Origin of the sequence: Martelella mangrovi (assembly GCF_040545495.1) — a bacterium.
In the GTDB taxonomy this organism is placed as follows: Bacteria; Pseudomonadota; Alphaproteobacteria; order Rhizobiales; family Rhizobiaceae; genus Martelella; species Martelella mangrovi.
Genome location: NZ_JBEPLY010000003.1, coordinates 337,337 through 395,007, shown reverse-complemented (window position 1 = coordinate 395,007; position 57,671 = coordinate 337,337). Strand labels below are relative to the sequence as shown.

Sequence of the window (57,671 nt, the reverse complement as noted above, 5' to 3'; positions counted from 1 at the left end):
CTTCCGAACTTTCAGGCTCCTCGGACAGAAGCGACTCGAGGCTTGGCGGCACACCGCCCCCCTCATTGCCGGTCATCCGCCCGTAAGCCGCATTGGCATAAACCATGCGGTCGCGATGATCAGTGATCACGACGGCTTCCGGGTACTGGTCCAGAAACGGTCCGGCGAAATGATTTTGCCGTGCGCCGGGAAACAGCTGCACAAGGCCGGTCAGAACGGCCAGTCCGAAGAAAACCCCGAGGATCGCAAAAAGGCCCAGAATCGCCAGCAGAATATCGTCCGGCAGATAGCCCCGATACTGATAACCGAGCGTGATGATGGCCGCCAGAATCAGCAACACCAGCGCAAGCCTGGCGAAAACGCCGGCCCCCGGACCACCCCGGACCACAGGCTTGCCGGCCTTTTCGCTCTGTCGATCCAATACCATTGCAACCTCGTCATCTGCGCCTGCCGACAGGAACAGCACCCCGCGGCGAAACATTCATTCAGTCCTATCCGGTTCGCAGACGGATAAAAACACCGCCGCCCGCAGCGCGAACCCAAGCCCGGCCCGAAGGCCAGACTTCTTCCATTATGGCGGCGGACAATAGCCGGAAAAGCTTAATTTTGAGTGTGATTCGCGCAAAACCGTGGACGCCGGATTGTCAGTTGCGGCTGAAGCTTGAAGGAACTGTCCGGAAAGTTGATATTCCATTCAGATATGCGCATAACATCAAAGCGCACAATCATTTCAGATCCACAATCCAGAAAAACCACCGGGTGAAAGACAAGCGATGGGAGACATGACCTTCAGCAACGCCATTTTCGATTTCCCGCTGCTGTCATTCGGCATCATTCTTCTGGCCGTCCTGGCAATCTGGTTTCTTCTGCGCCACAGACCGCCTCACCCGTTCATCAAGGGCGGCAAGAACAGAAGGCCGCGCCTTTATGTGGTGGATGCCGCAGCCGTTGATGCCCGCAGGCGCGTCGTTCTGGTTCGCCGCGATAATGTCGAGCATCTCGTCATGATCGGCGGCCCCAACGATATTCTGCTTGAAACGCGGATTCCGGCGCCCATCGGAACGCGCCACCGGCACGAAGCCGGCCAGCCGGCCGCCGGAAGCGAAAATCAAAAACCGAAGGAAGAGCAGCGCGACGCCTGATGATTCGCCGCTTGCCGGACCGGAGGGCCCGGACCGGAAACCAAAAGGCCGCGTCCTGATCGGGCGCGGCCTTTTGATGTGTTATGCTATTCGTCGCGGTAAACTTTTTCGCGTCGCTCGTGGCGTTCCTGTGCCTCGATCGACAATGTCGCGATCGGTCGAGCATCAAGTCGCCGCAGGCCGATCGGCTCACCGGTTTCCTCGCAATAGCCGTATGTCCCGTCGTCGATCCGACGCAGTGCAGCATCGATCTTCGAGATCAGCTTGCGCTGACGGTCTCTCGCTCTCAGTTCGATGGATCGGTCGGTTTCGGAAGAGGCCCGGTCTGCAAGGTCCGGATGATTGGCGTTTTCGGCCGCCAGATTATCGAGCGTTTCACGGGCTTCCCGCAAAATGTCGTTTTTCCAGGCGATAAGTTTCGCGCGGAAATAGGCCCGCTGATTGGGATTCATGAACTCTTCGTTATCGGAGAGAACATAGCTACTAAGATCAATGTTCTTGTTCAAAGCCATTCTCCTGAACAACACCCCACGGGCGCTGTATATCCCAAACAAACCTGATAATTCAAGTCTCTGCTGTAAATTTGAGCACTTTAATAACTGTTGAAAATTTAGGCCGGGTTTCTGGATTTTCTGCAAAAAAAGAAGGCAACTGCCACAAATCTTTCATCGACACCTGCAACGCCCGGTTTTACCGCGCCTTCGGAAGGTCGATTTTTTCCCGCACTGCTGACAGATGCCCTGAAAGATGCCCGGAATCCAGCCGGATTGTCCCGTGCGCTTTTTCAAAACAACGTCATCCACTGCGGCAAAAAAAACGCAGGGCCTTGCGTAAATTTCATGGTAAGGACATGTTCGAACCTGCTGCTCTGCCGCAATGGTGGATAAAGCACCGCCGAAACCGCTTCATGCCGCTTCGAGATGAGCAATGTCGACGATCAGCCCTCACCCTGAACGGATCTATCTTTTCCGGCACGCCCAGGCCGTCTGGCCGGAGCCGACCATGCGCGACTTCGAGCGTCCGCTGTCAAAGCGCGGGGTCGATGACGCCGATGCCATGGCGCAGCGGTTGAAGGAAGAACAGTACTTGCCCGAGATCATCCTGTCCTCCTCGGCCATGCGCTGCCGCCAGACTGCCGATGCGGCCTATCGTGCGCTGGATCGCCGGCCGTCCTGCCGTTTCATCGACGATTTCTACCAGGCGGCCCCGGTCACCTATATCGAGGCGATTTCCGACCACGCCGACCGCCAGTCGGTGATGATCTGCGGACACAATCCGGGCATCGAGGAAACACTTCTGATGCTTGTGGGATATGAAGCCTTCAACGTCACCTGTCCCTATGGTTTCCCCACCGCCGGCGTTGCCGTGCTCGATCATAGCGGCAACACGGGAAACGGTCTGCCGGAGTGGAAGGTGACCGCCTTCCTCGCCCCCTGACACCACGGAACGGACAGCTCTCCCCGAACCGCCTTTTATCGCGCGCCGGCCTTGCCTATATTGCGGTCTGAACCGCGAAAGGAAGCCGATCTTGACGCCGATCCATACGTCGTTTGGCGATAATGCCAGACTTACGCTCGACACCATTACCGATCGTGCATCCGACATAGTTCAGCCGACGTTGCGACTGGGCGTCACGGGGCTGTCGCGCGCCGGCAAGACCGTCTTCATCGCCGCTCTGGTCCACAACCTCATCCATCGCGGCCGGCTGCCGATGTTCGAGGCCATGCGTTCGGGCCGGCTTTCCAATGTGCGCCTCGACGAGCAGCCGGACGACCAGATCCCACGATTCGATTATGAAACCCATATCGACCGGCTGGTGGATGAACGGATCTGGCCCGATTCGACCCGTGCGATTTCCGAATTGCGGCTGATCATCGAATATCAGAGCGCCAGCCGCTGGAACCGGATGTTTTCGCGCGGCCGGATCGCCATCGATATTGTCGATTATCCCGGCGAATGGCTGCTGGACTTGCCCCTTCTCGGCCAGGATTTCGCGACGTTTTCGGCGCAGACCGAAGCCAGCGCCAAAACCGGCGTGCGGGCAGCCCTTGCCCGTGACTGGCTCGGTCTCTGCGCCGAGTGCGACTATGACGCGCCGGCGGATGAAAAGACCGTAAAGGCGCTCAATGAGGCCTTCACCGCCTATCTGAGAGCATGCCGGGCAGACGAGCACTCGCTGTCCACCCTGCCGCCCGGCCGTTTTCTGATGCCCGGCGATCTTGAAGGGTCACCGGCCCTGACCTTCGCGCCGCTTGCAGGCCTAGGCGCGGAAAAGCCGAAACGGGGCTCGCTTGGCGCACTGATGGAGCGGCGTTACGAGGCCTATAAATCCGTCGTCGTCAAACCGTTCTTCCGCAATCACTTCGCCCGCCTCGACCGCCAGATCGTACTGGTCGACACGCTTCAGGCATTAAGCCGCGGCCCGGAAGCGGTGGCCGATCTGGAACATGCGCTTTCCGAGGTGCTGGCCTGTTTCCGGCCCGGCCGCAACACCTGGCTGTCCTCCCTTGTGCGCCGGCGGATCGACCGCGTGCTGATTGCCGCAACCAAGGCTGATCACCTGCATCATGAAAGCCATGACCGGCTGGAGAAACTGACCCGCCGCCTGGTGGACGATGCCACAAACACCATCGGCGCCTCAGGCGCCGGCATCGAGGTGATGGCAATCGCCTCGGTCCGGGCAACGCGGGAGGCCTCCGTCGAAAGCGGGTCCAGTCAGCTTCCGGTCATCGTGGGAACGCCCATGAGCGGTGAGAAGATCGGCGCCGAAACATTTGACGGGAAACGGAAAACCGCGATCTTCCCGGGTGACCTTCCCGCCAATCCCGATGCGTTTTTCCGGCTGCTCCGGCGCGGAGGCAAGGCGCCGGAACACCTCGCCGACATCAATGCCGTGCGGTTTCGCCCGCCCGAGATTGACACAGACAGTCAGGAAGGCGGCCTTTCGATCCCCCATATCCGTCTTGATCGCGTATTGCAGTTTCTGGTGGGAGACAGGCTGGCATGACCCCGAACGAACCGCGCAAGCCCGCCGTCTTCGATGTCGAGGATGAAAAACGCAGCGACGAGGCCGCCCCGCACCGCAAGCCGCGCCATTTCGACGATCCCGACGTTCGCATGACGCCCGAGGCGGAAGATCCGTTTCTGGGAGAGGCCGGAACCATTGCCGACGAAGACGGCGAACCGCCGGTCGCGACGATGAAGAAACGCGGCTTCTCGTTTGCAAAGCTTGCCGCCGCCGCCTTCGGCATCGTGCTGTCGCTGGCAATCGGGCTGTGGATCGACGACCTCGTGCGCAGTCTGTTCGCCCGCGCCCCCTGGCTTGGCTGGCTGGCGCTCGGTGCTGTCGTCATCGGCGTTGTTGCGGCCATCGTGATCGCTGTCCGCGAGGCAATCGCGATCCTCAGGCTCGGCGCCATCCAGCACATCAAGCTGCGTTTGGCAGAGGCCCATGCCGGGCGCGATGCGCACGCCGCCCGCAAGGCCGTCAGCGAGCTGGCCACCCTGGTTGCCGACAAGGCCGAAACCGCGCACGGCCGACAGCGCCTCAGCGAACTCGACGACGCAATCGTGGATGCCCCCCAACTGGTGGAGTTTTGCGAACGTGAGATGATGGCGCCGCTCGACATCAAGGCCCGCGCGCTGATCCTCAACGCTTCCAAGCGCGTATCCGTGGTCACCGCCATCAGCCCGCGTGCCGCCGTCGATATTCTGTATGTCTTCTACGAATCGATCCGGCTGATCCGCAATATGGCCGAGCTTTACGGCGGTCGCCCCGGTTCAATCGGCCTGTTCCGGCTGATCCGGGACGTGCTGGCCCACCTTGCCGTCACCGGCTCCATTGCCGTTGGCGACAGTCTGGTCCAGCAGGTGCTGGGGCACGGGCTTGCCTCCAAGCTCTCCGCCCGGTTCGGCGAAGGCATGATCAACGGGCTGATGACCGCGCGCATCGGCATTGCCGCCATGGACCTTTGCCGCCCGATGCCCTTTACCGCGCTCAAACGACCCGGCATCGGCGATTTCATCAGCGATCTCGGCCCCGGCGAAAAGAGCGACCTTTCAAAGTCCTGATGGCGTCCCCTGCCCGCGATACGGGCAGGACAACCAAAGCTTAACGTTTCCCGGTCATTCTTGACGCTCGACAAGAACATGTCTGCGCATCCCGCAGTTGACCGGAAACGCCATGATGACACGACGGCCAGAGCGCCTTCTCAGTTCCGCCATCTTCGCTGCCGCCCTGATTGCGGCAACGCCCTTCGGCGCGGCGGCCGAAAGCGACGACAGCGCCTTTTTCCGGCAGGTTGCGGGAAAATGGTCCGGCCACGGCAAAATCGTCGAGGGCAAGATGAAGGGCACGCGCTTCCGCTGCAAGCTCGATGGATTGCCAATCGAGGGCGAACATCAGGGCTTCAAGCTCGACGGAAAATGCCGCGCAGGACTGTTTTCCCATCCGATGACAGCCGTCTTCATTCGCGAAGACGACGGCTATCGCGGACATTTTCTCGACGGCGAGGATGGTGACGGCCTGGCGGTTACCGGCGGATCGGTGGAAGACGGCCGTGCGGTGATCGCACTCAGGCGCAAGGATGTCGAAGGCGCGCTGGTCACCAGCCTGGTCGGCGCCGAAGACCTCGACATCACCCTGCTGATCAAGGGTGGCACGCGCTATGTGCCGGTGATCGGGCTGTCTTTGAAACGGCAGACGGACCCGCTAGCCGTCGGCGCGGTCAAATAGCGCCTTTCAGCTTTTCCACCACGAACCGTCATCGCTTGCAGGGCTGATATCTGCGGTATCCACGTCGTTCAGCCAGTCGGAAACCTTTCGCTTTCCGACGACAATATCCGGCGCGATCTCCGACAGCGGCACGAGCACAAAGCCGCGTTCGCTCATGCGCGGATGCGGAACGGTGAGAAGCGCGCTTTCCTGCGTCAAATTTCCAAAGGTGAGAATATCGATATCGATGAGGCGTGGGCCCCAGCGCTGGTCGCGAACCCGTTTCAGCCGCTTTTCGATATCAAGGCAAAACCGCATCAGGTCTTCTGCCGGCCGCCCTGTTTCGATCAGGGCACAGCAATTGACGAATGGCGGCTGGGCAACCGGGCCCCAGGGCGGCGTGCGATAGAGCCTGGAAACCGCCACGACCTGTGTCTGAGGGTCCGCATCGAGCATGGCCAGCGCCCGCGCCATGGCCTCTGCCGGCTCTCCCAGATTGCCGCCAAGGCCGAGTGCGGCCCTCACCTCTTCAGCGGACATTGTAATCCACCCTCGCCTCGGCATGGTCGAGCAGGCCGGGCACCGGAGCCGAAGGCTTGCGCACGGCCACCTCGATCCGCCCGATCGCATCGTAATGCTGCGAAACCGAAACGGCGATGGCGTGCGCCAGCGCCTCGATCAGCTTGAAGCGGCGTCCGGTCACCACGTCGCTGATCAGCCGGTACACCTCGCCGTAATCAACGGCATCGGAAAAATCGTCATGCAGCAATGCCGCCTCGTCGTCGATATGCATGGTGACGTCGATATAGAAGCGCTGGCCGAGCCGCTCTTCCTCCTCCATCACGCCATGGGTGGAGAAAAAGGCGCAGTTCTTCAGTGTAATGGTATAGCGGCCGCTCATGACAGATCTCCGTAGCGCCGCGCGATCATGGCATCGGCGAATGCGAGTGCCGCGCGGCTGGCACCGACATTGTGAACGCGGAAGATCGCGCCGCCGGCAAGGCGCGTCAGCGTGGTGGTCGCCGCTGTTGCGAAATCGCGGGTTAGATTGTCCTCGCCGCCGCCAACCGCGCCGACAAAGCGTTTGCGCGACGTGCCGACCAGAATCGGCAGATCGAACACCTGAAGCGCATCCATATGGGCCATGATGGCGAGGTTCTCATCCACGCCCTTGCCGAAGCCGAAACCGGGATCGATCGCCAGCTGCGTTTGCTTGACACCGGCGGCACGCGCCGCACCAAGCGCTTCTTCCAGAAAGAACAGCTGATCGGCCACCGGGTCGGCAAGCGTGTCGCGGCCACGGCTGGTGTGCATGAGGCAATAACCGGCGCCCGTTTCGGCGGCGGCGTTCAGAATGTCCGGTTCGCCCGTCCCGCCGGTCACGTCATTGATGATGTGGGCGCCGGTGTTAACAGCAAGGCGCGCGGTTTCGGCGCGATAGGTGTCGACGGAAAGAAGCGCGTCGGTCTTTTCGGCCAGCGCCGCAATCACCGGCAGCACCCGTTCCTGCTCCGCCTCGGGCGAAACCGGCGATGCGCCGGGGCGCGTCGATTCACCGCCGATATCGAGAATGCCGGCCCCGGCGGCAATGGCTGCGTCGGCGTAATCGACGACGGCGGCGGTATCGGCAAACTGTCCGCCATCCGAAAAGGAATCCGGCGTCACATTGATGATCGCCATCAGCACCCCAGCAGGGCCGAGCGTGAGTGTGCGTCCGTGCGCGCAGTCAAGCACGCGCTGCCTGAAACAGCATTTTGTGGCTGACGTCATCGGCGGCTTTCCCCTTTTCGTGATCTGCCTGCCGCTTGCCTGCAGGGCCAGTGTCTGTCCGTCAGCCCTGTTCGTCCGGCACGCGCACCGTCAGTCCATCGAATTCGGCGCACATGTTGATCTGACAGGACAGCCGCGAATTGGCGCGGGGATCGATGGCGAAATCGAGCATGTCTTCTTCCATCGGCTCGGGTTCGCCAACCTTTTCGATCCAGGCTTCATCGACATAGACATGACAGGTTGCGCAGGCACATGCGCCGCCGCATTCGGCAACAATTCCGGGAACGCCGTTGCGCACGGCATTTTCCATGACAGTGGAACCGTCTTCCACCTCAAGGTTATAAACGGTGTCATCATTGCCGATGAATGTCAGTTTGAGCATGTCGTGAACCTGTGTATCAATTGCCGGACGGCGGCGGACTTCAACGGTTCTTCCTCCATAACGCAGGCACAGTCAACATATGCCGCCCGCGGCCCTTCCGCCCTGCAGCGGACACGGCAAAAATACCGGCTGAAAGATCCCGATCATTGTGGAAAGCCTCAGAAAAGGCGCATTATGGTTAATATTTGCTAAATGACGGAATTTGATCGCTTTTTGCGGCTCCCGGCAATGTCATTTGCGCGTCGATCCCATTTTCGGCGCAATCTGGAAGGCGGGATAATGTTGTGCGGCTATAGCGAATGTGCGATTGAAAACGGGGGTAATCCCTTGAAATAGAAGACATTTGCCTGTCTTTTACTGCCTTTCCCGGACGCGGAAGGCTTTGATTGCAAGGCATTTGGTGGCTGTTTCGAACCTGTGTGCCGGAGATATGATTGCGTGCCCTGCAAGGCCGTGACGTTTTCCGGTTTGGAAGTTTCGGGTCATCTATGCGCCTCAGCGAACGGCGAGGAGCAGAAGACGGCCCATGTGTCACGAGGCGTATCCATGGCGAAACAATCTGGCGGCTCTTCGCTCGATGATCAGGCACTTCACGCGCTTGAAGATGCACTGTCTTCCGGTGCGGCGGAAACCGGCACGGACGCCGGGACGGCGCGCAAGGACACCACGACCGGGCGCGCGGACGAAAAGGCCGCCCGCCCCCAGGAAGACCGTGCCAGCGCCCCGCGCCCGAAATCGCCCGCCTTCCGGCCTGCCAATGATCCGGGCATGCTGTCGACACAGCGCGTGCTGCGCGCCTTTGAGCGCCGTTCGACCGTCAAGGCCCTGCGCAACTCCACCATCATGTCGGCCGGCTGGCTGGCGCTCGGCGTTACCGGCACGCTGGTCGCCTTCGGCAGCCGCATCTTCAATGCCTCCTCCTTTGCCGACATTCTGAATATCGACGGCATCGGCCTGGCCGCCGCCCTCACCGTCGCGCCGATCTTCGTATTCTACGCCTTCAACATCATGCTGGCGCGCGCACGCGACATGCAGGATGCCGCCCGCTCGATGGCGGAAGTGGCGCTGCGCCTTTCCGATCCGGACGAAAATGCCGCCCAGCAGGTCCGCAATGTCAGCCAGGCCGTGCGCCGCGAAGTCTATGCCATGAACGAGGGCATCGAGCGCACCATCGCCCGCGCTTCCGAGCTTGAAAACCTCGTCCATTCCGAAGTCAACGCGCTGGAACGCAGCTACGCCGACAATGAAATGCGTATCCGCAATCTGGTGCAGGAACTGACGGCCGAACGCGAAGCCGTGGTCAATCACGCCGCACGTCTGAGAACCTCGATCCTGGGAACCAACGACCAACTCAAGGGCGAAATCGGCACGGTCATGGACGAACTCACGCGCAAGGTGACGACGGCCGGTGATGGCGTTGCCGAAATGCTGGAAACCCGCGCAGCCATGATCGACGAAAACACCGCCCGGGCGGTGTCGACGATCGGAGAGCTTCTGGAAGACCGCTCCAACACGCTCACAACAGCGTTCGACCACAGCTATGGCCAGCTTTCCGACCTGTTCGACAAGCGTTTCAACGATCTGTCGCAGAAATTCGATGAACGCGGCCGCACGCTGATCGACGATTTCCACACCAGCGCCACCGCACTCAACGATGAGACCGAGCAGCTGACCTCCACCCTGACCAAGCACGGCAGCGAGCTTGAGGAAATCCTCGACAAGCGCACCGAAACCCTGCGCGAAGTTGCCGAAAACAGCGAAACGGCGATGAATGCAGCGCTGGAGCGGGTGGTCGGCGGCCTTTCGGCCACGCTCAGCGAAAGCCAGGCCCGTTTCAACCAGCAAATCAGCGAAACCGACGCGGAAATCGCCCGGCAGGTCGAGGAGCGCGGCCAGTATGTCGATCAGCGTCTCGACGCCACCATTGCCCGCCTTGGAACCGAACTCGACAGCAAGCTCGATACCTTCACCAGCGCCTTCGAGGAGAGCAGCGGGGCGATGGAAGGCCGGATCGACAACACGCTCAACCGTTTCAACCAGACCTTCTCCGAAGGCGAGGCAAGTATCGGCACCATGCTTTCGCATGCGTCCGAACGCATCCAGGACCGGATGAACGACCACACTCTGGCGCTGGCGACAACGCTTTCGGCCGGGACGGACATGCTCGGCGACACCCTCAAGACGCATGCGCAGGAAATCGGCGAAACCATCGGGGCAGAACATGCCGGTCTCGAAAAGGTATTCTCCGATGCGGCCGGGCGACTGGACGAAAAGCTCACGCGCTTCAACCAGCAGATCGCCGACGGCGAGGCCAATATCACCGCCGCGCTGACGGAATCCGGCGAGCGGCTGAACGAGCGCATGAATGATCAGGCGATCATGCTGACCACGACGCTTTCGGCCAGCGAGGAATCCTTCGCGATGTCGCTGGAAAGCCATGCATCGCAGATCGAAAACCACATGCGCGAAGGCACCGAGCGCCTCAGTGGAACGCTGAGCGATGCATCGAGCCGTCTGGATGTGCAACTCGGCACGTTCAACGAACGCGTGGGCAGCGGCGAAAATGGCATTGCCACCCTGCTCGACAGTGCGTCTGAACGCCTGCAGGAACGCATGAACGACCATGCGGCCGCTCTGACTGCCACGCTGTCGATCAGCGAGGACACGTTCGGACAGACCCTCGACGCGCATTCCGCCAGGCTGGAAGAAACGCTCAAGACCGGCCATGACCGCCTCGACGGTTCGCTCTCGGGTGCATCCGAACGGCTTGACGCCCAGCTTCAGCGCTTCAATGCGCAGGTCGGTGACGGTGAAAACGGCATCAGCGCCGCGATTTTGGCGGCTTCCGAACGGCTTGGCGAACAGATGAACGAGCAGACGATGATGCTCGCCACCACGCTTTCGGTCGCTGAGGACACCTTCGGACAAACGATCGACGCGCGTTCGGCAAAACTGGAAGAAGCGCTGAAGAACGGCCAGGGCCGGCTCGACGATGCGCTCTCCGAAGCGACCGGCCACATCGACCAGCAGCTCGGACACTTCACCTCGCGGCTTGGCGAGACGGAAGAAGGCATCACCTCTGCCCTTTCGGGTGCAAGCACACGCCTCGAAGCGCAGCTTACCGAAAAAACCGAGCGGCTTTCGGATACGCTGTCATCGGCACGCTCCGCGTTCGAGCAGACCTTCGACCAGCACGAGCAGCGCCTCGGCAACACCGTCGAACAGGGGCATGAACGTTTTGCCGCCACTCTCGATGGCGCCGGCCAGCGCGTCGATGCCTCGTTCAACAGCGCCGCCGAACGTCTCGACGAGCGCCTGAACGACCATGCCATCATGCTGGCGACCACACTGGCGACCAGCGAGGAAAGCCTCGGCCAGACGATCGATTCCTCTTCGACGCGCCTTTCCGAAGCGCTCCTTGACGGGCAGAACCGTCTTTCCGGCTCCTACGAACAGGCCGCCGCGCGGCTGCAGGACACGCTTGTCGAACAGACCGGCGCATTCGAAAGCCGGATTGGCGAAATCGATGGCCGGATCGCCCAGACCTTTGCCGACCGTGAAGCCGGCATCCGCAGCGCCTACGAAGATGGTCAGATCCGTCTCGACGACAGCCTGCGCGAAGGCACGGGCCAGCTTGAAAATGCGCTGAAACAGGCAAGCGCCAGCATTTCCGAAACCCTTTCCGATGAAACCACCAGCATTTCGGCCACGCTGGCCGCATCGTCCAGCCTGCTGGAAATGTCGCTGGAGGGCCGTGAAACCGCTCTGCGCGAAACCATCGACAAGGCCGGCATGGCGCTTGAAGGCCGGCTGCGCAGTTCCGCCGGCGCGATTGCCGAAAAGGTTTCAGCTGCCGCCGGTCTGATCACGCAATCGGCCGAGACGATGACCGACCGTGTCGAAACCTCCTTCGGCGTGCTTGGTGAAAGCCTCGACAAACACAGCCAGACCGTGGAAACCGGCGCCTTCCGGATCGAGGGACTTGTCGATCAGGCCGGTCACCGCCTGGACAAGGCGCTCAACGATCACGCTGCGGCCATCGAGAACACCGGTGGCGCCGTCGAAAGCCGCCTCACCTCCTCGCTGTCGCACCATATCGAACGGCTGGCGGAGACCGGCGAGAGCACACGGGCACGATTGGAATCCACCTTTGCGGACCAGAATGCCGGCTTTGAACGCACCGCACACGAAGCATCGGAGAAACTTGCCGCTTCGTCGGAGGCAATGCACAGCCGGATCAACGAAACGCTGAGCGAGAATTCCAGACGCATCGAGCAGGCGGGCGAATCGGTCACAAACAGCCTCCATGAAACCCTGCTGACGCATGAAAACGCCTTCATGCTGGCCGGCACGCAGATCGATGAGCGCCTTGGCGGCATGCTCGACGAAAAGGCCCGCCTGATCGAAACGGCAAGCGACGCAGCCTCCAACCGGCTGGGCGAAACCCTTGACGCCCGCCGCAATGCCATTGCCGAAACCCTCGGCAAGGGACAGGAGCACATCGAAAACCGGTTCTCCAGTTTGGAGGGTGCGCTGGATCAGGGTCTCATCAATATCAGCGACACCATGGACCGCCGCACGGCCGAACTTGCCGGGCGGATCCGCGACACGGTTTCCGAAACATCCGCAGATATGGATCGCAACGCCGAAGACGCCCGTCTCAAGCTGGAACAGGCCGGACAGAACTTCACCGAGCAGGTTTCCGGCGCTGTCGCCAATGCACGCCAGGGCATGGAAAGCTCCGCCCACGAAATCTTCGACCGCGCCCGCCAGATGCAGGCCGAACTGGCCAATCAGGCAGCCGTCGTCAGCGAGCATGCATCGGAAAACAGCACGCGCATTTCCGAAGTCCTATCGGCGACCAGCGCGCGGATCGACAACCAGGTCGAGACCATCCGCCGAACCATGAGCGATGCCGAACAGCTGCTGGCCGAACGTGGCGAGCGCCTGAACAGCGGCATAGCAGGTACAGCCAGCATGCTGTCCGAGCGTCTTGGCGAATCCGAGCAGTCGATGACGGAACGGGCACAGTCCCTGCGCGACAACCTCGGCGCCCAGATGAAGGCGCTGGAGGAAACGCTGGGAACCGTCGATCGTGTTCTGGCCGCGCGCAGCGATGCGGTCGGCAGCGCGCTTGACGAACGGGCCCGGGACATGAATTCGATGCTCGCCGGCCATACCAGCGAGCTCAGCAGCCTGATCGAGGAAAAGGCACGGCCGCTGATCGAAAGCTATGGCGAAACCGGCCGTGTGGCCGCCGAGCGCATCCGCAAGGCCTCCGAGGAAAGCAGCGAGCAGCTGCGGCAGGACGGCAACGCGCTTGCCGGCAATGTCGAATCGCTTGTCGGACACCTCAGCCAGAGCCATCAGATGCTGGCCGGCATCGTCGACCAGGCCGCCGCCCGCCTCTCGTCTGCCGACGAACAGCTCGGTACGACAGCGGCCCGCATCAGCGAAACCGCCGAACGTTCGGCCGCATCGCTTGAAAATTCCAGCAACCTGCTCGGCAGCAAGGTCGATGCGCTTGACGGCAGTGCCGCCGGTGCGCTGGAAACCGTTCGCGGTCTCGTCTCCCAGATCGAAAGCCATGCCGGCGTTCTCGACCGCGCATCGAACCTGATCGAGGCTGCGCAGTCGAACCTCGCCAACACGCTTACCGAACGTCAGGAAGCCCTTGGCCTTCTCTCAAGCGGTCTGGCAGATCGCTCGCAGGAGATCGAAAAGAGCCTCCAGGCCGTCGGTGCTGTGGTTGCCGCTTCCATGGAAAAGACGGGCCAGGATGCCGAGAGCATGTCCCAGCGCGTTGCCGAAACCCTGCGCGGCTCGGTGGAAGATGCCGCCAAACGGTTCTCCAGCGCCACGCAGGATATCGAGCGAATTTCCGCCGAAATCCGCGCAGAGCTCGACAATACGCGTGAAGCGGTCAAGCGCGGCATTCACGACATGCCGGAAGAGGCACGCGAAAGCGCACAGGCCATGCGCAAGGCGGTGGAAGACCAGATCCGCGCCCTGCAGGATATCTCGACCATGATCTCGGCATCGAAGTCGCAGATTTCCGCCCCCGAGGCCCCGCGCCCTGCTCCGAAAAAGCAGGAAGAACCGCCGGCACAGCGCCCGTTCACCAGCCCGCCTGCCGGTTCGCTCAGCGGCCCCGCGGCTGCCAGCCTGTCAACGGCGTCGGCCGCCCGACAGCCTGCCCGCGAACCCCAGCAGCAGGCCGTGACCCGGACCGCCGCAAGCAATGCCCCGGGTGGCGAAGGCTGGATCAGCGATCTTCTGAGAGCCGCCGCACGCGAGGAAGCCGGTCAGCAGCGCGACAGCCAGAAAACCGGCGGCTGGACCGCACAGGCAACTGCCAGCGAGCGCAAGCCCAATCAGGTTGTCGATTCGCTGAACTCGCTCTCCGTCGATATTGCCCGGGCGATCGACCACGATGCTTCGGTCGAGCTGTGGCGGCGTTACCAGCAGGGTGAGCGCGATGTCTTCACCCGCCGGCTCTACACGCTGAAGGGGCAGCGCACCTTCGACGAGATCAAGGCAAAATACGAGGGCGATCGCGAGTTCAAGACCGCTGTCGACCGCTATGTCGCCGATTTCGAAAAGCTGCTCTCCGACGTCATGCGCAAGAACCGCGACCGGACGGCCATCCAGTCCTATCTGACGTCCGACACCGGCAAGGTCTACACCATGCTTGCCCACGCCGCCGGACGGCTGAAATAAGCGCATTCGGCAACGCATATACGGATATGAAAAGGCGCGGCCTCCAGTGGGCCGCCCTTTTTGTTGAAAAAGCTTTCCACAAGCATTTCCGTCATACCGGCCTTGAGCCGGTATCCAGGGCCAAATGGGATGACGATCAAGATGACCCTTTGCATGCGAAGAGTTCCACGGCCCTGGACCCCGGATCAGGTCCGGGGTGACGGACATAGGGTGGGTCAACTCTGAGTGTCTGCGACAAGGTCTTTCAGCCGTTGTTCGCTGTCCGGTTTGATCTGCAGGCTGCATAAACGAGCTGAACTGCTGTGCAACAGCAGTCGATAATATCTCCAGATCAAAAGCCAAGCGGCAACCAGCCCATCCACTGTGCAGATGAGGAAATGCAGAAATGATGGGAGACGTGAAAGGTGGCGGTTTCCATCCAACAGGCTAACCACTGTCAGCGGACAACTGTGCGGATGACGATGCACCGTTGAAGGCTACGGGACCGCTCCCGGCGCCGATATCAAAGCGTACCGGCAATCCATTCGACGATCTGGGCCTGCACTTCGGCAAAGGCATTGTCGAGCGCGGCGACGAGAACGCCGCTGGAGGCCGAGGCGTTGACGCCGACGCTGCTGGAAAACAGCCGCTGCGCCCTGACGACACCGGTACGGTCGTCGAGAAGCTTGACCGACAGCACGACGTCGGCCGTTCCGGGACCGGCGGCATCAATCGCGAATTCGCGAATTTCCACGATAACCTGATAATCGATGGCAAGGCCCTGACCCGGCATGCCGACACCGCCGAACAGGCCGGTATTTTCAAGACCGGCAACCAGCCGCGCCTGAACCACAGCCGGCAGCAGATCGCTCCACTGGGCGCCAGCCAGATACCTGAGTTCGGAACCCGAGAGCCTTACGACGATACCGCGATTGTCGAGCACCTGAATGGCCGACGGCGTGGGCACAAGAAGCTGCAGCCGGGCGGTGCGGGCGCGCGTGGTCGTCACCTCGGTTGCCGCCTTGGCCGTCAGGTCGAAGGTATCGCTCGGCGGTCTGAGCGCGCAGCCACCAAGACTTGCCACAACGAGACCCAGCCCGACAAGCGGCCCGGCCAGGCGACCGGCTCTCTGTGCTGCGGCAAAAAACATCATACCGTCCTTCCTGGGACCTGCTAATCCATTCAATTCAATGAAGTAAGGCAAAAAGGCCACAATTGCAAAGACCTCTTTGGCGACTTTTCCCGGCGGCACGCGCTTTTGTCATGTCGGTGATTTCCTCCATCCGAGATCGCTCCGCCCCCCACAAACATCAATACCGGTTGCGGCCGTCATAGGTCTTCATATTGTCCGAACCGAAAATGAACTGCTGCGGATCATTGCTGATCGAATTGATCGTGCGGTTGAGGTTGTCGACGGTTCTGCGGGTGTCCGATACCAGCCCCCGGACATCACGCAGCCCCGAACCGGAGAAGTTCTCGAGATTGGCCGTGATCGGGCCGATGCTGGCGTTCAGCGTTTCAGCCGCTTCCTGCACCGCCGTCAGGGTCTTGCGGGCCTGATCAGAGAGCGAATCGACATCGTCGGACCCGAGAAGGGTATCGACCTTCACGAGAACCTCGTTGACCCGTGTCGAGGCTTCGTTGAGCTTGACCGACAATTCGCTGACATTGTCGATCGCCGTATCGATATTCTCGGTCTTGGCGTTGATGCTGTCGGCGACATTCCGGATCGATGCAACGGCATCCTTGGCGTCTGCCATGACGACGGAAAGGTCATCGACGGAGGAGCCGACCTTGTCCGGGTCGATCGACGAGACGATCACATCGACCTTCTTGAACATGTCATGCGCCTGATTGCCGAACTTGCTGTAGCTGTCGACCGCTTCGGAGAACTGGGCGATCACATCGTCAAGATCGTCCGAGGCCTTCGCGACATTGGTGGTAATCGTGCTGGCATTGCCGATGATCGTGGACACCTCGTCGGGGTCAATCGCATTGATCACCTTGTCGAGCGAGGCCACCGTTGTCTCGAGCCGGCCCGACAGGCTGTCGACGGACTTCGACAATTTGCCCACGGTCTCGAGGAAATTGCCGATTTCGTCGGAATTGTCGGCCAGCGCTTCGGTAAAGGTTTCGACATTGCCGACCGTCTTGGTCAGGGTCGGCGACACGTCCGCGACCAGCTTCTGGACATCGCTTGCCGTCGAATCGATCCGTTTCATGATCCGGTCGGCCGTCGTCAGCAGATTGGACAGGCTGGACTTGTCCGCCGTCAGCTGGGCGGGTTCATCGTTCTTGACCGCTTCTTCGAGGATATTCGGCCCTGTCTGGCCATTTGCGGCCAGTTCGATATAGCCCGTTCCGGTCAGCCCCTGCAGCTCCAGCTTGGCGGTTGTGCTGTCATGCACGGGCGTATCAGCCTTGACCTCGGTGCGTGCAATCGTAAACCGCGGATCTTCCGGGTCGATTTCAAGGCGCTTGATCGAGCCGACCTGGATACCGTTGAACCGGACGGCCGAGCCGACGCTGAGGCCGTTGGCCGAACCGGGAATACGCACGATCAGTTCCGCAATCGGTCCCTGACGCCCGTATTCCTGTAGCCAGAACACGAAGCCGGCTGCTGATGCCAGAACCAGCAGAACGAAAAAACCGACAATGGTATAGTTAGCTTTGGTTTCCATGCCTGCCCGTCACTGCTGTTGGCCGTTTGCGGCGTTTTCGAAAATAGCGCGGGACCGCTTGCCCCTGAAATAGCTCTGGACCCAAGGGTCGTCGAAGGCGAGCATCTTGTCGAGCGTCCCCTCGACCAGCACCTTCTTCTTGCCAAGCACCGCGATCCTGTCACATACGGCGTGCAGGCTGTCGAGGTCATGGGTCACCATATAGACCGTAAGGCCGAGCGTGTCACGCAACCGCGCGATCAGCTCATCGAACTCGGCCGCGCCAATCGGGTCAAGACCCGATGTCGGTTCGTCGAGGAACACCAGGTCCGGATCGAGCGCCAGGGCGCGCGCCAGCGCCGCGCGTTTGATCATGCCGCCCGACAGCTCCGCGGGAAAACGCTCCGCTGCCTCCGGCCGCAACCCCACCATCTCGATCTTGAGCCGGGCAAGGTCGTCCATCATCGCCTTCGGCAGATCGAGATATTCCCGCATCGGCACCTGCACGTTTTCCAGCACGGTCAGGCCGGAAAACAGCGCGCCCTGCTGAAACAGCACGCCGACGCGCATATCGACAGAAAGCCTGTCGGCATAGCTGAGATTGTCGAAATCCCTGCCGAAGATCGAAATTGTGCCGGCCTGACGCGCATTCAACCTCAAGACCGTGCGCATCAGCACCGACTTGCCGGTTCCCGACCCGCCGACGAAACCGAGGATTTCACCGCGATACACATCCAGATCGAGATTTTCGAGCACGGTCGGACCGCCGAATCCCACGGTCAGGCCCCGCACGCTCAAGATGCTGCGCCTGCCCTCTTCCGTCCTGTCTTCGGTTTCTGGGTTCACCGCCAGTTCCTCAATAATTGATTGCCGCGTAGAAAATAGCAAAAATTCCGTCAGCGAGAATCACCACGAAAATCGACTTCACCACCGAGGCCGTCACCTTCTGGCCGAGGGATTCGGCACTGCCGCCGACTTTCATGCCCTCAAGCGAGGCAATGATCGCGATGATCAGCGCCATGACCGGCGCTTTCAGCATGCCCGAAATCACATCGGCCATGTCAACGGCCTCATGGAAACGCTGCATGAAGGTCTCAAGCGTGATCCCCGAATAGACATCAAGGATGACCACAGCGCCCAAAAGAGCGGAGAAATTGGCCAGAATGGTCAACAGAGGCAGCGCGATCAGCAGGGCCAGCATGCGCGGAAACACGAGCACTGAAACCGGATCAAAACCCATCACCCGCAGCGCATCGATTTCCTCACGCATACGCATGGCGCCGATTTCGGCGGTGATGGCACTGCCGGAACGGCCAGCAATCATGATCGCGGTCAAAAGCACGCCGATTTCGCGAAGCTGGAGAATGCCGACAAGGTCGACAACGAACAGTTCCGCACCGAAATAGCTGAGCTGAAAGGCCCCCTGCTGGGCAATGATGGCGCCGACCAGAAACGACATCAGCGCGATGATTGGCACCGCACGCACGCCCATATGGTCAAGCTGGGCGGTGATCGCGGCCATGTTGACCCCACCGCCGCGCGAAAGAAGCGCCTTCACGCCGAGAAACAGCGCTCCGAAAAAGCCGACGCCGCGATAGACATCCCGTGCACCGGCCACCGCCGACTTGCCGACAGGATCAAGAACAGCCTCCGTCAGGCTTGGCCGCGGTTGAGACACCTTTTCCGGCTCGGGCAAGGTCTCGGGAATAGCTTCCATCAGATCGGCAACACGGCGCTCCATGCCCGAAAGCGTGGCCTCCATGCCTGCGGCCACACATTCGGCCTGCACTTCGCGGACCATCCAGGCGCCTGCGGTGTCGAAGCCTTCAAGTTGCGACAGGTCGAGCACAGCCGTGCCGCCCGCGCCCTGCAGGCTGTCACGCAGCCGGTCTATCTCTCCGCTGAGAAGGCGCGCATTGCGGACCGTCCAATAGCCCCGAAGACACAGGGTGCTGGCCGTTCCGCCGTCGCCGGTTTCCACCGTCAGGGAGGCTTTGCTTTCGTCCGCGTTCTGCAAATGCAATTATCCAGTTTCCAGCGCACCGTCGCGCCCTGCGGGCTCCGGCGCGAAAACAGCGGGAAACACCCCCTCCACCTCTTCAGCGTTCCGCCGGAACACTTTCCGGCCAACCGGTCGCTGGACAAAGTGATGACGATCCGCCGTGATCATGACCTTTGTTAGGCTTTTCATGATGACGAGGAGATTGCAAGTCTTTTGAAGGCTCTAGGAACACGAGAACCTATTGAACCGCACTTCTGCAAGGCCAAGGGCAGGTTCCCTCAGGCCGCCCTGCCCTTGGCCTTGGCGGCCAGAATCAGCGGCGAGAAATCCTCGCTTTCGGTCTCCGCGGCCTCATCTTCATGCACGCCTTCGATCTTCTGCCAGTGGATCAGCTCGAACGTGCCGTCGAAATGTTCGGCAATGGCGGTGCAGCTTTCGACCCAGTCGCCGGTATTGATGTAGCGGATACCGTCCATGTCTTCCATCACCGCGTGATGGATATGGCCACAGATAACGCCGTCGACCTCGTTCCGGCGCGCTTCCTCGACAACGATACGCTGAAATTCGCCGATGAAATTGACCGCGTGCTTGACCTGCAGCTTGGCCCAGGCGGAAAACGACCAGTAGGGCATGCCGAGCTTGCGGCGCACGGCCGCCAGCACCCGGTTGATGGCAATCGCCGCATCATAGGCCCAGTCGCCGAGATAGGCGACAATGCGGGCATGACGGACGACGACATCGAATTCATCGCCATGAATGATCAGATATTTGCGGCCGTCGGCGGCTTCGAAAATCATCCGTTCGGCCACTTCGACACCGCCGAAATGGGTGCCGGGAAAATCCCGCAGAAACTCGTCGTGATTGCCCGGAATATAGACGATGCGCGTGCCCTTGCGCGCCTTGCGCAGCAGTTTTTGCACCACATCATTGAAGGGCTGCGGCCAGTACCAACTGCGTTTCAGCCGCCAGCCATCAATGATGTCGCCGACAAGCACGATGGTCTCGGCCTCGTGATGACGCATGAAATCGAGAAGGAAATCGGCCTTGGCGGCCTTCGACCCGAGATGTAGGTCGGAAATGAAAAGCGTTCTGAACTGTCTGGGTTCCATCGCCTCAACCCGCCATATCCCCCGGCGGTCCCTGTGCATCCATGGATGGCACCCTTAAAACACGAGTCGTATTTCAGCTTGATGACAGGCCGCCCGATGCAAACTGTTCAGACGGGGAAATAGCGCACATAGGCGAAGGCCGCGCCATCCGGCGACCAGTTGGGCGAATTCATCGTGCCCTGCCCGCCGAAAAGGTCGAACAGCGTGGTCAGATTGCCGCCGTCCGGGTCCATCACGCGCACCCTCACATCCTTGTCGCCCGGGTGATCGAACACCTCCGGGGCATAGGAAATCAGAATCACGCGGTCGTTCTTCGGGCAAGGATGGGCAAACCAGTTGCCGGCATTGTCGAAAGTCACCTGCTGCAGCCCGGTGCCATCGGGATGAATGCGCCAGATCTGCATCAGACCGGTGCGCGAGGAATTGAAATAGATCCACGCGCCATCGAAGCTGTAGTCCGGGCCGTCATTGCGGCCCTCTCCATGGGTCAGCCGGGTCTCATCGCCACCGTCGGCCGCAATCGTGTAGATATCGAAGACATCGTCACGAATACCGCAATAGGCAAAACGCGCGCCATCGGGCGACCAGCCGTGCCAGTAGGACGGCAGGTTTTCGGTCACCAGTTTCGGCGTGCCGCCTTCCGCCGACAGCGTGTAGATCGCCGATTTGCCAAATTCGCATTTGTCGGAGACGGCAATCGTCTTTCCGTCCGGCGATATGCCGTGATCATTGTTGCACTGCACGGCAAAGCCGGTGTCGATCTGCTGCAGCCGCGGCGCGCCCTCCAGCGGCAGCCGGTACATCAGACCGTCGCTGTTGACCATCAGATAACGCCCGTCCGGCGACCAGTTGGGCGCTTCGATCAGCGCGTCCGACTGAAACACCACACGCTGTTCGCCCGTGGCGAAATCGTAGATTTCGACTGAACTGCGCATAAGCCCCTCCCCGGCGTAATCGGCTCTATCGGTCCCTGAACCGGTTGGTGATCGGATAACGCCGGTCGCGACCGAAATTCTTTCGGGTGATCTTCACGCCGGGCGCTGACTGGCGGCGCTTGTATTCGGCAATGTAGAGCAGATGCTCGATCCGGTGCACGGTTTCGGCATCATGCCCGCGCGCGACAATGGCCTCCACCGACATTTCGCGCTCCACGAGGCATTCCAGAATATCGTCCAGCACCGGATAGGGCGGCAGCGAATCCTGATCGGTCTGGTCGGGGCGCAGTTCGGCTGACGGCGTCTTGTCGATGATGTTTTGCGGAATGGCGTTTTTCTCCGGTCCGTGCATGCCCTCCGGCCGCTCGGTGTTGCGCCAGGCAGCCACCGCATAGACCTGCATCTTGTAGAGGTCCTTGATCGGGTTGAAGCCGCCGTTCATGTCGCCGTAAAGCGTGGCATAGCCGACCGACATCTCCGACTTGTTGCCGGTGGTCACCACCATGGCGCCGAACTTGTTCGAAATCGCCATCAAAATCGTGCCGCGCGTGCGGCTTTGCAGGTTTTCCTCGGTAATGCCTTCTTCGGTGCCCTCGAACAGGCTTTCAAGCGCCGCCTGAAAGCCGCTGACGGGCTCCTCGATGGCGACGATATCATAACGGCAGCCGAGCGCCTTTGCGCAGGCAGCGGCGTCGGAAAGCGATTCCTCCGATGTGTAGCGGTAAGGCAGCATCACGCAGTGCACACGCTCCGCGCCGAGCGCATCCACGGCAATCGCCGCGCAGATCGCCGAATCGATGCCGCCGGAAAGGCCAAGCACCACGCTCTTGAAACCGTTCTTGTTTACATAATCGGCAAAGCCGAGCACGCAGGCGCGGTAATCCGACGCCTCGCCGAGCGGCAATGCGGCGACCTTGCCGCCGACAATCCGCCAGCCGTCGTCACCACGCTCCCATTCGGAAATTGCAATATCTTCCGCAAATTGCGGCATCTGGAAAGCCAGCGTTTTATCGGCATTGAAGCCGAAACTGCCGCCGTCGAACACCAGTTCATCCTGACCGCCGAGCGTGTTGAGATAGACGAGCGGCAGGCCGGTTTCGATCACCTGTTTGAGCACCACCTGATGGCGCACATCCACCTTGCCGCGATAATAGGGCGAACCATTGGGCGACAGCAGCAATTCCGCGCCGCTTTCAGCCAGCGTTTCGCAGACGCCGAGATCGCCCCAGATATCCTCGCAGATCGGAATGCCGATTCTCACCCCGCGAAAACTCACCGGCCCCGGCATTTCGCCCGGCACGAAAACGCGCTTTTCATCGAATTCGCCGTAATTCGGCAGGTCGACCTTGTCGCGGATCGCGATGATCTCGCCACCGTCCAGCACCGCAACGGAATTATGCCGGCCGGCCTCGCCCTGCCGCGGAAAACCGACGATCACACCGGGGCCGCCATCGGCCGTATCAGCCGCAAGCGCCTCGACGGCCTTGAGACAGGCAACCAGAAAGGCCGGCTTCATCACCAGGTCTTCGGGCTGGTAGCCGGAAATGAACAATTCGGTGGAGAGCACGAGATCGGCACCGGCCTGCGCGGCCTTTTTTCGCGCGGTGCGCAATTTCTCGAGATTGCCGGCGATATCGCCAACCGTCGGGTTCAGTTGGGCGAGTGCGATTTTGATGCTGTCCATGGCAATTCCACCTTTCAGGTCCGACGAGGGATGGACACCATGTTTTTCAGGAAAAATCAAACCGGAAAAGGCAGGAAGGCGCGAAGTAGCATGAATAAAGATTACATCAGGGCAACATTCCACTCCCCCATGAGGGCAGAGGAGCAGCGCACGCCGTAATTTCTGAGCTTGTGGAGGGTGCTCTCAGATTGCTGACAAACTTTCCCGCTTTACGGACGTCATCCTCGGCCTTGTGCCGAGGATCTAATCACGTTGCATTACGAGCGGTGTTTTATCTTTGCAACAGATTGATTTATTACGCCTTTCCATCCGAAACACCTCTCTTGGCGAGACGTGCTTGGATGCTCGGGACAGGCCCGAGCATGACGAATGAGGGGGAAGCTAGCTTCTCTCTGTCGTGCTCGCGACATCTCCCCCTCAATGGGGGAGATTAAATCAAACGCTTGCCGGAGCTTAACGCCCGGCAATCACTCGTTGATCGCGAGCTTCTTTTCCTCGTACGCCGTCTTCATCCGTTCGGCGAGCAGGAAAGCGAGTTCCAGCGCCTGGTCGGCGTTGAGGCGCGGGTCGCAATGGGTGTGGTAACGATCATGCAGATCGTCGCCCGTCAGCGCCCAGGCGCCGCCGGTGCACTCCGTCACGTTCTTGCCGGTCATCTCGATATGGATGCCGCCGGGATAGCTGCCCTCGGCGCGGTGGATCTGGAAGAAGCTCTCGACTTCCGACAGGATGCGCTCGAACGGCCGCGTCTTGTAGGAATTGAGCGTGATCGTGTTGCCGTGCATCGGGTCACAGGACCACACGACCTTCCGGCCCTCGCGCTCGACGGCGCGGATCAGGCGCGGCAGATGGTCGGCAACCTTGTCGTGGCCGAAACGGCAGATCAGCGTCAGGCGGCCGGCTTCGTTTTTCGGGTTCAGCGTATCGATCAGGCGCAGGAGGTCGTCTTCGGCAAGCGAAGGACCGCATTTCAGCCCGAGCGGATTGTTGATGCCGCGGGCATATTCGATATGGGCATGATCGAGCTGGCGCGTACGGTCGCCGATCCAGATCATGTGGCCGGAGGTCGTGTACCAGTCGCCCGACGTCGAATCGACGCGGGTCATGGCCTCTTCATAGCCAAGCAGCAGGGCTTCGTGGCTGGTGAAGAAATCGGTTTCGCTGAGCGCGTGGTTTTCCGCCGCCGTGATGCCGATGGCGCGCATGAACGACATGGTTTCGGAAAGCCGGTCGGCAAGCTTCTGGTAGCGTTCGCCCTGGGGGCTGTCCTTGACGAAACCGAGCATCCACTGATGCACGTTTTCCAGATTGGCATAACCGCCCATGGAAAAGGCGCGCAGCAGGTTCAGGGTCGCGGCCGACTGGCGATAGGCCATCAGCTGGCGCTGCGGATCGGGCAGGCGCGCGCCTTCGGTGAAGTCGATGCCATTGATGATGTCGCCGCGATAGCTCGGCAGCGTCACGCCATTGATGGTTTCGTTCGACGACGAACGCGGCTTGGCAAACTGGCCGGCAATGCGGCCGACCTTGACGACCGGCTGCTGGGCGCCGAATGTCAGCACCACGGCCATCTGCAGGAAAGCGCGGAAGAAATCGCGGATCGTGTCGGCGCCGTGCTCGGCAAAGCTCTCGGCGCAATCGCCGCCCTGCAGCAGAAAGCCCCGGCCCTCGGCCACTTCGCCAAGCGCGGATTTGAGCTTGCGCGCCTCACCGGCAAACACCAGCGGCGGATAGGAAGCGAGCGCCGCTTCGGCCTCGGCCAGCTTGTCTGCATCAGGATAGTCCGGCACCTGCAGGATAGGTTTCCTGCGCCAGCTACCCGGTGTCCAGTTTGTTGCACTGTCCATGTCGTTCACCTGTCCTTGCCGTCCGGCCACACCATGCCGGACACGCCTCTCTCCCGATTTCGGCGCGCTTATAGACCTTTCTCGCTTTTTTGTATACCCGCGTGACAGCCACTCATTCGCCGGAAAGCAGGCCGCTGTTCGCCTTGATCAGGCTCGCCAGCCGCTCGATGACGGTGCGCACTTCCGGCCGGTGTCGGTCGTCGTCATGGGCAATGATGAAAAGCGGATGGCTGAGTGCGTCGATCATGCCGCCGGCACGTTCAAGCGCCGGATCGCTGTCGCCGATGTGAACCGGCAGGACGCCCTGCCCCGCCCCGGCTGCAATCAGCCGCACCAGCAAGTGCCGGTCTTCCGTCCAGGTGGTGATGGCGGATTCGTGATTTTCGAAAACCCAGCGATCGGACGGCGAAATCGCGGCGCCCGTGCCCATGGAAACCCAGGGCAGCGCCTCATCCGTTCCGCCGCGACGGCGATAAACGGCATAGGCCATGGTGCCGGTGCGGCGCACCGCCAGATTGCCGCTGTCCGGCCGGGCGGCAAGAACGGCAACATCCGCCTCCCGAAAAGCGAGCGCCAGCGACGGCCCCGCCGCCGCAAGGCAGATGCGAAAGCCGTCTTCCGCCCCCTTGATCCCGGCCACATGATCGGCAGCAAAGCCTGACAACCAGCTGTCGACCGCAATCGACACCCAGGGCATGGCAAAGGCATCGCTGTGCCACGCCGCGATGTCGTCCGCCACCGCCTGCATGCCGCTGACGCGCTCAAACAGGATTTCGCCGTCATGGGCCAGCCGATAGCCGCGTTGGGACCTGAGGAACAGCGCCCGTCCGAGCGTACGCTCAAGCGCAAGCATGCGTCTGCCGATCGTCGGCGCGGACAGGCCGGTGCGCTGGGCCGCGGCACTCAGACCGCCCAGTTCGGCAACCACATGAAAAAGCTGGAGATCGTCCCAGTTCGGATCCGCCATTCTGCCTACTCCCGCAAAAAACGCGCGCGGTACAAATTTACACCAGAGGTAAGGACGATGAACCGTTCACGGCTGAAAGAGACGTTTCATTCGCAAATCTACAGCGCCCGCAACAGAAAGCCTAGCTCTTGGACATACCATCCAAACGGGAGAAAATATCATGCTCGACTGGTTTGCAGTGTCCCGACGTGACCACCCCAGACCGCCCGCCTCGCTCGCCGACCCGCTGGAAAGCGAAGACTGGCACGGACATCAATGGGCGGCAGTCCTCATCAGCCGCATCATGCGCCACCGCAGAAGTCAAATTGCCCGGCACGCTGAAACGTGCCGGACCGTAGACATAACGACCTTCAGACCCGCTCGCCGTTCTTCACGCGATAGGTCGGGTTATACATGGTGACAAGCTCTTCGGACGCTGTCGGATGCACCGCCATGGTGCGGTCGAAATCGTCCTTGGTGCATCCGCCCTTCAGCGCAACGCCGATCAGCTGTGCCATCTCGCCCGCCTCGTGGCCGAGAATGTGCGCACCGACGACCTTGCGGTCGGCGGCATTGACGATCAGCTTCATCACCGTGCGCTCGTCACGCCCGGAAAGCGTGGCCTTCATCGGGCGGAACTTTGCCAGATAGACTTCCAGCTCCGCATAGCGTTCCGCCGCCACATCCTCGGGCAGGCCGACCGTGCCGATTTCCGGCTGGGAAAATACGGCCGTTGCAATCAGATCGTGATCGGGCGTGGTCGGATTGTTCTTGTACTCGGTTTCGATGAAGCACATCGCCTCGTGGATCGCGACCGGCGTCAGCTGAACACGGTCGGTCACGTCGCCGAGCGCATAAATATAATCGACATTGGTGCGCGAATACTGGTCGACCTCGATCGCGCCCTTGGCGTCTGTCTGGACACCCACGGATTCAAGCCCCAGCCCCTTGGTGTTGGGAAGCCGGCCAAGCGCCATCATCACCTTGTCGACGTTGAAGACATGGCCCTGCCGGGTTTCCGCCTTTAACCGCCCGTCGGCAGCCTGCGCCACATCCAGGATCGTGTCGTGGCAGACCACCCGGATGCCCTTCTTCTCCATCGCCTCGCGCAGATTGGTGCGCATGTCCATGTCGAAACCACGCAGGATTTCCGGGCCGCGATAGATCAGCGTCGTTTCCACGCCGAGACCATTGAAAATATTGGCGAACTCGACCGCAATATAGCCGCCGCCGGTAATCGCGATCGACTTCGGCAGTTCATCGAGATGGAAAGCCTCATTGGAGGAAATGCAGAGTTCAGACCCCGGCATTTCCGGATGCGGGTTCGGCGCTCCGCCGACGGCGATCAGGATCTTTTCCGCCGTCACCTCCTGGCCCGAGGCGTTCAGCCGCAGCCGGTGCGGACCGATGATCTCGGCCCGGCTTTCCAGAATTTCCGCGCCGGCATTTTCCAGCCCCTTGCGATACAGGCCTTCGAGGCGGTCGATCTCCTTGTCCTTGGCGGCAATCAGTTCCGGCCAGGAAAAGCTGCGCTCACCGACATGCCAGCCGTAGCCCTCGGCATCCTCGAAATGCTCGGGATACTGGGACGCATAGACAAGAAGCTTCTTCGGCACGCATCCACGAATGACGCAGGTGCCCCCGAAACGGTATTCCTCGGCAATGGCAACGCGTTTACCGAGCCCCGCCGCCAGCCGCGCGGCGCGCACGCCGCCTGAACCTCCGCCGATAACAAAAAGATCAAAATCATAAGCGGACATAGGGAGGCTCCTTTTTGCAAACAATGTCTTTGGAAATCTTCGGGCCTAGATATGGCGACTTCGAATGGGAAATCAAAGGGACGGGACGCGGCTTTGCTGAACGCCGGCCCAGAACGGAAAAAGGGCGTGCGAAAGGCACGCCCTCAAACCTTAAAAACGGCGTCAGCCGAAGATATTATTCTGCGGCGGCGGGCGCATCACCCGTCTGCTCTGCAATGCGACGGTTCAGTTCTTCCTGGGCCTGCTGGTTGAGGTCGCGGGCGATGCCGCGTGCCCAGATGTCGCCGGCCTGGCTCAGTTCGCGTGCCGCAATCGGCCCGTACTGGATGAACTTCTTGCCGAGATCGGAATTGTAGAATGTCGCCAGCTGTTCCAGCTCTTCCTGGGTGAAGATGTTGGCATAGATCTGCGCACCTTCATTTTCCAGATCCGCGCGGCGCGAGGCCAGCGAGATTGCCGTATCCGTCACCACTTCATCGATCAGGGCGTGATAATTCGGATAAACCTGGGTCAGCTGCGCCTGCACGAGATCAGCCTGGTTCGGCAGGATTTCGTCAAACTGGGAATTGATGCCGAGCGCGCCCAGTGCAGCCTTGGCCGCGGCCTGATGCTCGGGCGAAATATCCTGTGCCGCAGCAACGGAAAAAGCGCCAAGTCCCATTACCGTGGCGACGACGGCCACGGAACGGCCGATCTTGGTTTGAAATCTCATAAAGGACTCCTGTCTATTCTGCTGCTTTGAGTGTACGCACGCCACCGCCGGATGCAACGATGGCCAGCGTCGCTATGTCGATAAACAACCCGTGCTCCACAACGCCGGGAATCATATTGAGCGCCACAGAAAGAGCCTCTGCATCGGGAATACGGCCAAATGATGCATCAAGGATGTAATGTCCGCCATCGGTCATGAACGGTCCATCCCCGGAATGACGCAATTCGAGCGCTCCGGAAATATTGAGGCGGGAAACTGTCTTTTCGATGGCAAGGCGTGTGGCGCCAAGACCGAAAGGCATGACCTCGATCGGCAGCGGAAATGCGCCAAGCTGATCGACTACCTTGGTCTCGTCGGCGATCACGATCATCGACTTCGATGCCGAGGCCACGATCTTTTCCCTGAGCAGCGCTCCGCCGCCACCCTTGATCAGGCTGAGCGCCGGATCGATTTCATCCGCACCGTCAATCGTGAGATCGAGCTCGGGCGATTCGTCCAGGGACTTGACCTCGATGCCGAGTTCAAGGCACTGACGTGCGGTTGCTTCGGATGTCGGCACGCCGGTGACGGAAAAACCGTTCGCCACCTTCTCCCCGAGCAGCGCGATGAATTCACGCGCGGTGCTGCCGGTTCCGATGCCGAGACGCATACCGTCCTCGACATATCCAAGTGCTGTTTCGGCTGCCTTGATTTTCAATTGACGCGCGTCCATGCGTCACATGCTCCTTCTGATTTACGCTAAGGTGTTTACACGCCACAGGCGCTAAACAAAAGTCCTTTTGCAAGAAGCCACGGCTTCTGACCGAATGGATAACATCAAAGTCAAGGACACGAATATTGCAAACCACAATCCAGCGCAAACTTCGTGTCGATTTGCGCATGCCGGTCTCCACCTCCCGGAGGCCCGGCAACAGCGCGCCAACGTGGAAGGAAACCGAATGTCATCTCCGCTTGTCATCTTCGATCTCGACGGAACCCTCGTCGACACCGCGCCGGACCTGATCGAAAGTCTCAACCATGCAATTGCGCCGGAAGGTCTGGCCCCCTTCGATATCGGCCAGCTTCACCAGCTTGTCGGCAAGGGCGTGAAGGTCATGATCCGGCGGGCCTTCGCGCTACGCGAAACCGAGCTCGACGACCAGACCTTCGAGGCCTGCTTCGAGCGTTTCACCACCCATTACCGCGCCGGCATGCCCGGCAAGAGCCGCCCCTACCCCGGAACGGAAGCCGCTCTCGAGCGGCTGAAGGCCGCGGGCTTCACACTGGCCGTGTGCACCAACAAGCGCATGCCGCTGACCATGCCGCTTCTTCAAAGCCTCGGCCTTGCCGATCATTTTGACGTGATTACCGGCGGCGACAGTTTCGAATTCCGCAAACCCGACCCGCGCCATGTTCTGGGCACCATCGAACAGGCAGGCGGCAAACCGGAAAACGCGGTGATGGTCGGCGACAGTTCCAACGATATCGATGCCGCCAGCGGCGCGGGTGTGGCCACCGTCGCGGTGACCTTCGGCTATGCCGACCGGCCGGTCGAAACCCTGGGCGCCGGCCGGACGATCAGTCATTTCGACGAGTTGACCGCCGCGCTGATCACAGAACTGCTCGGCCGCTGAAACCGCATCGGAAAAAGGCGCACCCGGAAAACCGGACGCGCCTCTTTTTTATCAATCGATCGAAGTTGAAAGCGATCAGCTGTTTGCCTTGCGTGCCTTGCTTTCCGCCGCAAATGCGCGGTCCAGATACATGTCGCGGTCGTAGACGTCGTCATAGTACTGGATGTCGCCGGTAGCATCCGGCCAGGCCGTGAAATAGCTGATATAGACCGGGAACTGTTCCGGCACGTCGACGGGCGTGTTCTGCCCCGTTGCGATATAATCATCGACATCGGATTGCGGCACACCCAGAACGGCGGCGGCCATTTTCTTGGGATCGGCCAGACGCACACAACCATGGCTGAGGGCGCGCACATCGCGCTTGAAATAGCTCTTCTGCGGGGTGTCGTGCATGTAGATCGCGTGGTCGTTCGGGAACAGGATCTTCAGCTGGCCAAGCGCGTTGCGCTCACCCGGGGGCTGGCGAACATCGACCATCGGGGCAGCGGCCCAGTTGACCGAGGCCGACGAAACCCGGCGGCCATTATAGCTCACCTCATAGCCGATCTGGTCGAAATAGGACGGGTTGGCCCGCAGCTTCGGCAGATATTCGTTGACGACAATCGAGCGCGGGAGGCCCCAATAGGGGTTGAATTCCACGGTCTGGATCTCGTCACGGAAGAAATAGGTCTGGTTGCGCGGGTTACCGACCACGACGCGCATGTCGAAGTTCTCGCCATTGTCGTCGTGATAATAGACGCGGTAGGCCGGCTGGTTGATGAACACATAGCGCGGGCCGAAATCGTCCGGCAGCCAGCGCAGACGCTCCATCGCCGCGACCACCTTGCGGGCGCGGTCGTCATTGGTCTCGACATCAAACGAAGAGATTGTCTTCGGACCGACGACACCGTCAACGTAAAGGCCCTGAACGTCCTGGAAATCGCGGACCAGTTCGACCAGCTCCGGCGTGTATTCGGTTCCGCCGTCATAGGCGTCGAAAACTTCCGCATGCTCTTCGATGAAGGCGTCGGTGCTCTTGCGCTTGATCGCCTTGATCAGATTCGGCACATCCTCGTCGGTCTCGCCGGGATGAATGTAGTTGCCGCGACGGAAAACGATCGGCTCGACATATTCATGATCGGCGCGCAGTTCCTCAAGCGCGGTCTTCAGCTCCTGAAAACGCTCGCTCTGCGGATTGTAGCTTTCCATCAGGCCTGCGACGTTTTCGGCGTTGCCGAGGGCATCGATGGCCTCTTCAAGGTCAACGGGATTGCGCTGCAGGTCGTGGAATTCCGAAATCCGGTTCGGGTCGACACGGCCGCGCTTGGCGTCCTGCATGTAGGTCAGAACGCGTGCGGACAGCGCCAGTTCGAAGCGCATCAGTTCGGCCTCGCGCGCCGCGTCATCGGCTGCAAGCGCCAGATCGGGCATGTTGACCGTGTAGTCATCGGGATCGAGGCCCCAGGCATCGGCATCGGCCAGCGTATCAAGTGCAGCCTGCGCCTTGGGCGCAACATCGCCATCGGCAACCCAGATCAGGTCTCCGCCATTGGCGTAATAGTCCTCGATTGCGACGGCGACATCATCGACGGCCTTCACCCGGGCATCGGTCAGGTACTGGCGCGGATCGTTCTCGCCGATGGCAACCATGGTCTCGGTGGAGGCCGCATCGGTCATAGTATCGGGATCAAGCGCGGCAACTTCGGTGTTCGGCTGCTCGTCAGTCACGTCGTTCGTCTCGGGAGAGATCGAACCGGTCACGACGGGGTCCTGAATTTCGCTGATGGCGATGTAGCGCATCGAATCAGCCTTGTAGGTATAATATTTGGGCGGCGCCACCTTCGGGACCGAATATGTACGTTGCGTCTGCTGCTGTGGCGCCTGCGGCTGGACGACAGGGGCCCGGTCGGCCTCCTTGTCGCGACCGCGCAGAATATCCATCAGGGTCAGCGCATTGGCCGATGCCGGCACGAATGCAGCCGATATCGCAGCAGCCATGGCTACCGATGAGACGCGAACTAGAAGATTGTTGCGCAATTTTTCACCCCGTTTGACATAAAATCATGATTTGAGACCACCTTACCCATATCGTGCGGAACCCTCCAATAACAATTCTGCTATCGGGCGAGACGGACGCTGTTGTGTTGGTAAAAAACAACACTCCCATCTCAGGTTCCGGGTGGGATCGCCATTTTTTGAAATATATCAGCAGAGGCTTAACAGCGCATTAAGCAATTCGACCCCGAAAGCGGCGTTTCTGTGTCGGTCCACCCGCGCTTCGGTCAACCAAAAGCAACCTAAATCGAATAAGTTGACGCGGCTTGTTGACAGATCGGCCTTGACCGCGCGATGGCATAGCCACGCTTTTCCGGCATGACGTCTTTCAAGTGTGCCCCATGGACGGGCCGTTGCACTGAGGTGGAGAAAACATGACTGATACCCGCACAGAAACCGACACTTTCGGCCCGATCGAAGTGGCCGCCGACCGCTACTGGGGCGCGCAGGCCCAGCGCTCGCTCGGCAATTTCAAGATCGGCTGGGAAAAGCAGCCGCTTTCCGTGGTCCGCGCGCTCGGCATCGTCAAGCAGGCGGCGGCAAAAGCCAATATGGCGCTTGGTCGGCTTTCGCCCGAAATCGGCAATGCGATTGTCGACGCCGCGCAGGAAGTGATCGACGGCAAGCTCGATAATCATTTTCCGCTGGTCGTCTGGCAGACCGGCTCGGGCACGCAATCAAACATGAACGCCAATGAAGTGATCTCCAACCGCGCCATTGAAATGCTCGGCGGCGAGATGGGCTCGAAAAAGCCCGTCCACCCTAATGATCACTGCAATATGAGCCAGTCGTCCAACGACACCTATCCGACGGCGATGCACATCGCCTGCGCCGAGCAGATCGTGCACCACCTGCTGCCGAACCTGAAACATCTGCAGGAGGCGCTTGCCGCCAAGCAGCAGGAATTCACCGACATCATCAAGATCGGCCGTACCCATACGCAGGATGCAACGCCGCTGACGCTCGGCCAGGAGTTTTCCGGCTACACCGCACAGGTCGCCTCCGCCATCGCCCGTCTCGAACTGACGCTTCCGGGCCTTTACCAGCTTGCCCAGGGCGGCACCGCCGTCGGCACCGGCCTCAATGCGCCGGTCGGCTTTGCCGAAAAGGTGGCCGAGGAAGTTGCGGAAATTACCGGCCTGCCCTTTGTCACCGCGCCGAACAAGTTCGAGGTTCTGGCCGCCCATGACGCAATGGTGTTTGCCCATGGCGCCATCAATGCAGCCGCGATGGCCTGCTTCAAGATCGCCAACGACATTCGTTACCTCGCCTCCGGCCCGCGTTCCGGCCTCGGCGAACTGGCGCTACCGGAAAACGAACCCGGCTCCTCGATCATGCCCGGCAAGGTCAATCCGACCCAGAACGAGGCGATGACCCAGGTCTGCGCCCATATCGCCGGCAATCAGGCAGCGATCGGCTTTGCCGGCAGCCAGGGCCAGTTCGAGCTCAATGTCTATAATCCGATGATGGCCTACAACTTCCTGCAGTCGGTCCAGCTTCTGGGCGATGCCGCCCGCTCCTTCACCGACAATTGCGTCGTCGGCATCAAGGCACGAGAAGACAACATCAAGGCCGGCGTCGAACGCTCGCTGATGCTGGTGACCGCGCTTGCCCCGAAGATCGGCTACGACAACGCCGCCAAGATCGCCAAGACCGCGCACAAGAACAACACCACGCTGCGCGAGGAAGCGCTGGCGACGGGTCTTGTGAGCGGCGAGGAATATGACGAGATCGTCCGTCCGGAACTGATGATTTCGCCGAAGTGACATTTCGACTTCGAAGATAAAATGCTGAAACCCGGGCTCCTGCAGTCCGGGTTCAGGCTGCTGTCAAAGCTCACCCCTCGTTTTTTTCGTCATACCGGCCTTGAGCCGGTATCCAGGGCCGCTTGTTATGCGCTTTCAGAAAAAGTCTTTGCGCGCAAGGACTTGCGCTCAATGGATTCCGGCTCAAGGCCGGTATGACGGCGGCGGGGCTAGGCAAAGCTGTGATTGCTTACAGGGGTTGTCAACCAACTGACCCGGGCCTCACAGTCCGGGTTTTCTCATGTCAGGCGAAGGCCGACGAGATCGCGACCATGCCGAAGCCGATCAGAATACCGCCGGAAATGCGTGCGACCCAGCGGGCAAATTCCTTCGGCAGGCGATGACGGATGGCGGCGACCAGACCGCTCAGGAAAATCCACCACAACAGCGAGCCGGTAAAAACCCCGGCAACAACAATCGCCGGCGCAATACCGCCGCCGGCATCAGCAAGGCCGAAACCGGCGAAGATGGCGACGAAGGACAGCAGCGTCACCGGATTGGCGATGGTCAGCACATAGGTCATCGCGGTCGTTTTGAGAAGGTCGCCTGCCCCGGCGGTGTCCGCCGCAGGCTTCGCACCCGTCTGCCGCATTTCCCGCCAGCCGAGAAAAATCAGGAATACGCCGCCGCCAATCGCCATCGGCATGGAGATTTTGGCCAGAACGGCTGAAAATGCGGCAAAGCCAAGCGCTGCCAGCGCTCCGTATGAGGCATCGGCCAGCGCCGTGCCAAGCCCGCCGGAAACGCCGACCCAGAACCCGCGCGTCAGGGCACGGTTGATGCAAAGCGCCCCGATCGGTCCAACCGGAGCGGCAATAGCGAGGCCAAGCAGCACCGCCTTCAAAAACAGCACGATCAGCATCGCTTTTCACCTCATCCGTCACATTCCGATCACCGGCGACACTATCAGAAACCGCAGCCGAAGACAGGGAGATCACGCGCCACAACGCGGCCGGCGAGCGCATCCCGCAGTGCCGCCATTCTGCACCCACTAACGGCGCTGATACACCGCTACGGTTTCAGATTTCAATTCGCCTTAAACAAATTAAATCAAAATACATGTATAAAATAAGTCAAAACAAGCTTTATTAATCTTAATATTCAATTTATACATATATATCCGAAATTTATACTACAGGTAAATCGTCATGGGGAACGATACAAAAGTAATATTCGTTGAGGGGGAAAGCGATGCGTTCTGGAAATCCGGAAATCGCGGCAGCAACATTTCGTTTCTCGGTGAAAATCTGTTTGTGTCCTGGTCACACAGCATAGCCGGCGGCGACTATTCCGCCATCTACGCATCTTCGACACACCCTGCGGATTATGTCTGGCGGCCGCTGACGAGGATTGCGGACAATGGTGAAGACGGCACCATTCCCAATTGCCCCGCCACGAACCCGGCATTTCACAGCGACGACGGGAAAATACTGCTGTTCTGGCAGATGACCAGTGACGGAACCCCGGCAAGTTCCCAGCTTCGCATGCGCAGCGGAAGCGTCTCCAACCAGTTCGAGAGCGTTCATTCGGTGCGATGGAAAACGCCCGTCGACGGCGAGCCGGTGACGGCGACGGTCAGCAGCGATGATTTTCTCGCGGCCATGACAATCCTCTGCCCCAATGCCTGGCCGCTTTTGAACGTGACGTTCGAGCCGCGCAAGAGCTTCGAAATGGCACCGTCATTCAGCGCCGAAAACGGGCGAAACCTCAGCGCACCGGATATCGATACCGACGCTGTCGACGCAATCATCGACAGCCTGATCACGGAGATCAGGGACTTCGACAACACCTATCTCAAGGATGTGAAGCACCAGTTGTCGGAGGACCATCCGGACATTGCCCCGATCCTGGACCGGCTCCGCAGATTTTCAGATATTGCCCGGTTCTTCGATGCATTTCAGGCGCATTTGCGGCGAAACACGCTCATCGTGTTTCTCTATACGGTCTATGACACCTACACCATGGTCGTGATGCGGCTGACGGTGTTCAACATGTTCAGTCCGGATCGCTATGAACGGGGCTGGCGGACACGGAGCCAGCCGCAGAAAATCCGCCTGAAAGACGGGGCCGAGCGCCTGCTGCTTCCGGTCCATTCCGACGCGATCGGCCTTTCGGTCGTGTTTTATTCGGATGATGACGGGGTGAGCTGGGACTATGCGCAAACGCCGATCCCCGGCCGCGGCACCATCGAGCCGTGCATTGTTCAGCGGCCGTCAGGCAAGTTGACCGCCTTTCTCAGAACCAAAGCACCGGACCTCTACCTCAACCGGGTGGCCGTCAGCGAATCCTGCGATTACGGGCTCACATGGTCTCCTGCCGTGCCGGTTCTCAACCCCGAGATCAAAAACCATGACGCGGGTCTTGCGGCGCTGTCGCTGAAACATTCGCGCTTCGACCCGTCGCTGGGGCCGTTCGCCGTCGTCTACACGCCTGATGAGGACGGCCGGAGCCTTCATCTCAGTGTCGGCTTTTTCGGCACCTCATCGGACCGCAACAACATGCCGCTGACCTGGCTTGAACCCGTATGCCTCGAACAGGCGGCGAGCGGCTGCCGGATTGAGGCCCCGTCAATCACGGAGGGGATCGACGGAACGCTCTACATCTCCTGCAGCTACACAATCCCGGAGGAGAACGGCGCTTGCGAGAAAATCTGCGTGATACAATATGATGGCCTCAAAGGCTGAGGCCGCCTGCCGTCAATGCGCCGCGGTTTCGCGGGCCTTGGCCAGTTCGGCAAGGTCTGCAGCTTGCAGTTCGACGGATTCGCCGCAGCCGCAGGCCGATGTCTCGTTCGGGTTCTTGAAGACGAAACCGGTCCTGAGCTTGGTGACCTCGAAATCCATGACCGTGCCGAGCAGATAGAGCGAGGCGGCGGGATCGACCCAGACCGTCGCGCCATTCAGTTCGACATGGTCGTCCTTGTCAGCGATATTATCGGCGGTGACCAGGTCCACGGTGTATTCCATGCCCGCGCAGCCGCCCTTCTTGATCGCAACGCGAATGCCGCGCGCTTCCGGCCCGGAATTGGCGACGATCTCGTTGACACGGTTTGCTGCTGCTTCAGTCAGCGTGATGACTTGAAAGCCCATTTCATTCTCCATCAACATCCGGGTTAAAGGCCCGGCGTTCGAAGTCTATTGCATCAGTACGCTCGGCCGCCGTCAATACCAGCCGACGGCGATCTTTGCTTCTTCGGACATCCGGTCCGGCGTCCACGGCGGATCGAATGTCATCTCAACCTCGACACCGGAAACACCCTCGACCGTGCTGACCGCATTTTCCACCCAGGCCGGCATTTCGCCTGCCACGGGGCAGCCGGGCGCCGTCAGCGTCATGTCGATCCGCACCATCCGGTCGTCATCGACATCGATCCTGTAGATCAGGCCGAGTTCGAAGATATCGGCCGGAATTTCCGGGTCGTAAACCGTCTTCAGCGCAGAAATGATATCATCGGAGAGCCGCGCAAGCTCCTCGGCAGGAATGGAGGAACCGGTCTCGGCCGATGCCGTTTCTGCGTTTTCTTCAACACTCATGCCATTCTCCTAGGCTCAGGCAAAGAAGGTTCGCGCGTAATCGAGCGCCTCAACCAGGGCATCCACTTCCGCACGCGTATTGTAAAGGCCGAACGAGGCCCGGCAGGTCGATGTCACGCCGAACCGGGTCAGAAGCGGCTGCGCGCAATGGGTGCCCGCACGCACCGCAACACCGCGACGGTCGATGATCGTCGAAATATCATGGGCATGCACGCCTTCGATGGCGAAGGAAAAGATGCTGCCCTTTCTTTCCGCATTGCCGATCACCCTCAGCGCATTCACATGCGAAAGCTGCTCGCGCGCATAGGCCGTCAAATCCGCCTCGTGCGCGGCAATCGCCGCACGGCCGATGCCTTGCATATAGTCAAGGGCAACGCCCAATCCAATAGCCTGCACGATCGGCGGCGTTCCCGCCTCGAAGCGATGCGGCGGTTCGGCATAGGTGACGCGATCCTCGAAAACGTCGGAAATCATCTCGCCGCCGCCCTGGAACGGGCGCATCTCTGACAGGCGATCGAACGTGCCGTAAAGCACGCCGATGCCCGAGGGACCATAGAGCTTGTGGCCGGTCATCACATACCAGTCGCAGCCGATATCGCGCACATCGACCGGCAGATGGACAGCGCCCTGCGAACCGTCAACCAGCACCGGAATATCGCGCTCATGGGCAATCCGGGTCACTTCCTTGACATCGACAATGGTGCCGAGCGCATTCGACATCTGGGTAATGGCGACCAGCTTGGTGCGCTCGGTCAGGCATTTTTCGAAGTCTTCGAGGTGGAATTCGCCATCCTCGTCCACCGGCGCCCAGACCAGTTTCACGCCCTTGCGTTCGCGCAGGAAGTGCCAGGGCACGATGTTGGAATGGTGCTCCATGATCGAGATGACGATCTCATCGCCTTCGCCGAGATTTTCCATCGCCCAGCCGTAAGCCACCGTATTGATGGCTTCGGTGGTGTTGCGGGTGAAGACGATCTCGTTGACCGAACCGGCATTGAGGAAGGCGCGCACCTTTTCGCGCGCGGCCTCATAGGCATCGGTTGCCGCGTTTGACAGAAAATGCAGGCCCCGGTGCACATTGGCGTATTCATGCGCATAGGCATTGGCAACCGTGTCGATGACGACCTGCGGCTTTTGCGCCGACGCGCCATTGTCGAGATAGACAAGCGGTTTTCCGTCATGAACCGTGCGCGACAGGATCGGAAAATCCTGCCTGATCTTTTCGACGTCGTAACCTGTAACCTGAGCATCCATTGCCCTGAACTCCGTCTGTGGCTTCCGGTCGTCGGAAGCCGTGAACGCCACCCGGGCTGGCGGGCGGAAAATTGCTGCGGGGAAGGCGCCAAAAGCGCCTGCCGCCTATTCGTGCCGGTCGAGCCAGTCGGTGATGATCGCCTCGACAGCTTCGGAGAGCTGCTCGTTGTCGAGTTCCTCGACAACTTCGGCAACAAATGCGTTGATCAGCAGACCCTCGGCCACCTTACGCGGAATGCCGCGCGCCATCAGGTAATAAAGATGGTTCGGATCGATATCCGTGACCGTCGCGCCATGGCCGCACTGAACGTCATCGGCGAAGATTTCAAGCTCGGGCTTGGCCGAGAACGTACCGAAGTCGCTCATCAGCAGCGTGTTGCAGCTCATCTTGGCATCGGTTTTCTGGGCGTCCTGAGCAACCCGGATCAGCCCCTGGAACACGCCGCGCGCCTTGTCGAACACGACATTGCGAACGACTTCCGTCGACGTCGTGTTCGGCACGTTATGACCGAGATCGAAGGTGATGTCGGTGTGCGTTTCTCCGCCCAGAAGGTTGACGCCGCGCAGGGTCAGGTCCGCGCCCTCGCCGTTTACCGTGCAGTCGATTTCGTGACGCACCAGCTTGCCGCCGGCATTGACGATCAGAAGCTTCAGCCGGGCATTCTCGCCAAGTTCGATCCTGAGCTTGCCGAGATGGGAATCTTCCGCGCCCTGCTGCTGCATGACGACATAGGTGATTTCCGCATCCTTGCCGAGCGACAGCGACGTCAGCGAGCTGACCAGCGCGGCATCACCCTGCGGCGCGACGTGGCGCTCGACCAGCATGCCGGAAACGCCCTCGCCCACATCGATGCGATTGCGGTTATGCACCTGGCCGCCGTCATGAACCGACTGTATTTCCAGCGGTTCGGCAAGCGTCGTCCCCTCGGCGATATCGAGAATATAGCCGTCACTCATCAAGGCGCCGTTGATGCGCCCGATGGCATCATCCTTGTGCGCCAGTTCAAGCCGCACGGCGGTATCGCCGTTTGCGAGCGCATCGGCGGTATTGCCACCGGAAACGCCGTCGATTGCCGGGATATGGCTTGCACGGCCCTGCACCAGCGGCAAAACCGCACTGCCCGGCAGAAGCGGGGAAAGTGCGTTGACCGCCTCGCCGCTGCCCTCGGGCACGGTGCGCAGGAGATTGCGCAGATCGGTATAGTGCCAGGCTTCAACACGGCGGGTCGGCAGACCGTTTGAACGCAGTTCGCCGGCCAGCCGGTCGCGCTCGGTCGTCACCTCGGCATTGCCCGGCAGCGAGCCCGCAAGCCGGCCGAAGGAGGCCACCAGCGCTTCTTCCGCCGCTGTCAGCGTGATCTGTTTTTGCATGTTCATCGCGTCCGTCTCCCGGCCTCAGGCCGCTTCGCCGATGATATCGGCGTAGCCGTTGGCCTCCAGCTCATGCGCCAGTTCCTTGCCGCCGGTCTTGATGATCTGGCCCTTGTAGAGCACGTGGACCGTATCCGGCACGATATAGTCGAGCAGGCGCTGGTAGTGGGTGATGACCATCACCGAACGATCCGGCGCGCGCAGCGCGTTGACGCCATCGGCAACGATCTTCAGCGCATCGATATCAAGCCCTGAATCGGTCTCGTCCATGACGCAGAGCTTTGGTTCCAGAAGCGCCATCTGCAGGATTTCCGCGCGCTTCTTCTCGCCGCCGGAAAAGCCGACATTGAGCGGCCGTTTCAGCATCTCGTAGTCGATCTTCAGCTCGGCGGAAGCTTCCTTGACCTTGCGCATGAAGTCCGGGGTGGACAGTTCGCCCTCGCCGCGCGCCTTGCGCTGCTCGTTGATCGCCACCTTCAGGAACTGCATGGTGGCCACACCGGGAATTTCCACCGGATACTGGAAGGCCAGGAACACGCCCTTGGCGGCACGCTCTGCGGCGTCAAGTTCCAGAATGTTCTCGCCGTTATAGATGATCTCGCCTTCGGTCACCTCATAATCCTCGCGGCCAGCAAGGATATAGGAAAGCGTCGACTTGCCGGAGCCGTTCGGCCCCATGATCGCAGCCACTTCACCATCCTGGATCGTCAGGTTCAGACCCTTGATAATTTCCGTGCCATCCTCGGCAATGCGTGCGTGCAGGTTCTTGATTTCAAGCATTTGTCGTTTCCTTCAGCAGGCGACCGGTTTTGGCGTCTCCGGGCAGGTCCCGAAACAGTAGGCAAAACAGTCGCTGTCAATCTCTTTCAGGCGCGGCCGTCACTGCCGCTTGCCCCTTGTTCTGCGTCATCCTCGGGCCTGACCCGAGGATCCAAATCACATTTCAGCACGAGAAAACCCCATACTGTGTTCGCCCTTGCGCCGTTTTCCCCGATCCGCTCCGCACACTTTCCCGGCACTTGCGGAATGGATCCTCGGGTCAAGCCCGAGGATGACACGGCGGGCGGTCAGGCTCAGCGCAAGACGGCCGGCGTTGCCGAATGTACTAGCCCACAGAGCCTTCGAGCGAAATCCCGATCAGCTTCTGCGCCTCGACCGCAAACTCCATCGGCAGTTCCTGAATAACTTCGCGGACGAAGCCGTTGACGATCAGGGCGATTGCCTCTTCTTCGGGAATGCCGCGCTGCATGCAGTAGAACAGCTGGTCCTCGGAAATCTTCGAGGTCGTCGCCTCGTGCTCGAAACGGGCCGATGAATTTCCGGCCTCGATGTAGGGCACGGTGTGGGCGCCGCATTTGTCGCCGATCAGCAGGCTGTCGCACTGGGTGAAGTTGCGCGCGTTTTCCGCCTTGCGGTGGGCTGCGACCTGACCGCGATAGGTATTGTTGGAAAAGCCCGCCGAAATGCCCTTGGAGATGATCCGGCTCGACGTGTTCTTGCCGAGATGGGTCATCTTGGTGCCCGAGTCGATCTGCTGATGGCCGTTGGAGACGGCAATCGAGTAGAACTCGCCGCGGGAATTGTCGCCGCGCAGCAGGCAGGAAGGATATTTCCAGGTGATCGCCGAACCGGTCTCGACCTGGGTCCAGGAAATCTTGGAATTATCGCCCCGGCAATCGCCGCGCTTGGTGACGAAGTTGTAGATGCCGCCCTTGCCCTCGGCATCGCCGGGGAACCAGTTCTGGACCGTGGAATACTTAATTTCGGCATCATCCAGCGCCACCAGTTCGACGACGGCGGCGTGCAGCTGGTTTTCATCGCGCTGCGGCGCGGTGCAGCCTTCCAGATAGGAGACGTAAGCCCCTTCTTCGGCGATGATCAGCGTGCGCTCGAACTGGCCGGTGTTCTTCTCGTTGATGCGGAAATAGGTCGAAAGCTCCATCGGGCAGCGAACGCCCTTGGGCACGAAGACGAAGGAGCCATCGGTAAACACCGCCGAATTCAGCGCGGCATAGAAATTGTCAGCGCGCGGCACGACGGAGCCCAGATATTTCTTCACCAGATCCGGATATTCGCGGATCGCCTCCGAAATCGACATGAAGATCACGCCGGCCTTGGCGAGCTCCTTCTTGAAGGTGGTGACGACCGAGACCGAGTCGAACACGGCATCGACGGCAACCCTATTGGACTGGTGCTGCTTGTCTTCGACGCCCGCCAGGATTTCCTGCTCCTGCAGCGGAATACCGAGCTTTTCGTAGGTCGCCAGCAATTCCGGATCGACCTCGTCCAGCGTTTTCGGGCCGGTGACCGATTTCGGTGCAGCGTAATAGTAGAGGTCGTTGAAATCGATTTTCGGGTAGCTCACCCGCGCCCAGCTCGGCTCTTCCATATTGAGCCAGCGCTGATAGGCGGCCAGACGCCATTCCAGCATCCAGTCGGGTTCACCCTTCTTGTGGGAAATGAAACGGATGATGTCCTCGGACAGGCCCTTGGGCGCCTTGTCCACTTCAATCATCGTTTCGAAACCGTATTTGTACTGATCGACGTCGATCTCGGCAACCTGATCGACGGTTTCCTTAACGGCAACCATATGTTCACTCCACTCATGACCGGGTTCAAGGCCCGGCGGTTCACGTGTACCAAAGCGGCTATACCGCTTTATGTAATCAAAGCTGGCGGGATTTGCACCCCGTCCTGCCTGCGTTTTGTCAATTCTTCAGGCCGCTGCGTCCGACAGCTTCCTGCGACCGGCAATCTTTGCAAACGCGTCGATTGCCCTGTCGATATCTTCCTGCGTTGTCGACCAGCCAAGCGAGATGCGCAGCGCGCCCAGGCGCGGATCGCGGCCCATGGCCTTCAGCACATGGCTTTCACCAACCTTGCCGGATGAACAGGCTGAACCCGCCGACAGCGCGATCCCTTCCAGATCGAAGGCGATCTGGCCGGTTTCCGCCTTCAGGCCCGGCAGGGTGAAAGCGCAGGTATTGGCAACGCGTTCGGTGTTTTCGCCATAAATGACGACGTCGGGCGCGGCCTTGCGCATACCGGTCTCCAACCGCTCCCTGAGGGCTGCAATGCGTGCATTGCGTTCACCGAGCCCCTCGGCAGCAAAGGCAGCGGCGGCACCAAAACCCATGATGCCGGCAATATTTTCCGTGCCGGAGCGGTGGCCCTTCTCGTGACCGCCGCCGCGCACCAGCGGCGCCGGCATCAGCGTTTCACCGCGTGAGACAAGCGCGCCGACACCCTTGGGACCGCCGATCTTGTGCGACGAGACGATCAGGAAATCGGCGTCGAGCGCTTCCGGTGAGACGGGAATGCGCCCGGCAGCCTGCACCGCATCGACCACCAGAAGGCCGCCATGGGCATGCACGATTTTCGCCGCTTCTGCCACCGGCTGGACAATGCCGGTCTCGCTGTTGACCAGCATGATTGCAACCATCGGAAGCCCGGCCTCGGTCTTGTGGCCGGCCAGCAGCTGTTCCAGCGCATCGAGCCTGACAACGCCATCCGCGCTTACGGGAATTTCATGGCGCATTTCTGCGGGAAATCGCCCGCCCTCATGAACGGCCGGATGCTCGATTGCGGAGACATAAAGACCGCCGAGACGCACCGGGCTGCGGCCCATGCGGAAATCCGGCGTCAAAACGGCATTGGCCGCCTCGGTCGCACCGGAGGTAAAGACCACATGCTCGGCAGCAGCGCCAACCAGTTCGCCCACCTGCCGGCGGGCTTTGTCGATGGCCGCACGCGCGGCCCGCCCTTCCCGGTGAACGGATGACGGATTGCCGGCAAGATCCATAGCCTCGAGCACAGCGGCGCGGGCTTCCGGCAGAAGCTTCGCAGTCGCATTCCAGTCAAGATATATCCTGTCGGTGCTCATAACGGCCTTATTTCGGCAGGCAATGGCGGCCCACGACGCATTTTCCTTGAAATCACTGCTCTGCTTGGCCTATTTGAGCCTTCAGCAAGAGATGACTTCTGTTTTTCGAACCATTCTAAACTGCTTTTAGGAAAGCTGAGCCAATTAGTCAAGTCAATGCGACTTGCGCAAGCGGTCTTGAAAGTTTGAACCGATTTTTCCGGAGAGCCAATGCCTGAAGTGATTTTCAACGGACCGGCCGGTCGCCTTGAAGGCCGCTACCAGCCGTCCAAGGAGAAGAACGCCCCGATCGCCATCGTCCTGCACCCGCATCCGCGTTTCGGCGGCACGATGAACAATCCGATCGTCTACGAGCTCTTCTACATGTTCCAGAAGCGCGGCTTCACCACGCTGCGCTTCAATTTCCGCGGCATCGGCCGCAGCCAGGGCGAATTCGACCATGGCTCGGGCGAACTTTCGGATGCGGCGGCAGCGCTCGACTGGGTGCAGAGCCTGCACCCCGATTCGAAGAATTGCTGGGTCGCCGGCTATTCCTTCGGCTCATGGATCGGTATGCAGCTTCTGATGCGCCGGCCGGAGATCGAGGGCTTCATGTCGATTTCGCCGCAGCCGAACATCTACGACTTCTCGTTCCTGGCCCCCTGCCCCTCTTCCGGCCTGATCATCCATGGCGACGCCGACAAGGTTTCGCCGCAGCGCGACGTGAACGGTCTGGTCGAAAAGCTGAAGACCCAGAAGGGCATTCTGATCACCCAGAAGGTGGTGCCGGGCGCCAACCACTTCTTCTCCGGCCGGAACGAGGACCTGCTCGCCGAATGCGAGGACTATCTCGACCGCCGCCTGGACGGTGAACTCGTCCCGGAACCGGCGCCGAAGCGGATCAGGTGATTTTCGTCTGACGCTGCCAACGGCCTGAAAGCCTTTTGCGCGATAAAGGCCGAGCCCGCACCGTATCACCAAATCAGCAGCCGGCGGGATCATGACCGATCCCGCCGGCTTTCCTTTCCTGCGTTTTCCCTCTTGACCTTGACGCTAGTGTCAAGGGGATAGCGCTGCCGTTCCATGGTCATGCAGGCATGCAGGACCGGCTCACGGAAAGGTTTGAAAACATGTTTGAAGAAAATGACTGGCAGGGCAAAATTGCCATCGTAACGGGCGGCAGCGCCGGCATCGGAAAGGCCACCGCACTGGCGCTGGCCGAACGCGGCGCGAATGTCGTCATAACGGGCCGCAATCAGGCGCGGCTCGATGCCATTGTCGGCGCCAATGACCGGATTGCCGCCGTTCAGGCCGGCAGCAGCGATCCCGCAAGCGCGGCCCGCATTGTCAAAGCCGCGCTCAGCCGCTGGGGCCGGCTCGATCTGGTCGTCAACAATGCCGGCGCCGGCAAGCCATTGCCGATCGACGCCTATGACGCGGAAACACTCACCGAAATCAACGCCGTCAACATCATGGCCCCGTCCCTGCTGGTCAAAGAGGCGGTTCCGGCATTGCGGGAAACCCGGGGTGCCATCGTCAACATCACCACCGCCGTTTCCGCCCGCGCCGCGCCGATGCTGGCGCATTATGCCGCCACCAAGGCAGCGCTTGAACACCTGACCCGGTCCTGGGCCGTGGAACTCGCCGCCGACGGCATCCGCGTGAACGCGGTTGCCCCCGGCCCGGTCAAGAGCAACGCATTGACGGGCATGATGGGGCTCACGCCGGAAATGGCGGCTTCGGTCGAGCAACAGGAGGCGGCGCAGATCCCGCTCGGCCGCCGCGGCGAGACCAACGATATTGCGCCGTGGATATTGCATCTGGGCGGTTCGGCCAATGCATGGGTCACCGGCCAGATCGTCACGGTGGATGGCGGCTGGTCTCAGCGCGGCTGACATTGCCGGGCCAGCGCCGCAAAACCGGATGCGTGATCCCTTGACTTCAAGGCCGGACATTAACATCTGTGTCAATGTTGAAGGCGGCCGCAAAGGCGCCGCTCCAGTGCTGGAAGAAGCAGACATGCAGATCAAGGAAGCCGCCGAAACGCTCGGGATCACGCAACGGATGTTGCGCCACTATGAAAATGCGGGCCTCATGGACGCCCGCCGATCGGAAAACGGGTATCGCATTTACAGCGACGCTGATCTGCGCCGCGCCGCCCGCATCCGCGATCTTATCGAAACCGGCTTTTCCACCCGCGAGGTGCGCCTGATGGCGGCCTGTCTTTCCGACGAAGGTTCAGGCCCCTGCGCGGGCGGTATCGCCCAGCTGCAGGACAAGCTCGACCATATCGACCGGTTGCGCGCCGATCTCGATCACCGCCGACAGGCCGTCCTCGATCGCATCGCCACATTGCGCGCCGCGCTGCCGGAAGCCGGCGAAAGGCAGAATGCGCAAGCTTGACCGCGTTGCCGATTGCAGTCCGCATGGCGTGCAAGGCGGATCAGGTCTTTGATACCGTTTCTGTTTGCCGTGTCCGGGAAATCTCCCGCTCGCTTTCGATCACGGCAGGCGCGGGAAGCGCGAAAGCTGCTCCGGAATGCCCGAACTACCCGAGACTGTCAGGCAATAGGTGGCGTTCGGCCGCCAAAACAGGTGCACACGAACGAAAAACCGTGCTAAAGGCCGCGCGTCCGCATTCAAGCAACCGAAGATAGATCCATGTCGAAGTTCAAATCCGAATTCCTGCACACACTTTCCGAGCGCGGTTTCATCCAGCAGATCTCCGATGAAACCGGCCTTGATGACCTTCTGTCGAAGGAGCAGGTGACGGCCTATATCGGCTTCGATCCGACCGCGCCGAGCCTGCATGCCGGCTCGCTGATCCAGATCATGATGCTGCACTGGTTCCAGAAGACCGGTCACCGGCCGATTTCGCTGATGGGCGGCGGCACCGGCATGGTCGGCGACCCGTCCTTCAAGGACGAGGCCCGCAAGCTGATGACCGTCGACATGATCGAGGACAATATTGCCTCGATCCAGCGCGTCTTCGCCAATTACATCGATTATGACCGCGCCGATGTACCGGCGCTGATGATCAACAATGCCGAATGGCTGCGCGACATCAACTACCTGGAATTCCTGCGCGATGTCGGCCGGCATTTCTCGGTCAACCGCATGCTGTCGTTCGAGAGCGTGAAGACGCGGCTTGACCGCGAGCAATCGCTGTCCTTCCTCGAATTCAATTACATGATCCTGCAGGCCTACGACTTCGTCGAGCTTTACAGGAATTATGGCTGCCGCCTGCAGATGGGCGGTTCGGACCAGTGGGGCAATATCGTCAACGGCATCGATCTCGGCCACCGCATGGATGCACCGCAGCTTTACGCCCTGACGGCACCGCTTCTGACCACGGCTTCCGGCGCCAAGATGGGCAAGTCCGCCAATGGCGCCATCTGGCTCAACCCGGACATGCTGGGGCCTTACGATTTCTGGCAGTTCTGGCGCAACACCGAAGACGCCGATGTCGGTCGTTTCCTGAAGCTCTACACCACCCTGCCGATGGACGAGGTCGCACGCCTCTCAGCTCTCGGCGGTTCGGAGATCAACGAGGTCAAGAAAATCCTCGCCACCGAAGTGACCGCCATGCTGCATGGTCGTCAGGCGGCAGAAGAGGCGGCCGAGACAGCGCGCAAGACCTTCGAGGAAGGCGCGCTTGCCGCCAATCTTCCGACCATCGAGATCGCCGCATCGGATATTCAGGCCGGGATCGGCATTCTCACGCTTCTGGGCAAGGCAGGCCTTGCCGGCTCCAACGGCGAAGCCCGCCGTCACGTCAAGGGCGGCGCGGTGAAGCTCAACGACAAGGGCGTCTCCGACGAGCGCATGGCCGTCGGCACCGATGCCATCACCGAAGACGGCGTCATCAAGCTCTCGCTCGGCAAGAAAAAGCACATTCTGATCAAGCCGGTCTGAACCGAAGCCGTTCAGACGGCTCATTAAAATCAGGAAAAATACCCAGAATCCCGGTCTCGCGATCGGGATTTTTTTATTTTATATTTTACTTAAAAACAAAAGTATAAATAAAAGTAATATACAATTTAATATTACAAATGATGTTGATTTATTTAAAATGTGGCTTTACCCATACCAATACGAAGGAAATATAAGAATACAGAAAGACAATCCTTGGAGGGCGCGCGCAGAGGGTATTTTCACTTCACCAATCCGGGGGACATTACGTGAAAACTGCGAAGCCAGAGAGAACCCGCCTGAAGCATCAGGCCATGCTGACGGCATCACCGCTCGCACTAGCGGCAACACTGCTGTTTATCGAATACGGCGAGGCGAATGCGACAGGCTGCCTTGTCAACGGCAATGCTGCAACCGAGGCCGTCACCGTGACCTGCAATACCTCCAATGATCCGTCCGATACGCCGGTATCAACCGGTGACTTCAACGACACCATGAATGTCGAGGACAATGTCGCCGTCAAAACGATCCGCACCCTTGATGGCAATGACAGCGTTACCATGAGCTGCGGCGCGACAGTTGGACAATCCATCGCCGGCAACGCCAACGCGATCAATATGGGCGACGGCAATGACACACTGACACTGACGGGAAATGCCGAAACCTACGGCGTTGTCGTTATGGGTGACGGAGACGATACGGCCCGTATCGGCGGCAATGCCGTTATCGGCGTGAACAGGACACGCGCCTTCCAGACGAGCCTCGACATGGGCGATGGAAACAATTCGGTTGTCGTTACCGAAGACGCGCGCGTGTCAGCACTGCTGCAACTGGGCAGCGGCAACGACACGGTGGTCATCGAAAGCGGAGAGGTCAACCGTATCCGCGACGATGGCGGCATTGATCACTTCACCATCAATGGCGGCAGTGTCACGCGTATCGGCCATGCCTTTGACAATCAGCGGGCGTCCGGCGGCGATACGCTGGTGATGAACGGCGGAACGCTGGGTGTTTATTCCGGCAGCGGCGATCGCGATTCCGTCACGCTCTACGGAGGCACCGCGCAGACAATCAACGGCGGCGGCGGAAACGATGTCATCATCCTGGACGGCACCGAAGTGACCGGGTTTTTGCGTGGCGGCTGGGACCTCGGTTCGGAAGATGACGCAGACGAAATCCATCTCCTGTCAGGCAGCGTCGGGCGATCCGTTCTGGGCGAGAAAGGCGCAGACCACATTGTCATCGACGGCGCGGCCATCGGTGAAGGCGTGACCGGCGATTCGGCGGTCCTGTTCCAGGGCAATCCGATTGACGACACGGTGAGCGACGACCTGATTGAATGGAAATCAGGCTCCATCGGAACGGAAGACGCCCCCGGTTATGTGGCCGGCGGCGGCGGTTCGGACACCATCATCATTTCCGCCAGCGAATATAACGGCACCCAGGAGATTACCGGCGCCTCTTATGACTGGATCAACGGCATGCCTGTCCATCAGGACGACGGACCGCAGCAGGATGAACTGACGCTGCAGGGCCTGACGGTCTCGACAGACGCCGGCCTTGTGACGCACTGGGAGAAAATCACCTTGCAGGATTCCGATTTCACCGTTTCGGGCAGCAGCTGGAGTGTCTCCCAAACTGACGGAAACGGGATATTCCTGAACCGATCTTCGCTGCACTTCGATCCCGATGCCACGATTGCCAGCAACCTGACGGCGACGGAAAACAGCACGGTCGATCTTGCATCCGGCACCACGCTTGACGGCAATCTTTCTTCCGTCAACAGCGCCGTTACCTTCGGCGATGGCGCGTCCTTGACCGGAAACGCCACGATCAGCGGCGGCACGTTTACGGCCGGCAATGGCTTTTTCGTCGGCGGCGACAGCTCTTTCACCGACAAGAGCCGCGTTACCCTTGGCAACAGGGCGGCGTTTGCGGGCAACATCCAGGTTTCAGACAGCACAGTGAACTTCGCCAACCAGTCATCGGTCTCCGGCAATCTGCGCAATGACGGCACCTTGAGCATGCAGGACGGCGCTGCAGGCGACCTTCTGACGGTCAGCGGCACCTATTCGGGCAATGGTATATTGCTGATGGATATCGACCCGGACACCGGAAGCGCCGACAGCCTGACCGTCGGGCATGTCGGCAGCGGCTCCAGCTATATCCAGGTCAGCCCCGTCTACACCGATGTGTTGCCGGGCCCGGATTCCAAATGGCAACTGGTGAGCGTTACCGACGGCAGCGGCACACCGGACTCCTTCCTGCTTGAAGGCGGGGATGCCGAACTCGGCGCCTATCTCTACAATCTGGATTTCGAAAACGGCACGTTCGTTCTTCAAAACACTGGCAGGTTTGCGCCTGCGGCTTCGCTATATGAAGTCTACCCGCAGGTGCTTCTGTCTCTTTCACGGATGAGCTCGCTCAACACCCGCGTCGGCAACCGCTACTGGAATGACGACAGCGCAACCCCTGCGACCGTCACAGCCTATTCGGAAAGCCCGGAAGACGACGAGACCCCCTTCCCGGTGACCGACACAGGTGTTCCGGTGATCGGCCAAAGCAGCGTCTGGGGCAGGATCGGCGGCGCCCGCAGTCACGTTGAGCCGACGATATCCTCCACCGGCACCACCTACGATCTGGACCGTTTCGAGCTGGATGCCGGCGTCGACGGGCTGCTGGCCGACACCGCCGACGGCAGACTGATCGGCGGCATCACCGCGCATTATGTCCACGGTGCGACCGATACATCCTCCCCCTCCGGCGACGGATCGATCGATACCGACGGCTACGGCTTCGGCGGAACACTGACCTGGTATGGTCTCAACGGCTTTTATGCCGATGGCCAGGCCGAACTGACCTGGTATGATTCCGACCTGGAGACCAAACGCGACGGGGTGTTTGAAAGCGGCGCTTCGGCTTTCGGATACGGCCTGTCCATCGAAGCGGGCCAGCGGATTGCCCTTCAGGACAAGCTGACCCTGACGCCGCAAGCCCAGTTGCAATATTCAGCAATCGATTTTGACGATTTCACCGACAGTCTCGGCTCACAGATTTCCCTGCGCAGTGGCGATCAGTTTCTGGGCCGCATCGGCCTGATGCTCGACAGGGAATCGGTCTGGACCGACGCGATGGGCGAGACAAGGCGGAGCAGCGGCTATGGCATCATCAATGTCTATCACGACTTCAGCGATGACACCGAGGTCCGCGTCTCGCAGGCGAACCTGACGTCGGAGCTTGACGACTGGACCGGCGAAATCGGCTTCGGCGGCACCTACCAGTGGGACGACAGCAAATATGTCGTATACGGGGAAATCAGCCTTGCCTCCGGTCTGGAAAGCTTTGGGGATTTCTATGCATTCGGCGGCAATATCGGCCTTAGCGTCCGCTGGTAAAGCGGCAAGAGAACCGGGCGCGCTGCAGCTTTGAGCGGCGGGACAGGACGCGGCGGCGCGGCAACGCGCCCCGCAGGGTTCTCTACTGAAACTCGAAGATCTTGCGGAACACGCCGGGGGCGATGGCGGAAAGCGGATTGACCACCAGATCGGGGTCGGCGGTCTTTCCGGTCAGCTTGAAGGTAATCCCGAACAGGCCCTTGTCGTTCCCGTTGCCGAGTAGCGGCCCGAAAAGCGGAATTTCCGCAAAGATCCGGTTCAGTCCATAGGCGGGCATGAAGGTGCCGGTCATGTCGATATTGCCGGCGGCATCCCGCACCACGCCCTTGAAGGTCGCGCCCACCTGATCACCCCGGACAAAGGCATCGGAGACCTGCAGAACCCCGTCGGAAAGATCGATCACGGCCTGAGCTCGCTGGAAGCGCTGTTCGGTCTCGTTGATCTGGTTGCTGTAGGTGGCATTCAGGCTCTTGCCGTTGGCCCCCGTCGGCGAGGACAGCAGTTGCTTCAGCTGCTCTTCGTTGAGCAGGCGGAATTCTGCAAGGTTGAGCAGGCCATGCCAGCCGGCGCTGGTTTCGATCATGTTGAGATCGAGCGTGCCGCCGGTCATCTTCTGGTAAACACCGAGAAAGCGCAGCAGCGAACCGGTGCCCGAGGTTCTGACGGAAACGGTCTTGGCGCCATCTTCGGCACCGAGATCGACGATGACGGGCTGCCCCGTCGCCGTTGTCGCCGAAAGCGAACCGGAGGCAAGATCGCCGCGCCGCACCACAAGATCGCCGGCAACGCCGGAAAGCTGGCGGCCGCCCCCGCCGGAAACGCGGGCGATATCGAAATGAACGCGGGCATCGCCTGTACCGCTTGCCGCTGAGCCGCCGCCCGTATTGCCGTTGCCTGCAATCAGATTGTCGAGCAGCGGGCTCGCCATGAGGCTCCGGCCGGTGACGACAACATCGAGGCCACTCTGCTCACGCTGGATGGCGACATTGATATCGTCGCCTTCCGACAGCGCGACATGGGTCAGCGTGGTCGACAGCAGGCCGTCCTTGTCGATTTTCACCTGCCCGCGGGCCGACAATCCGCTCCCCGTGAGCTGCAGATCATCGAGCACGGTCACGTCGTTTTCGTCCTTGCGAAGATGGAAAGACAATGTGGCCGGCACACCGCCGGGCTTTTGCCATCCCAGCCACGGCAGAGACAGAACCGTGCGCTTCAGATCAAGCGTGACCAGGCTGCCGTCATCCTCATTCTCCATCGTCATCGCAATCGGGCCGCTGACATAGCTGCCGAGGCCGGGCGCAAGTTTTTCGCGCTGGCTGTCATCAAGATCAGCGGCAAGCCAGAGCGCCGTTTCCGAACCGTCCCCTGCCCCCAGCGGCATGCTCCACTTGATATCGAGCGGCACGCCATTCGCGCTTCCCTCACCCTCGAAGGCAAGACGATCGGGAATCACCTCCAGCAGGCCGGCGAGATCGGAAACCGCATAACCGCTGACCGGCTTTTGCAGTTTGCCCTCCTTCACATCCGCAACCACACTCCAGCTCGGCGGCAGCGGCCCGGGGACATCAAGGGGGAAACTCGCCTTGACGTTGACATCGGCTAACCCGGTGAAATCGTCCGGGGTAAAATCCGTGCCATTGAGCGCGTTGATCGGCGGGGCTGCGGCCAGCGTGACAAGATTGCCAAGCGAACCGGAAAGCACGACATCCATCTGCCCGATCAGCGGCTTGGTATGACTGTCGGCAATTGCGAAAGTCCCCTCGCTCAGCTTTAGGGTCTGCCCCTTGCCGACCGTTATGGCGCCCTCCTCGATGTCGACATCGACGCTGCCGCCATTGATTTTCACCCGGGCGTCGCTCTGGTTGACGTCGGGGAACTTGTTGTTGAGCGTGATGCGGGTGTCGTCGATGTCAAAGGCGATGTTGAGTTCGGTTTCATCGAGATTGACCGGAATGCCCGGCCCCTCGAGGCGCCCTTCCGGCAGGTAAACGGCGATATCGCCATTGGTCACCACGCCGCCATGCAGGTTCTTGCTGACCCATTCGCGCGGTTTGCGCGCAATCCAGAACGGCCACAGCTGCTTGACCGCCTCGGTATCCATGCGCTCGATCCGCGCGCCGAAGCTGAGTTCCGGGCTGGCATCGCCGAAAACGGCCTTGAACGAGGCTGCCATGATGCCCTGCGGTGAACTGACGGCGATATCATCGAGCAGCAGCCGCGGATTTTCCGACTGATACTCGCCGGTGAACTTGGCATCGAAGATCAGCGGCGGCAGGCCCGGCTCGCGCGATTTGAACCGACCGCCGCGCACCAGAACGTCAAGCGCATACCCCGCCTCCTCGGCATTGGGCCTGAACCGGTCGAGATCCAGTATTCCTGCGGTGAAGGGGAACCGGCTTCCGTCGAAATCGATCGAAGAATCAGTGAGTTCTATCGACTGCTTGGCTGTATCGTAGGTCAGGTTGAGACGCGCATCGGAAAACGGACGCGCTATAGAATCGGCAACGAAGCGCCCGTCCGACACTTCGACCTCGGCGACCACGCCCGGCAGTCCGTCCGGGGCTGCCCGCGTCAGCGCAATCGCCATATCGGCCGTTCCCTCGACCCCCAGGACGGCATCGCCGTCCTGGTCCCTACGCAACAGAAACGGCGTCAGCCCGACATTGCGGACCTCGGCCTGGAGGCTTTTGGTGCGGCCGCGCTCGGCAATCGCCTCGAGTGAGAAACCGGTCACCGTATTGTCGAGCGAAACCTCGCCGTCAATTCGCAGGACGTCGTCGGGCAACAGGTTCAGATTGATGTCGCGAATATCGACCGAGACGTTTTTTCCCGGAGACGCGCTGCCGACGGGAAAGGCAATATTGCTCAGGCGGATTGACCGGGTTTCGGCAGCCCTGAGGATCCCCCGCGCAAAATCGGTCCGCGAGAAAATCTGCTCGACCAGAACCGGCAGGCTGTCAACGCGGTGGTCCGTCAGGCTGAAGGTGCCGGTCGAGGGCAAAGCCGAAGAATCGACGTCGATATCATCGGCGCGAACCGAACTTACGGAAATCTGGCCGCGCGCGAGACTGACCGGATCAATCGCAAAACTGAGAACGCCGATGGAAGCAAGCTGCTTCTCGTTCGGCCCGATCAGGTTCACACCGCTGACATTGAGCCGGAGCGACAGCCCGGCGCCCAGCCGCAGCGCTGCCGCATCGACGCGCGCGCTATAGCCCTCCGGCATGGCCGTACCGATCTGCTCATTGGCCTTTGCGGCCAGAAAACGGTCCAGAGAGCCGCTTTCGATGATATAGAACGCAACAGCGCATAAAATGGCGAGGACAAGAACGGTGAACAGAAACAACCGGGCACAGGCATGCGGGAGCCTGTGATGGGGGCGCGTGTGAACGATATGGGGATCGCTGGTTTGTGCCGACGGCATGCGATGGAGCGCAACGCGCTCACGCCTGCCAAAACGCGTGCGCTCTCCGCGAATAAAGGATTCTTTGTCGTTCCTGTCGTTCAAATTCGCCCCGACAAACGGTAATTCAGAGATCAAAGGGACGTCCGGCGCGAATCCCTCCAGGCATGTTTGCGATCATTGCGATGAAACATGGCACTGGCAAGCAGACAAACGACGCTGACGCTCTTTGTGTTGTGCCATACATAAAGAATTCGGCTTGAACATGATATGAACAAGGAGTGCTGTTGATGAACGACGTGAAAGAGGGTGAAAAGGCCCCGAATTTTTCCATGCCGGTTTCCGATGGGCGCACTGTCTCGCTTGCCGATGTCAAAGGCAAATCGCTGGTGCTTTATTTCTACCCCAAGGACAACACCAAGGGCTGCACGGTCGAGGCCATCGCGTTTTCGGCCCTTGCCGATGAATTCGCCAGTGCCGGCGCCATCATCATCGGCGTTTCGTCCGATACGCTGGAAAGCCATGCCCGCTTCGAAAAAAAGCACGACCTGACCGTGCTTCTCGGCTCCGACGAGGACCACGCCGTGGCGCAGGCCTATGGCGTGTGGAAGGAGAAAAACATGTATGGCCGCAAGTTCATGGGCATCGAGCGTTCGACTTTCCTGATTGCCCCGGATGGCACCGTCCGCAGGGTCTGGCGCAAGGTCAAGGTGGACGGTCATGCAGAAGCGGTTCTGGCCGCGCTCAGGGACGAAGCCTGACAAACGCCGCCGACGGCAACAAAACAATACAAAAAAAGGCCCGGAAGCCCCGATACTTCCGGGTTTTCTTGACTCACGCTCCGTTTGATACTATCCCGCCCTCGTAAAAGCGAAGGCGGCCAAGGATCCGTCTATTTGTCAACGACAACACGGAACACGTTTCCCTTTGACCTCATTCTCAGATCTTGGGCTCAGTCCCAAAGTACTTTCTGCTGTGACCGAAGCCGGTTATAGCGAGCCGACTCCCATTCAGGAAGGCGCGATACCGCACGCGCTGACGCGCCGCGATGTCTGCGGCATCGCCCAGACCGGCACGGGCAAGACCGCCTCTTTCGTGCTGCCGATGCTCACGCTTCTGGAGCGCGGGCGGGCACGGGCACGCATGCCCCGCACGCTGATTCTCGAGCCGACCCGTGAGCTTGCGGCCCAGGTGGCCGAAAACTTCGACAAATACGGCAAGAACCACAAGCTTAACGTTGCGCTGCTGATCGGCGGCGTTTCCTTCGACGAGCAGGACCGCAAGATTGAGCGCGGCGCCGATGTGCTGATTGCAACGCCCGGACGGCTGCTTGATCATACCGAACGCGGCAAGCTGCTGATGACGGGCGTCGAAATCCTCGTCATCGACGAAGCCGACCGCATGCTCGACATGGGCTTCATCCCTGACATCGAACGGATCGCCAAGATTATTCCGTTTACACGCCAGACACTGTTCTTCTCGGCCACCATGCCGCCGGAAATCCAGAAACTGGCCGATCGGTTCCTGCAGAACCCGGTCCGCGTCGAAGTCGCGCCGCCGTCTTCCACCGCTGCAACGGTCGAGCAGAAGCTGGTTGCCTCGAAGGGCAAGGACTACGAGAAGCGCGAAACGCTGCGCTCGATCATCAACCAGCAGGACGATTTGAAGAACGCGATCATCTTCTGCAACAGAAAGAAGTCGGTCGCCGACCTTCTGCGTTCGCTACAGCGCCATGAATATGCCTGCGGCGCGCTGCACGGCGACATGGACCAGCATTCGCGCACCACGATCCTGCAGAACTTCCGCGACGGCAAGCTGCCGCTGCTGGTGGCCTCCGACGTCGCCGCGCGCGGTCTTGACATCCCGGACGTCAGCCACGTCTTCAACTATGACGTACCGATCCACGCCGAGGACTATGTACACCGCATCGGTCGTACGGGCCGCGCAGGACGCAAGGGCAAGGCCTTCACCATTGCTACATCGAAGGATACCAAATTCGTGGACGCAATCGAAAAGCTGATCGACCGCAAGATCGAGTGGCTTGATGGCACGCCCTCCTCTCTTGGAGCGGAAGACAGCAGCGAAAAGCCGGAACCGCGTGCTCGCCGCAGCGGCAAGAAGCAACAGGCCCCGTCTGCGGCAACCGACAAGGACGAGCCGAAAGCAGCGCCCCAGCAGGACAATCGCGCCCCCCGGCCGAAAAATACCGCGAACGGCAGCAGCAGCAAGCCTGCCAATGACGACCGCAGGCGCTCACGCCGCCGCGATCGTGATGACGAACCGACGCCGGTGGGCTTCGGCGACGACATCCCCGCCTTCATGCTGATCGGCGCCAAAAACTGATTTCAGCTGGAAGCCAGATGCTTTTGGCCGCTGAAAATCATGCGCGCCAAAAGCAACCGAGACGAGAAAGAGCCGCACTTCCTGGGAACGAAGCGCGGCTCTAATTGTGCAGATAATCAGCTCGTTTGATATCAATTGAATAAGACTAGAATGAAGTCACCTTCATCCAAAATTGATGTAGAATATGCTCTCAATAATCTTTCAATATAAGAATATTCTTAATTGAAGCTGCTTTTTTAGTCAACCCTGTTTTCTGGGCAATTTCAAGGCAACTATAACGCTCTGTAATTGCGCTGATAATACATCAGCGCCTCATCCTGAGTCCCGAGGCCCACACCGACAACCTCGCCGAGCAGGATCCAGTGGGTCGACATTTCCTTCGCCTCGATCAGGCGGCAGTCGAAACTGGCAAGCGCATTTTGCAGCACCGGCGCTCCACTGCCTTCAAAATGCCATTCGCCCATGGCGAAGCGTTCATCCGTCGACAGATTACCAAGACCCGAAAACGCATCGGCAAGCGCCTTATGCCGGGCGCCGAGCGTATTGAGAGCGAAATTGCCGCTTTCGAGAAAAATGGCGTTTTGCTGTTTCAGCCGGTTCACACAGGCAAGAACGGTGGGCGGAGCATCGGAAACCGAGCAGCAGGCGGTGGCGGTCACCCCGCGCATGGCGCCGCCATGCGCCGTCGTGATGATCTGGACATGACCGGCATAACGCGCCATCGCATCACGATAGGTCCGGGGAAACTGCTGGTCTTCATGCATGGTGATCGCAATACCGCTGA

Annotated in this window: 45 protein-coding genes (1 of these 45 cut by a window edge); 16 read left to right on the top strand and 29 right to left on the bottom strand. The window is 60.3% G+C overall.

Annotated features, from left to right (window positions below; translation table 11 throughout):
• A protein-coding gene (gene cckA, locus ABID12_RS06510) for a cell cycle histidine kinase CckA (RefSeq protein WP_435528184.1) crosses the window boundary here: on the bottom strand, positions 1-427 show its 5' portion. 2,183 nt of this gene lie to the left of the window's left edge; 427 of the gene's 2,610 nt are visible here — the first part of the coding sequence; it begins with the start codon at positions 425-427; its stop codon lies beyond the left edge, outside the window.
• A 355-nt stretch (positions 428-782) separates the two neighbouring features.
• Between cckA and ABID12_RS06505 the strand changes: the two genes are divergently transcribed.
• The gene (locus ABID12_RS06505) at positions 783-1,142 is read left to right on the top strand and encodes a flagellar biosynthetic protein FliO (RefSeq protein ID WP_435528180.1); all 360 of its coding nucleotides are present in this window, start codon (positions 783-785) and stop codon (positions 1,140-1,142) included.
• An 86-nt stretch (positions 1,143-1,228) separates the two neighbouring features.
• Here ABID12_RS06505 and dksA read toward each other — a convergent pair whose 3' ends face one another.
• On the bottom strand, positions 1,229-1,648 hold the full coding sequence (gene dksA / locus ABID12_RS06500; protein ID WP_106304699.1) for an RNA polymerase-binding protein DksA: 420 nt from the start codon (positions 1,646-1,648) through the stop codon (positions 1,229-1,231).
• Positions 1,649-2,069: 421 nt separating this feature from the next.
• Between dksA and ABID12_RS06495 the strand changes: the two genes are divergently transcribed.
• From ABID12_RS06495 to ABID12_RS06480, 4 genes are all read left to right on the top strand, one after another.
• Complete coding sequence (locus ABID12_RS06495; RefSeq protein WP_354433554.1) at positions 2,070-2,579, top strand: SixA phosphatase family protein; 510 nt, start codon at positions 2,070-2,072, stop codon at positions 2,577-2,579.
• A 91-nt stretch (positions 2,580-2,670) separates the two neighbouring features.
• The gene (locus tag ABID12_RS06490) at positions 2,671-4,149 is read left to right on the top strand and encodes a YcjX family GTP-binding protein (protein ID WP_354433553.1); all 1,479 of its coding nucleotides are present in this window, start codon (positions 2,671-2,673) and stop codon (positions 4,147-4,149) included.
• Entirely contained in the window at positions 4,146-5,213 is a 1,068-nt protein-coding gene (locus ABID12_RS06485) for a YcjF family protein (protein ID WP_354433552.1), read from the top strand. The genes ABID12_RS06490 and ABID12_RS06485 overlap by 4 nt, the downstream gene beginning before the upstream one ends.
• Before the next feature lie 115 nt (positions 5,214-5,328).
• Positions 5,329-5,877 carry a hypothetical protein gene (locus ABID12_RS06480; protein ID WP_319520373.1) on the top strand — a complete coding sequence of 183 codons (549 nt, stop codon included), beginning with the start codon at positions 5,329-5,331 and terminating at the stop codon, positions 5,875-5,877.
• A gap of 6 nt (positions 5,878-5,883) precedes the next feature.
• Here ABID12_RS06480 and folK read toward each other — a convergent pair whose 3' ends face one another.
• The 4 genes from folK to ABID12_RS06460 form a co-directional block, all read right to left on the bottom strand.
• Complete coding sequence (gene folK / locus ABID12_RS06475; RefSeq protein ID WP_354433551.1) at positions 5,884-6,396, bottom strand: 2-amino-4-hydroxy-6-hydroxymethyldihydropteridine diphosphokinase; 513 nt, start codon at positions 6,394-6,396, stop codon at positions 5,884-5,886.
• Entirely contained in the window at positions 6,386-6,757 is a 372-nt protein-coding gene (gene folB, locus ABID12_RS06470; protein ID WP_354433550.1) for a dihydroneopterin aldolase, read from the bottom strand. Before folB ends, folK begins: the two co-directional genes overlap by 11 nt.
• Complete coding sequence (folP, locus tag ABID12_RS06465) at positions 6,754-7,626, bottom strand: dihydropteroate synthase (protein WP_354433549.1); 873 nt, start codon at positions 7,624-7,626, stop codon at positions 6,754-6,756. Before folP ends, folB begins: the two co-directional genes overlap by 4 nt.
• A gap of 61 nt (positions 7,627-7,687) precedes the next feature.
• Positions 7,688-8,008 (bottom strand): 2Fe-2S iron-sulfur cluster-binding protein, encoded by a 321-nt coding sequence (locus ABID12_RS06460; RefSeq protein WP_106304722.1) that lies wholly within the window; start codon positions 8,006-8,008, stop codon positions 7,688-7,690.
• 546 nt (positions 8,009-8,554) lie between these two features.
• Here ABID12_RS06460 and ABID12_RS06455 point away from each other — a divergent pair.
• Positions 8,555-14,728, top strand: coding sequence for an apolipoprotein A-IV repeat region-like domain-containing protein (locus ABID12_RS06455; RefSeq protein ID WP_354433548.1), 6,174 nt, complete (start codon positions 8,555-8,557; stop codon positions 14,726-14,728).
• 502 nt (positions 14,729-15,230) lie between these two features.
• Here the strand turns inward: ABID12_RS06455 and ABID12_RS06450 are convergent.
• From ABID12_RS06450 to rpiA, 12 genes are all read right to left on the bottom strand, one after another.
• The gene (locus ABID12_RS06450; protein ID WP_319520377.1) at positions 15,231-15,860 is read right to left on the bottom strand and encodes an ABC-type transport auxiliary lipoprotein family protein; all 630 of its coding nucleotides are present in this window, start codon (positions 15,858-15,860) and stop codon (positions 15,231-15,233) included.
• Positions 15,861-16,017: 157 nt separating this feature from the next.
• Positions 16,018-17,388, bottom strand: coding sequence for an MlaD family protein (locus ABID12_RS06445; protein ID WP_354433547.1), 1,371 nt, complete (start codon positions 17,386-17,388; stop codon positions 16,018-16,020).
• A 9-nt stretch (positions 17,389-17,397) separates the two neighbouring features.
• On the bottom strand, positions 17,398-18,213 hold the full coding sequence (locus ABID12_RS06440; RefSeq protein WP_181190708.1) for an ABC transporter ATP-binding protein: 816 nt from the start codon (positions 18,211-18,213) through the stop codon (positions 17,398-17,400).
• A 10-nt stretch (positions 18,214-18,223) separates the two neighbouring features.
• Entirely contained in the window at positions 18,224-19,384 is a 1,161-nt protein-coding gene (locus tag ABID12_RS06435) for an ABC transporter permease (RefSeq protein WP_354433546.1), read from the bottom strand.
• A 263-nt stretch (positions 19,385-19,647) separates the two neighbouring features.
• On the bottom strand, positions 19,648-20,478 hold the full coding sequence (locus ABID12_RS06430) for a UDP-2,3-diacylglucosamine diphosphatase (RefSeq protein ID WP_354433545.1): 831 nt from the start codon (positions 20,476-20,478) through the stop codon (positions 19,648-19,650).
• A gap of 107 nt (positions 20,479-20,585) precedes the next feature.
• Entirely contained in the window at positions 20,586-21,413 is an 828-nt protein-coding gene (locus tag ABID12_RS06425; protein WP_354433544.1) for a TolB family protein, read from the bottom strand.
• A gap of 25 nt (positions 21,414-21,438) precedes the next feature.
• Positions 21,439-23,097 carry an NAD+ synthase gene (locus tag ABID12_RS06420; protein ID WP_354433543.1) on the bottom strand — a complete coding sequence of 553 codons (1,659 nt, stop codon included), beginning with the start codon at positions 23,095-23,097 and terminating at the stop codon, positions 21,439-21,441.
• Between the two features lie 467 nt (positions 23,098-23,564).
• Positions 23,565-24,944 (bottom strand): class II 3-deoxy-7-phosphoheptulonate synthase, encoded by a 1,380-nt coding sequence (locus ABID12_RS06415; protein WP_354433542.1) that lies wholly within the window; start codon positions 24,942-24,944, stop codon positions 23,565-23,567.
• Positions 24,945-25,056: 112 nt separating this feature from the next.
• Positions 25,057-25,911, bottom strand: coding sequence for a LysR family transcriptional regulator (locus tag ABID12_RS06410; protein ID WP_354433541.1), 855 nt, complete (start codon positions 25,909-25,911; stop codon positions 25,057-25,059).
• A gap of 350 nt (positions 25,912-26,261) precedes the next feature.
• Positions 26,262-27,650, bottom strand: a complete 1,389-nt coding sequence (gene gor, locus ABID12_RS06405) for a glutathione-disulfide reductase (RefSeq protein ID WP_354433540.1) — start codon at positions 27,648-27,650, stop codon at positions 26,262-26,264.
• A 175-nt stretch (positions 27,651-27,825) separates the two neighbouring features.
• Positions 27,826-28,362, bottom strand: coding sequence for a DUF2059 domain-containing protein (locus ABID12_RS06400; protein WP_106304749.1), 537 nt, complete (start codon positions 28,360-28,362; stop codon positions 27,826-27,828).
• A gap of 13 nt (positions 28,363-28,375) precedes the next feature.
• Positions 28,376-29,074: a ribose-5-phosphate isomerase RpiA gene (gene rpiA / locus ABID12_RS06395; protein WP_354433539.1), complete on the bottom strand. Its 699-nt coding sequence runs from the start codon at positions 29,072-29,074 to the stop codon at positions 28,376-28,378.
• A 226-nt stretch (positions 29,075-29,300) separates the two neighbouring features.
• On the opposite strand from rpiA, the gene gph reads away from it, so the two are divergent.
• On the top strand, positions 29,301-29,975 hold the full coding sequence (gph, locus tag ABID12_RS06390) for a phosphoglycolate phosphatase (RefSeq protein ID WP_354433538.1): 675 nt from the start codon (positions 29,301-29,303) through the stop codon (positions 29,973-29,975).
• A 75-nt stretch (positions 29,976-30,050) separates the two neighbouring features.
• On the opposite strand, the gene ABID12_RS06385 is transcribed toward gph, so the two are convergent.
• Entirely contained in the window at positions 30,051-31,952 is a 1,902-nt protein-coding gene (locus ABID12_RS06385) for a L,D-transpeptidase family protein (RefSeq protein ID WP_354433537.1), read from the bottom strand.
• Between the two features lie 431 nt (positions 31,953-32,383).
• On the opposite strand from ABID12_RS06385, the gene fumC reads away from it, so the two are divergent.
• Positions 32,384-33,775 carry a class II fumarate hydratase gene (gene fumC / locus ABID12_RS06380; RefSeq protein ID WP_354433536.1) on the top strand — a complete coding sequence of 464 codons (1,392 nt, stop codon included), beginning with the start codon at positions 32,384-32,386 and terminating at the stop codon, positions 33,773-33,775.
• 283 nt (positions 33,776-34,058) lie between these two features.
• On the opposite strand, the gene ABID12_RS06375 is transcribed toward fumC, so the two are convergent.
• Positions 34,059-34,676, bottom strand: coding sequence for a LysE family translocator (locus tag ABID12_RS06375; RefSeq protein WP_354433535.1), 618 nt, complete (start codon positions 34,674-34,676; stop codon positions 34,059-34,061).
• A gap of 286 nt (positions 34,677-34,962) precedes the next feature.
• Here ABID12_RS06375 and ABID12_RS06370 point away from each other — a divergent pair, with 286 nt between their 5' ends.
• Positions 34,963-36,498: an exo-alpha-sialidase gene (locus tag ABID12_RS06370; RefSeq protein ID WP_354433534.1), complete on the top strand. Its 1,536-nt coding sequence runs from the start codon at positions 34,963-34,965 to the stop codon at positions 36,496-36,498.
• 12 nt (positions 36,499-36,510) lie between these two features.
• Here the strand turns inward: ABID12_RS06370 and sufA are convergent, their stop codons facing one another.
• The 7 genes from sufA to ABID12_RS06335 form a co-directional block, all read right to left on the bottom strand.
• Entirely contained in the window at positions 36,511-36,903 is a 393-nt protein-coding gene (sufA, locus tag ABID12_RS06365; RefSeq protein WP_354433533.1) for a Fe-S cluster assembly scaffold SufA, read from the bottom strand.
• 72 nt (positions 36,904-36,975) lie between these two features.
• On the bottom strand, positions 36,976-37,347 hold the full coding sequence (locus ABID12_RS06360) for an SUF system Fe-S cluster assembly protein (protein ID WP_354433532.1): 372 nt from the start codon (positions 37,345-37,347) through the stop codon (positions 36,976-36,978).
• 15 nt (positions 37,348-37,362) lie between these two features.
• Positions 37,363-38,601, bottom strand: a complete 1,239-nt coding sequence (locus tag ABID12_RS06355) for a cysteine desulfurase (protein WP_106304777.1) — start codon at positions 38,599-38,601, stop codon at positions 37,363-37,365.
• 105 nt (positions 38,602-38,706) lie between these two features.
• On the bottom strand, positions 38,707-39,978 hold the full coding sequence (gene sufD / locus ABID12_RS06350; RefSeq protein WP_319520392.1) for a Fe-S cluster assembly protein SufD: 1,272 nt from the start codon (positions 39,976-39,978) through the stop codon (positions 38,707-38,709).
• A gap of 18 nt (positions 39,979-39,996) precedes the next feature.
• Positions 39,997-40,752, bottom strand: a complete 756-nt coding sequence (gene sufC, locus ABID12_RS06345; protein WP_106304783.1) for a Fe-S cluster assembly ATPase SufC — start codon at positions 40,750-40,752, stop codon at positions 39,997-39,999.
• 325 nt (positions 40,753-41,077) lie between these two features.
• Positions 41,078-42,562, bottom strand: a complete 1,485-nt coding sequence (gene sufB / locus ABID12_RS06340) for a Fe-S cluster assembly protein SufB (protein ID WP_354433531.1) — start codon at positions 42,560-42,562, stop codon at positions 41,078-41,080.
• Between the two features lie 126 nt (positions 42,563-42,688).
• On the bottom strand, positions 42,689-43,855 hold the full coding sequence (locus tag ABID12_RS06335; RefSeq protein WP_354433530.1) for a cysteine desulfurase family protein: 1,167 nt from the start codon (positions 43,853-43,855) through the stop codon (positions 42,689-42,691).
• A 210-nt stretch (positions 43,856-44,065) separates the two neighbouring features.
• Here ABID12_RS06335 and ABID12_RS06330 point away from each other — a divergent pair, with 210 nt between their 5' ends.
• The 5 genes from ABID12_RS06330 to ABID12_RS06310 all read left to right on the top strand — a co-directional run bounded on the left by ABID12_RS06330 (position 44,066) and on the right by ABID12_RS06310 (position 51,141).
• Positions 44,066-44,743 carry an alpha/beta hydrolase gene (locus tag ABID12_RS06330; protein WP_106304792.1) on the top strand — a complete coding sequence of 226 codons (678 nt, stop codon included), beginning with the start codon at positions 44,066-44,068 and terminating at the stop codon, positions 44,741-44,743.
• Positions 44,744-44,964: 221 nt separating this feature from the next.
• Entirely contained in the window at positions 44,965-45,729 is a 765-nt protein-coding gene (locus tag ABID12_RS06325) for an SDR family NAD(P)-dependent oxidoreductase (protein ID WP_354433529.1), read from the top strand.
• A 106-nt stretch (positions 45,730-45,835) separates the two neighbouring features.
• Complete coding sequence (locus ABID12_RS06320) at positions 45,836-46,237, top strand: MerR family transcriptional regulator (RefSeq protein ID WP_227023614.1); 402 nt, start codon at positions 45,836-45,838, stop codon at positions 46,235-46,237.
• Positions 46,238-46,495: 258 nt separating this feature from the next.
• On the top strand, positions 46,496-47,749 hold the full coding sequence (gene tyrS, locus ABID12_RS06315; protein WP_354433528.1) for a tyrosine--tRNA ligase: 1,254 nt from the start codon (positions 46,496-46,498) through the stop codon (positions 47,747-47,749).
• 266 nt (positions 47,750-48,015) lie between these two features.
• Entirely contained in the window at positions 48,016-51,141 is a 3,126-nt protein-coding gene (locus ABID12_RS06310; protein WP_354433527.1) for an autotransporter family protein, read from the top strand.
• Positions 51,142-51,223: 82 nt separating this feature from the next.
• On the opposite strand, the gene ABID12_RS06305 is transcribed toward ABID12_RS06310, so the two are convergent.
• Positions 51,224-54,649 (bottom strand): YhdP family protein, encoded by a 3,426-nt coding sequence (locus ABID12_RS06305; protein ID WP_354433526.1) that lies wholly within the window; start codon positions 54,647-54,649, stop codon positions 51,224-51,226.
• 185 nt (positions 54,650-54,834) lie between these two features.
• On the opposite strand from ABID12_RS06305, the gene bcp reads away from it, so the two are divergent.
• A complete protein-coding gene (bcp, locus tag ABID12_RS06300; RefSeq protein ID WP_354433525.1) occupies positions 54,835-55,305 on the top strand; it encodes a thioredoxin-dependent thiol peroxidase in 471 nt (156 codons plus the stop codon).
• Positions 55,306-55,471: 166 nt separating this feature from the next.
• Positions 55,472-56,887 (top strand): DEAD/DEAH box helicase, encoded by a 1,416-nt coding sequence (locus tag ABID12_RS06295; RefSeq protein ID WP_354433524.1) that lies wholly within the window; start codon positions 55,472-55,474, stop codon positions 56,885-56,887.
• A 272-nt stretch (positions 56,888-57,159) separates the two neighbouring features.
• Here the strand turns inward: ABID12_RS06295 and ABID12_RS06290 are convergent, their stop codons facing one another.
• The gene (locus ABID12_RS06290; RefSeq protein ID WP_354433523.1) at positions 57,160-57,651 is read right to left on the bottom strand and encodes a flavin reductase; all 492 of its coding nucleotides are present in this window, start codon (positions 57,649-57,651) and stop codon (positions 57,160-57,162) included.
• Between the last annotated feature and the right edge of the window lie 20 nt (positions 57,652-57,671).

What these genes read in the sequence shown, in the direction of transcription:
- ABID12_RS06505 (WP_435528180.1), top strand. Translation starts at nt 783, where the DNA reads ATGACCTTCAGCAACGCCATTTTCGATTTCCCGCTGCTGTCATTCGGC.
- ABID12_RS06495 (WP_354433554.1), top strand. Translation starts at nt 2,070, where the DNA reads ATGTCGACGATCAGCCCTCACCCTGAACGGATCTATCTTTTCCGGCAC.
- ABID12_RS06485 (WP_354433552.1), top strand. Translation starts at nt 4,146, where the DNA reads ATGACCCCGAACGAACCGCGCAAGCCCGCCGTCTTCGATGTCGAGGAT.
- ABID12_RS06480 (WP_319520373.1), top strand. Translation starts at nt 5,329, where the DNA reads ATGACACGACGGCCAGAGCGCCTTCTCAGTTCCGCCATCTTCGCTGCC.
- folK (WP_354433551.1), bottom strand. Translation starts at nt 6,396, where the DNA reads ATGTCCGCTGAAGAGGTGAGGGCCGCACTCGGCCTTGGCGGCAATCTG.
- folB (WP_354433550.1), bottom strand. Translation starts at nt 6,757, where the DNA reads ATGAGCGGCCGCTATACCATTACACTGAAGAACTGCGCCTTTTTCTCC.
- folP (WP_354433549.1), bottom strand. Translation starts at nt 7,626, where the DNA reads ATGACGTCAGCCACAAAATGCTGTTTCAGGCAGCGCGTGCTTGACTGC.
- ABID12_RS06460 (WP_106304722.1), bottom strand. Translation starts at nt 8,008, where the DNA reads ATGCTCAAACTGACATTCATCGGCAATGATGACACCGTTTATAACCTT.
- ABID12_RS06455 (WP_354433548.1), top strand. Translation starts at nt 8,555, where the DNA reads ATGGCGAAACAATCTGGCGGCTCTTCGCTCGATGATCAGGCACTTCAC.
- ABID12_RS06450 (WP_319520377.1), bottom strand. Translation starts at nt 15,860, where the DNA reads ATGATGTTTTTTGCCGCAGCACAGAGAGCCGGTCGCCTGGCCGGGCCG.
- ABID12_RS06445 (WP_354433547.1), bottom strand. Translation starts at nt 17,388, where the DNA reads ATGGAAACCAAAGCTAACTATACCATTGTCGGTTTTTTCGTTCTGCTG.
- ABID12_RS06430 (WP_354433545.1), bottom strand. Translation starts at nt 20,478, where the DNA reads ATGGAACCCAGACAGTTCAGAACGCTTTTCATTTCCGACCTACATCTC.
- ABID12_RS06425 (WP_354433544.1), bottom strand. Translation starts at nt 21,413, where the DNA reads ATGCGCAGTTCAGTCGAAATCTACGATTTCGCCACGGGCGAACAGCGT.
- ABID12_RS06420 (WP_354433543.1), bottom strand. Translation starts at nt 23,097, where the DNA reads ATGGACAGCATCAAAATCGCACTCGCCCAACTGAACCCGACGGTTGGC.
- ABID12_RS06415 (WP_354433542.1), bottom strand. Translation starts at nt 24,944, where the DNA reads ATGGACAGTGCAACAAACTGGACACCGGGTAGCTGGCGCAGGAAACCT.
- ABID12_RS06410 (WP_354433541.1), bottom strand. Translation starts at nt 25,911, where the DNA reads ATGGCGGATCCGAACTGGGACGATCTCCAGCTTTTTCATGTGGTTGCC.
- gor (WP_354433540.1), bottom strand. Translation starts at nt 27,650, where the DNA reads ATGTCCGCTTATGATTTTGATCTTTTTGTTATCGGCGGAGGTTCAGGC.
- ABID12_RS06400 (WP_106304749.1), bottom strand. Translation starts at nt 28,362, where the DNA reads ATGAGATTTCAAACCAAGATCGGCCGTTCCGTGGCCGTCGTCGCCACG.
- rpiA (WP_354433539.1), bottom strand. Translation starts at nt 29,074, where the DNA reads ATGGACGCGCGTCAATTGAAAATCAAGGCAGCCGAAACAGCACTTGGA.
- gph (WP_354433538.1), top strand. Translation starts at nt 29,301, where the DNA reads ATGTCATCTCCGCTTGTCATCTTCGATCTCGACGGAACCCTCGTCGAC.
- ABID12_RS06385 (WP_354433537.1), bottom strand. Translation starts at nt 31,952, where the DNA reads ATGGCTGCTGCGATATCGGCTGCATTCGTGCCGGCATCGGCCAATGCG.
- fumC (WP_354433536.1), top strand. Translation starts at nt 32,384, where the DNA reads ATGACTGATACCCGCACAGAAACCGACACTTTCGGCCCGATCGAAGTG.
- ABID12_RS06375 (WP_354433535.1), bottom strand. Translation starts at nt 34,676, where the DNA reads ATGCTGATCGTGCTGTTTTTGAAGGCGGTGCTGCTTGGCCTCGCTATT.
- ABID12_RS06370 (WP_354433534.1), top strand. Translation starts at nt 34,963, where the DNA reads ATGGGGAACGATACAAAAGTAATATTCGTTGAGGGGGAAAGCGATGCG.
- sufA (WP_354433533.1), bottom strand. Translation starts at nt 36,903, where the DNA reads ATGGGCTTTCAAGTCATCACGCTGACTGAAGCAGCAGCAAACCGTGTC.
- ABID12_RS06360 (WP_354433532.1), bottom strand. Translation starts at nt 37,347, where the DNA reads ATGAGTGTTGAAGAAAACGCAGAAACGGCATCGGCCGAGACCGGTTCC.
- ABID12_RS06355 (WP_106304777.1), bottom strand. Translation starts at nt 38,601, where the DNA reads ATGGATGCTCAGGTTACAGGTTACGACGTCGAAAAGATCAGGCAGGAT.
- sufD (WP_319520392.1), bottom strand. Translation starts at nt 39,978, where the DNA reads ATGAACATGCAAAAACAGATCACGCTGACAGCGGCGGAAGAAGCGCTG.
- sufC (WP_106304783.1), bottom strand. Translation starts at nt 40,752, where the DNA reads ATGCTTGAAATCAAGAACCTGCACGCACGCATTGCCGAGGATGGCACG.
- sufB (WP_354433531.1), bottom strand. Translation starts at nt 42,562, where the DNA reads ATGGTTGCCGTTAAGGAAACCGTCGATCAGGTTGCCGAGATCGACGTC.
- ABID12_RS06335 (WP_354433530.1), bottom strand. Translation starts at nt 43,855, where the DNA reads ATGAGCACCGACAGGATATATCTTGACTGGAATGCGACTGCGAAGCTT.
- ABID12_RS06330 (WP_106304792.1), top strand. Translation starts at nt 44,066, where the DNA reads ATGCCTGAAGTGATTTTCAACGGACCGGCCGGTCGCCTTGAAGGCCGC.
- ABID12_RS06325 (WP_354433529.1), top strand. Translation starts at nt 44,965, where the DNA reads ATGTTTGAAGAAAATGACTGGCAGGGCAAAATTGCCATCGTAACGGGC.
- tyrS (WP_354433528.1), top strand. Translation starts at nt 46,496, where the DNA reads ATGTCGAAGTTCAAATCCGAATTCCTGCACACACTTTCCGAGCGCGGT.
- bcp (WP_354433525.1), top strand. Translation starts at nt 54,835, where the DNA reads ATGAACGACGTGAAAGAGGGTGAAAAGGCCCCGAATTTTTCCATGCCG.
- ABID12_RS06290 (WP_354433523.1), bottom strand. Translation starts at nt 57,651, where the DNA reads ATGCATGAAGACCAGCAGTTTCCCCGGACCTATCGTGATGCGATGGCG.